General features: G+C 73.1%; 50 protein-coding genes (2 of these 50 cut by a window edge). 27 read left to right on the forward strand and 23 right to left on the reverse strand.

The window, feature by feature from the left end:
• A protein-coding gene (locus tag ABD234_RS17200) for an alpha/beta fold hydrolase (RefSeq protein WP_344358852.1) crosses the window boundary here: on the forward strand, positions 1-646 show its 3' portion. 257 nt of this gene lie to the left of the window's left edge; the window shows 646 of its 903 coding nt (coding positions 258-903); its start codon lies beyond the left edge, outside the window; its stop codon occupies positions 644-646.
• A 22-nt stretch (positions 647-668) separates the two neighbouring features.
• Here ABD234_RS17200 and ABD234_RS17205 read toward each other — a convergent pair whose 3' ends face one another.
• From ABD234_RS17205 to purB, 7 genes are read right to left on the reverse strand one after another with little or no spacing between them, the layout of a single operon-like run.
• Positions 669-2,045: a M20/M25/M40 family metallo-hydrolase gene (locus ABD234_RS17205; RefSeq protein ID WP_344358855.1), complete on the reverse strand. Its 1,377-nt coding sequence runs from the start codon at positions 2,043-2,045 to the stop codon at positions 669-671.
• 31 nt (positions 2,046-2,076) lie between these two features.
• Positions 2,077-3,996 carry an MmgE/PrpD family protein gene (locus ABD234_RS17210; protein WP_344358858.1) on the reverse strand — a complete coding sequence of 640 codons (1,920 nt, stop codon included), beginning with the start codon at positions 3,994-3,996 and terminating at the stop codon, positions 2,077-2,079.
• On the reverse strand, positions 3,996-4,835 hold the full coding sequence (locus tag ABD234_RS17215) for an amino acid ABC transporter ATP-binding protein (RefSeq protein ID WP_344358861.1): 840 nt from the start codon (positions 4,833-4,835) through the stop codon (positions 3,996-3,998). The genes ABD234_RS17210 and ABD234_RS17215 overlap by 1 nt, the downstream gene beginning before the upstream one ends.
• 7 nt (positions 4,836-4,842) lie before the next feature.
• The gene (locus ABD234_RS17220) at positions 4,843-5,514 is read right to left on the reverse strand and encodes an amino acid ABC transporter permease (protein WP_038374661.1); all 672 of its coding nucleotides are present in this window, start codon (positions 5,512-5,514) and stop codon (positions 4,843-4,845) included.
• A 3-nt stretch (positions 5,515-5,517) separates the two neighbouring features.
• On the reverse strand, positions 5,518-6,300 hold the full coding sequence (locus ABD234_RS17225; RefSeq protein WP_038374659.1) for a transporter substrate-binding domain-containing protein: 783 nt from the start codon (positions 6,298-6,300) through the stop codon (positions 5,518-5,520).
• Positions 6,297-6,998: a GNAT family N-acetyltransferase gene (locus tag ABD234_RS17230; RefSeq protein ID WP_344358865.1), complete on the reverse strand. Its 702-nt coding sequence runs from the start codon at positions 6,996-6,998 to the stop codon at positions 6,297-6,299. Before ABD234_RS17230 ends, ABD234_RS17225 begins: the two co-directional genes overlap by 4 nt.
• Positions 6,995-8,386: an adenylosuccinate lyase gene (gene purB / locus ABD234_RS17235; protein WP_344358868.1), complete on the reverse strand. Its 1,392-nt coding sequence runs from the start codon at positions 8,384-8,386 to the stop codon at positions 6,995-6,997. Before purB ends, ABD234_RS17230 begins: the two co-directional genes overlap by 4 nt.
• A gap of 670 nt (positions 8,387-9,056) precedes the next feature.
• On the opposite strand from purB, the gene ABD234_RS17240 reads away from it, so the two are divergent.
• Together ABD234_RS17240 and ABD234_RS17245 are read left to right on the forward strand one after the other, a co-directional pair.
• Positions 9,057-9,500, forward strand: coding sequence for an NUDIX hydrolase (locus ABD234_RS17240; RefSeq protein ID WP_344358871.1), 444 nt, complete (start codon positions 9,057-9,059; stop codon positions 9,498-9,500).
• A gap of 92 nt (positions 9,501-9,592) precedes the next feature.
• Positions 9,593-10,084, forward strand: coding sequence for an OsmC family protein (locus tag ABD234_RS17245; RefSeq protein ID WP_344358873.1), 492 nt, complete (start codon positions 9,593-9,595; stop codon positions 10,082-10,084).
• Positions 10,085-10,209: 125 nt separating this feature from the next.
• Here the strand turns inward: ABD234_RS17245 and ABD234_RS17250 are convergent, their stop codons facing one another.
• Positions 10,210-11,124, reverse strand: a complete 915-nt coding sequence (locus ABD234_RS17250; protein ID WP_344358876.1) for an ArgP/LysG family DNA-binding transcriptional regulator — start codon at positions 11,122-11,124, stop codon at positions 10,210-10,212.
• An 85-nt stretch (positions 11,125-11,209) separates the two neighbouring features.
• Between ABD234_RS17250 and ABD234_RS17255 the strand changes: the two genes are divergently transcribed.
• Positions 11,210-11,812, forward strand: coding sequence for a LysE/ArgO family amino acid transporter (locus ABD234_RS17255; RefSeq protein ID WP_344358878.1), 603 nt, complete (start codon positions 11,210-11,212; stop codon positions 11,810-11,812).
• Here ABD234_RS17255 and ABD234_RS17260 read toward each other — a convergent pair whose 3' ends face one another.
• The 5 genes from ABD234_RS17260 to ABD234_RS17280 form a co-directional block, all read right to left on the reverse strand.
• On the reverse strand, positions 11,813-12,253 hold the full coding sequence (locus tag ABD234_RS17260; protein ID WP_344358880.1) for a GNAT family N-acetyltransferase: 441 nt from the start codon (positions 12,251-12,253) through the stop codon (positions 11,813-11,815). It lies immediately after the preceding gene.
• Between the two features lie 62 nt (positions 12,254-12,315).
• Entirely contained in the window at positions 12,316-12,786 is a 471-nt protein-coding gene (locus ABD234_RS17265; protein ID WP_344358882.1) for a hydrolase, read from the reverse strand.
• Complete coding sequence (locus ABD234_RS17270; protein WP_038370985.1) at positions 12,786-14,291, reverse strand: hypothetical protein; 1,506 nt, start codon at positions 14,289-14,291, stop codon at positions 12,786-12,788. Before ABD234_RS17270 ends, ABD234_RS17265 begins: the two co-directional genes overlap by 1 nt.
• Positions 14,292-14,380: 89 nt before the next feature.
• Positions 14,381-15,301, reverse strand: coding sequence for a sulfite exporter TauE/SafE family protein (locus ABD234_RS17275; protein ID WP_038370983.1), 921 nt, complete (start codon positions 15,299-15,301; stop codon positions 14,381-14,383).
• Between the two features lie 141 nt (positions 15,302-15,442).
• Entirely contained in the window at positions 15,443-15,901 is a 459-nt protein-coding gene (locus ABD234_RS17280) for an RrF2 family transcriptional regulator (protein ID WP_038370982.1), read from the reverse strand.
• Between the two features lie 416 nt (positions 15,902-16,317).
• On the opposite strand from ABD234_RS17280, the gene ABD234_RS17285 reads away from it, so the two are divergent.
• From ABD234_RS17285 to ABD234_RS17315, 7 genes are all read left to right on the forward strand, one after another.
• On the forward strand, positions 16,318-17,412 hold the full coding sequence (locus ABD234_RS17285) for a FecCD family ABC transporter permease (RefSeq protein ID WP_051486540.1): 1,095 nt from the start codon (positions 16,318-16,320) through the stop codon (positions 17,410-17,412).
• On the forward strand, positions 17,409-18,188 hold the full coding sequence (locus ABD234_RS17290) for an ABC transporter ATP-binding protein (RefSeq protein ID WP_038370981.1): 780 nt from the start codon (positions 17,409-17,411) through the stop codon (positions 18,186-18,188). The genes ABD234_RS17285 and ABD234_RS17290 overlap by 4 nt, the downstream gene beginning before the upstream one ends.
• Complete coding sequence (locus ABD234_RS17295) at positions 18,185-19,273, forward strand: ABC transporter substrate-binding protein (RefSeq protein WP_344358890.1); 1,089 nt, start codon at positions 18,185-18,187, stop codon at positions 19,271-19,273. The genes ABD234_RS17290 and ABD234_RS17295 overlap by 4 nt, the downstream gene beginning before the upstream one ends.
• Position 19,274: 1 nt before the next feature.
• A complete protein-coding gene (locus tag ABD234_RS17300) occupies positions 19,275-20,942 on the forward strand; it encodes an ATP-binding cassette domain-containing protein (RefSeq protein ID WP_038370980.1) in 1,668 nt (555 codons plus the stop codon).
• The gene (locus ABD234_RS17305) at positions 20,939-22,597 is read left to right on the forward strand and encodes an ABC transporter ATP-binding protein (protein WP_038370979.1); all 1,659 of its coding nucleotides are present in this window, start codon (positions 20,939-20,941) and stop codon (positions 22,595-22,597) included. Before ABD234_RS17300 ends, ABD234_RS17305 begins: the two co-directional genes overlap by 4 nt.
• Before the next feature lie 66 nt (positions 22,598-22,663).
• The gene (locus ABD234_RS17310) at positions 22,664-23,242 is read left to right on the forward strand and encodes a transglutaminase-like domain-containing protein (protein ID WP_038370978.1); all 579 of its coding nucleotides are present in this window, start codon (positions 22,664-22,666) and stop codon (positions 23,240-23,242) included.
• Positions 23,239-24,186 carry a hypothetical protein gene (locus ABD234_RS17315; RefSeq protein WP_038370977.1) on the forward strand — a complete coding sequence of 316 codons (948 nt, stop codon included), beginning with the start codon at positions 23,239-23,241 and terminating at the stop codon, positions 24,184-24,186. The genes ABD234_RS17310 and ABD234_RS17315 overlap by 4 nt, the downstream gene beginning before the upstream one ends.
• Here ABD234_RS17315 and ABD234_RS17320 read toward each other — a convergent pair.
• The 3 genes from ABD234_RS17320 to ABD234_RS17330 form a co-directional block, all read right to left on the reverse strand.
• The gene (locus tag ABD234_RS17320; protein ID WP_344358897.1) at positions 24,170-24,736 is read right to left on the reverse strand and encodes a P-loop nucleotide/nucleoside kinase family protein; all 567 of its coding nucleotides are present in this window, start codon (positions 24,734-24,736) and stop codon (positions 24,170-24,172) included. The genes ABD234_RS17315 and ABD234_RS17320 overlap by 17 nt on opposite strands.
• 143 nt (positions 24,737-24,879) lie before the next feature.
• Positions 24,880-25,362 (reverse strand): hypothetical protein, encoded by a 483-nt coding sequence (locus tag ABD234_RS17325; RefSeq protein ID WP_344358899.1) that lies wholly within the window; start codon positions 25,360-25,362, stop codon positions 24,880-24,882.
• Between the two features lie 67 nt (positions 25,363-25,429).
• Positions 25,430-26,272, reverse strand: a complete 843-nt coding sequence (locus ABD234_RS17330; RefSeq protein ID WP_344358902.1) for an alpha/beta hydrolase — start codon at positions 26,270-26,272, stop codon at positions 25,430-25,432.
• Positions 26,273-26,479: 207 nt separating this feature from the next.
• On the opposite strand from ABD234_RS17330, the gene ABD234_RS17335 reads away from it, so the two are divergent.
• Positions 26,480-28,369, forward strand: coding sequence for a hypothetical protein (locus ABD234_RS17335; protein WP_344358904.1), 1,890 nt, complete (start codon positions 26,480-26,482; stop codon positions 28,367-28,369).
• Between the two features lie 23 nt (positions 28,370-28,392).
• Here ABD234_RS17335 and ABD234_RS17340 read toward each other — a convergent pair whose 3' ends face one another.
• Complete coding sequence (locus ABD234_RS17340) at positions 28,393-29,433, reverse strand: hypothetical protein (protein ID WP_344358906.1); 1,041 nt, start codon at positions 29,431-29,433, stop codon at positions 28,393-28,395.
• 691 nt (positions 29,434-30,124) lie between these two features.
• Between ABD234_RS17340 and ABD234_RS17345 the strand changes: the two genes are divergently transcribed.
• Both ABD234_RS17345 and ABD234_RS17350 read left to right on the forward strand, forming a co-directional pair.
• Positions 30,125-31,357: an RtcB family protein gene (locus ABD234_RS17345; RefSeq protein ID WP_425546806.1), complete on the forward strand. Its 1,233-nt coding sequence runs from the start codon at positions 30,125-30,127 to the stop codon at positions 31,355-31,357.
• Between the two features lie 80 nt (positions 31,358-31,437).
• Positions 31,438-31,962 (forward strand): HNH endonuclease, encoded by a 525-nt coding sequence (locus tag ABD234_RS17350; protein ID WP_038370970.1) that lies wholly within the window; start codon positions 31,438-31,440, stop codon positions 31,960-31,962.
• Positions 31,963-31,971: 9 nt separating this feature from the next.
• On the opposite strand, the gene ABD234_RS17355 is transcribed toward ABD234_RS17350, so the two are convergent.
• Positions 31,972-32,727, reverse strand: a complete 756-nt coding sequence (locus ABD234_RS17355) for an IclR family transcriptional regulator (protein ID WP_344358910.1) — start codon at positions 32,725-32,727, stop codon at positions 31,972-31,974.
• A 140-nt stretch (positions 32,728-32,867) separates the two neighbouring features.
• On the opposite strand from ABD234_RS17355, the gene ABD234_RS17360 reads away from it, so the two are divergent.
• Genes ABD234_RS17360 through dhaL (ABD234_RS17370) form a run of 3 tightly spaced genes read left to right on the forward strand, consistent with a single transcriptional unit; the run spans position 32,868 to position 36,069 of the window.
• Entirely contained in the window at positions 32,868-33,620 is a 753-nt protein-coding gene (locus ABD234_RS17360; protein WP_344358913.1) for an MIP/aquaporin family protein, read from the forward strand.
• Positions 33,617-35,326, forward strand: coding sequence for a dihydroxyacetone kinase subunit DhaL (dhaL, locus tag ABD234_RS17365; protein WP_344358916.1), 1,710 nt, complete (start codon positions 33,617-33,619; stop codon positions 35,324-35,326). The genes ABD234_RS17360 and dhaL (ABD234_RS17365) overlap by 4 nt, the downstream gene beginning before the upstream one ends.
• Before the next feature lie 11 nt (positions 35,327-35,337).
• Positions 35,338-36,069: a dihydroxyacetone kinase subunit DhaL gene (gene dhaL, locus ABD234_RS17370; protein WP_344358918.1), complete on the forward strand. Its 732-nt coding sequence runs from the start codon at positions 35,338-35,340 to the stop codon at positions 36,067-36,069.
• Between the two features lie 150 nt (positions 36,070-36,219).
• Here the strand turns inward: dhaL (ABD234_RS17370) and ABD234_RS17375 are convergent, their stop codons facing one another.
• From ABD234_RS17375 to ABD234_RS17390, 4 genes are all read right to left on the reverse strand, one after another.
• Positions 36,220-37,782: a DUF4832 domain-containing protein gene (locus tag ABD234_RS17375; RefSeq protein ID WP_344358921.1), complete on the reverse strand. Its 1,563-nt coding sequence runs from the start codon at positions 37,780-37,782 to the stop codon at positions 36,220-36,222.
• 76 nt (positions 37,783-37,858) lie between these two features.
• A complete protein-coding gene (locus ABD234_RS17380) occupies positions 37,859-39,505 on the reverse strand; it encodes an extracellular solute-binding protein (RefSeq protein WP_344358923.1) in 1,647 nt (548 codons plus the stop codon).
• Between the two features lie 125 nt (positions 39,506-39,630).
• Entirely contained in the window at positions 39,631-40,515 is an 885-nt protein-coding gene (locus ABD234_RS17385; protein ID WP_344358925.1) for a carbohydrate ABC transporter permease, read from the reverse strand.
• Complete coding sequence (locus tag ABD234_RS17390; protein ID WP_344358928.1) at positions 40,512-41,507, reverse strand: ABC transporter permease; 996 nt, start codon at positions 41,505-41,507, stop codon at positions 40,512-40,514. Before ABD234_RS17390 ends, ABD234_RS17385 begins: the two co-directional genes overlap by 4 nt.
• A 148-nt stretch (positions 41,508-41,655) precedes the next feature.
• Between ABD234_RS17390 and ABD234_RS17395 the strand changes: the two genes are divergently transcribed.
• From ABD234_RS17395 to ABD234_RS17410, 4 genes are all read left to right on the forward strand, one after another.
• Positions 41,656-42,744, forward strand: coding sequence for a LacI family DNA-binding transcriptional regulator (locus ABD234_RS17395; protein ID WP_344358931.1), 1,089 nt, complete (start codon positions 41,656-41,658; stop codon positions 42,742-42,744).
• Positions 42,745-42,871: 127 nt separating this feature from the next.
• Positions 42,872-43,888 carry a hydroxyacid dehydrogenase gene (locus ABD234_RS17400; RefSeq protein WP_344358933.1) on the forward strand — a complete coding sequence of 339 codons (1,017 nt, stop codon included), beginning with the start codon at positions 42,872-42,874 and terminating at the stop codon, positions 43,886-43,888.
• A gap of 16 nt (positions 43,889-43,904) precedes the next feature.
• Positions 43,905-45,878, forward strand: a complete 1,974-nt coding sequence (locus ABD234_RS17405; RefSeq protein WP_344358936.1) for a hypothetical protein — start codon at positions 43,905-43,907, stop codon at positions 45,876-45,878.
• Positions 45,875-48,103 (forward strand): FAD-dependent oxidoreductase, encoded by a 2,229-nt coding sequence (locus ABD234_RS17410; RefSeq protein WP_344358939.1) that lies wholly within the window; start codon positions 45,875-45,877, stop codon positions 48,101-48,103. Before ABD234_RS17405 ends, ABD234_RS17410 begins: the two co-directional genes overlap by 4 nt.
• 17 nt (positions 48,104-48,120) lie before the next feature.
• Here ABD234_RS17410 and ABD234_RS17415 read toward each other — a convergent pair whose 3' ends face one another.
• Positions 48,121-49,329: an ROK family transcriptional regulator gene (locus tag ABD234_RS17415; RefSeq protein WP_344358943.1), complete on the reverse strand. Its 1,209-nt coding sequence runs from the start codon at positions 49,327-49,329 to the stop codon at positions 48,121-48,123.
• A gap of 324 nt (positions 49,330-49,653) precedes the next feature.
• Here ABD234_RS17415 and ABD234_RS17420 point away from each other — a divergent pair, with 324 nt between their 5' ends.
• The 6 genes from ABD234_RS17420 to ABD234_RS17445 form a co-directional block, all read left to right on the forward strand.
• Complete coding sequence (locus ABD234_RS17420; protein ID WP_038370960.1) at positions 49,654-50,922, forward strand: ABC transporter substrate-binding protein; 1,269 nt, start codon at positions 49,654-49,656, stop codon at positions 50,920-50,922.
• 32 nt (positions 50,923-50,954) lie between these two features.
• Positions 50,955-51,899, forward strand: a complete 945-nt coding sequence (locus ABD234_RS17425) for a carbohydrate ABC transporter permease (protein ID WP_344358947.1) — start codon at positions 50,955-50,957, stop codon at positions 51,897-51,899.
• Positions 51,896-52,759, forward strand: a complete 864-nt coding sequence (locus tag ABD234_RS17430) for a carbohydrate ABC transporter permease (RefSeq protein ID WP_344358950.1) — start codon at positions 51,896-51,898, stop codon at positions 52,757-52,759. The genes ABD234_RS17425 and ABD234_RS17430 overlap by 4 nt, the downstream gene beginning before the upstream one ends.
• Positions 52,760-52,883: 124 nt before the next feature.
• Complete coding sequence (locus ABD234_RS17435) at positions 52,884-54,659, forward strand: glycoside hydrolase family 13 protein (protein WP_344358952.1); 1,776 nt, start codon at positions 52,884-52,886, stop codon at positions 54,657-54,659.
• Between the two features lie 148 nt (positions 54,660-54,807).
• Positions 54,808-55,941, forward strand: a complete 1,134-nt coding sequence (locus ABD234_RS17440; protein WP_051486537.1) for a Gfo/Idh/MocA family protein — start codon at positions 54,808-54,810, stop codon at positions 55,939-55,941.
• A protein-coding gene (locus ABD234_RS17445; protein WP_038370956.1) for a ThuA domain-containing protein crosses the window boundary here: on the forward strand, positions 55,938-56,477 show its 5' portion. The gene runs 207 nt beyond the window's last position; the window shows 540 of its 747 coding nt (coding positions 1-540); the start codon lies at positions 55,938-55,940; its stop codon lies beyond the right edge, outside the window. Before ABD234_RS17440 ends, ABD234_RS17445 begins: the two co-directional genes overlap by 4 nt.

Genomic DNA, 56,477 nt, shown 5'->3' on the forward strand with positions numbered 1-56,477 from the left:
GATGGCCCGGGACGTCATCCGGGTCGCGGAGGCGCTCGGCGCGCCGCGCTTCGGGCTCATCGGCCACGACCGCGGCGCCCTCGTCGCCGTGCGGGCGGGCGTGGACCACCCGGAGGCGGTCGACTACCTCGGGATCCTCGACGTGCTGCCCACCCTGGACACCTGGGAGGTGCTGCACGGGGTGGACGCGAAGGTCGCCTGGCACCTGTATCTCATGGCGCAGCCGAAGGGCCTGCCGGAGAAGATGATCGCCGCGGTCGCCCCGGAGTTCTTCGCCTCCTTCCTGGACGCCTGGGACCCGCGCGGCACGACCTTCTCCCCGCAGCTGCGGGAGCACTACATCGCCGCGTCCGTCGCCTCGGTCGAGGCGATCGTCGCCGACTACCGGGCGACCGCCTCGATCGACCTCGAGATGGACCGGGCCGACCGGGCGGCGGGGGCGAGCCTCGCCATGCCCGTCGGCGTGATCTCGCAGGACTGGGGCGCCCAGCTCGGCTTCGACGCCGCCGCGCTGTGGCGGGCCTGGGCATCGGACGTGACCTACCGGCCCACGACCGCCGGGCACTTCATGGCCGAAGAGCGCCCCGAGGAGGTCGTCGCGCTGATCCGCGAGCTGTCCGCGAGGAGGCTCGCCTCCGCCCGGTGAGCGGCGCGGGGCCGGCGGCGCCTCAGCAGTCCTGCACGAGCCGCAGCAGCACGCGCGCGCCGAAGCGGATCGCATCCACCGGCACCCGCTCGTCGATGCCGTGAAACAGCGGGGCGAAGTCGAGATCGGCGGGCAGCTGCAGGGGCGCGAAGCCGTAGCCGTCGATGCCGATCTGCGCGAGCTGCTTGTTGTCGGTGCCGGCGCTGAGGCAGTAGGGCACCAGCTCGGCGCCCGGGTCCTCGGCGAGGATCGAACGGTGCATGGCCTCGACGAACGGGGTGTCGTGCGGGGCGTCCAGCGAGATGCCGATCTTGTCGATGATCACCTCGACGTGCTCGCCGCTCAGCTCGTCGATGAGGGCCAGCAGGTCCTCCTGGTGGCCGGGCAGGAAGCGGCAGTCCAGCTCCGCCTCCGCCGTCTGCGGGATGACGTTGCCCTTGTAGCCGGCGTGGAAGGTGGTGACGTTGGCGCTGTCGGCGAGGGTGCCGGAGACGAACTGGCGCGCCCCGCCCAGCAGCGGCAGGAAGGACTCCGCATCGGCCTCGTCCCAGTCCTGGCCGGTGATCTCGGAGACCCGGTCGAACAGGGTGCGGACGCTGGCGGCGTACTCGCGCGGGAAGACGTGGTCGTCGATCGCGGCGACGGCGCGGGACAGGCGCACGATGGCGTTCTCGTCGTTTGGCACGGAGCCGTGCCCGGCGCGGCCGGTGGCGCGCAGGCGCAGCCAGGCGTAGCCCTTCTCGGCCGTCTGCAGCAGGTAGGCACGGATGCTGCTCCCACCCGCCGCCCCAGCTTCGCCGGTGTCCTTCCGCGGCAGCGTGATCGAGTAGCCGCCGACCTCGCTGATCGCCTCGGTGCAGCCGGCGAACACGTCGGGCCGATGCTCGATCATCCAGCGGGAGCCGTAGGTCCCGCCCGCCTCCTCATCGGCGAACATGACGATGACCAGGTCGCGCGGCGGCACCTGGCCGGTGCGGGCGATGTGCCGCACGACGGCGAGGATCATGCCGTCCATGTCCTTCATGTCCACGGCGCCGCGGCCGTAGAGCACGCCGTCGATGACCTCCGCCCCGAAGGGGTCCACGGTCCAGTCCTCCGCGGCGGCGGGGACGACGTCGAGGTGGCCGTGGATGACCAGGCCGCGCTCGCGGTCCTCCCCCGGGATGCGCACCACGACGTTCGCACGCCCGGGCGCGGACTCGATGATCTCCGGGGCGAGGCCGACCTCCTCGAGCTGGCCGACCACGTACTCGGCGGCCTCCCGCTCCCCCGGCCCCCAGGTCGCCGGGTCGTGGCCGCCGTAGTTGCTGGAGTCGATGCGGATCAGGTCGCGCGTGATGCGCACGGCATCGTCCTGCACCAGGGCGAGCTGCTCATCGGTCGGGGCGGCGATGGTCACCAGGGGGTCCTTCCGTCGGGAGTCGTGCGGGTCATGCGGGATCGTTCGGGTCAGGTGAGTCGTACGGGTCAGGGGAGTCGTACGGGTCAGGGGAGTCGTACAGCAGCCGGGCGAGCTGCCCGATGCTGGGGGCCGATGCGGGGTCACCGGCATCGGCCGATGCAGAGCCCGCAGCTCCGGCAGATGCGGGATCGAGTCCCGTCCCGGACGCCGTCGGGGTCGGTCCGAGCAGGTCCAGGATCTCAGCGGCGCGCCGGGCATCGCCGAGGTTTGCGACCAGCTTGTCACGGACGGCCTCATCCGGCAGAGGTCGATCCGGGGATCCCAGCGGTCGCTGGACCTCAGCCCGCAGCACCTCGCCGGAGCGCAGCCGCACCTCGACCTGCGCCCAGAAGTCCCGTCTCCCGACCGGCGCAGTCCCCCGCCCCGGCGCGGACACGGAATTGTCACTCTGTATGCCATCTGTGGGCTCATTTCGGCATACAGAGTGACAATCCTGCGCGCTTCCGTCGGCATCGGCCGCGACCTCCGGACTCCGGGGGGCGGGCACATGCTCGCGCCGGACGCGGGCGGCGAGGTCCGTGACCACCGGCGGCAGGGGGCGCGGCGCGAGGTGGGTGAGGTCCGGCGCGAGGCCCAGCAGGATCAGCGCGAGGATCGCCTCGACGCTGAAGCGGGCCTCCTCCCCCGTGCGCGGGGCGGTGTGGATCAGGGCGGCATCGGCGCCGGGTCGCATGCGCACCACGACCTCGGCGATCGCGGCGGCCCGGGAGGCGCCGAAGCCCTCGGGGTCGACGGGGCGGGAGGCGGCGGAGCCCTCGGGATCGACGGGGCGGGAGCCTGCGAGGTCGGCGGCACCGGCGGGCTCGGCGGCCGTGGCACCAGCGGGCTCGGCGGCACCGGCGGCGGCACCGGCGGGACCGGCGGCACCGGCGGGACCGGCGAAGTGGTCCGGCAGGCGGGCGGCGATCTCGGCGGCGGCATCGGCCGCGGACATGGCGGCGGAGCAGAAGGGGTAGCGCTTGAACCAGACGCCGGGGTCCAGCAGCGCCCAGCGCGCGCCCGGGGCCCCGAAACCGTCCAGCACGGCGCGGCGGTCGGCCTCGGGGACGCCATGGGCGGCGAGCAGGCCCGCCGGGCCGAGGACGGCGTCCTCGGCGGTGCGCAGGCCGGCGGCCGCCCAGGCCACCGACTCCACGCCGGTCTGCGCGGCGAGGCCCGCGTGCAGCGGCTTGCCGGGAGTGCCGAACTGGGCGCGCACCCCGCCGGACCGGGAGGCGGCCACGGACAGCGCGGTCGAGGCCGCCTGCTCGTCGAGCCCCCGCAGGTGGGCTCCGGCGGCCGCCGCCGCGACGGCGCCCGCGGTGCCGGTGGGGTGCCATCCGGCCTGGTAGTGGGCCGGTCCCAGGGCGCGTCCCAGGCGGGCCATCACCTCGAGGCCGACGATGTATGCGGCGAGCATCGCCTCGATCCCGTCCTCGGGGCGGGCCAGGGCCAGCAGCGCGGGCACGAGCACCGCGGAGGGGTGGCCGCGGACCAGCTCGTGGGTGTCGTCGAGGTCCAGCAGGTGCGCCTGGAAGCCGCCGACGAGGGCGGCACGGGCCGGGGCGAGGCCGGTCCCGGCGCCGATGACCACGCGGGGATCGGCCGCGGCGCCCTCGGCGAGGGCCCAGGCGACCAGGCGATCGCGGTCGGCGCGGGCAGAGCGGTCGGCGGCGACGGCGAAGGACGCGGCGATGACGTCGGCGATCGCCCGGGCGGCGGCCGTGCGCAGGGCGGGCGCCTGCGACGACGCCGCCGGCGAGCGCAGGGCGGGCGCCTGCGGCGGGGCCGCCGGGGAGCGCACGTCGGATTCCCGCGGTCCCGCTCCCGCGGCCCGGCCCGCCGTCGTCGCGGCGCGGTCCCCGAGGGGATCGGCCGCGACGACGGCGCGCGCGAGGGCGTCGGGCATCAGCCGGGCAGCCCGTCCGGGCGCAGCGGGTCGTGGCCGAGCTGCTCGGAGGGAGCATCGGCCGCAGGATCGGCGGCGGACCGCTGGGCGGGCTCGCTGACGGCCTCGCGCAGGAAGCGGCGGGTGCGCTCCTCACGGGGGCTGCGGATGACCTCGCGGGCGGGGCCCTGCTCCACGATGCGGCCGCCGTCGATGAAGACGACCCGGTCGGCGACATCGGCCGCGAAGGCCATCTCGTGGGTGACGATGACCAGGGTCATGTCCTGCTGGGCGAGGTCGCGGATGACGGCGAGGACCTCGCCGACGAGCTCGGGGTCCAGCGCGCTGGTGGGCTCGTCCAGGAGGATCGCGTGCGGCGTCACGGCGAGCGCCCGGGCGATGGAGACGCGCTGCTGCTGCCCGCCGGAGAGCGTGACCGGGTACTGCTGCATGGTGGTCTCGGCGATGCCCACGCGGGTGAGGAGGTCGCGCGCGGTCTGCTCGGCCTGCGCCTTCGGCGTGCCCTGCGCGGTCATGGGGTCCATGACGTTGGCCAGGGCGGTGCGGTTGCGGAACAGGTTGTAGCCCTGGAAGACCATGGCGGTCTTCTTGCGCAGCGCCCGCACCTGCGCCCCGGGGATGCCGGGGGCGCGCACGGTGACGTCGTCGATGCTGATGGACCCGGCATCGGGCGTCTCCAGCAGGTTCAGGCAGCGCAGCAGGGTCGACTTGCCGGAGCCGGAGGGGCCGATGATCGCGACCACCTCCCCCGTGCCGACCTGCAGGGACACGCCGTCCAGGACGACGTTCTCCCCGCTCTTGCCGAAGAAGGACTTGCGAAGGTCGCTCACGTCGATCATGCGCCGATCACCTCACGTATGCGCGGCTGAGCCGCGTCTCGAGCCGGCCCTGGAACCAGGAGTAGACGATCACCAGCAGCCAGTACACCAGGCCCACCACGAGGAACGTCTCGAAGAAGCGGAACGAGGCGGAGGCGAGGATCTTCGCCTCGGCGAACAGCTCCGTCAGCCCCAGGGTGAAGGCGACGGACGTCTCCTTGAGCAGGGAGATGAAGATGTTGCCGGTGGCGGGCAGGGCGTTGTAGGCGGCCTGCGGGATGATGTAGCGCCGGTAGACCTGCGGCGCCGTCATGCCGGTGGCCAGTCCCGCCTCGAGCTGCCCGCCGTCCACGCTGGTCAGCGCGGCGCGGAAGATCTCGGCGAGGTAGGAGGACTCCTTGAGGGAGAACCCGACGATCGCCGCGGTCAGCGCGTCCATGGTGGTCATGAACGGGAACAGCTGCGGCAGCCCGTAGTAGATGAGGAACAGCTGCACCAGGGTGGGGATGCCGCGGAACAGCGACACGTACAGCTGGGCGAGCTGGTCCAGCACGGGGATCCGCAGGAAGCGGATCAGCGCCACGAACAGGCCGATGAGGATCGCGAAGAACATCGACGCGACCGCGATCAGCAGCGTGACCGGCAGGAACTTCAGCAGCTGGGGCAGGACCTCCAGCATGTAGAGCGGGTCGAGGTCCATGCATCAGCTCCCGGTGTAGCCCTCGGGCTCGGTGGTCACGTCGTCGCCGTAGTAGGTGGTCGACAGCTCGGTGAGGGTGCCGTCGGCGTGCAGCGCCTCGATCTGCTCGTTGACCTGGGCGACGAGCTCGGAGCCCTTCTCGAAGGGGAAGGCGACGGACTCCCAGGCGATGGGCTCGCCGACGAACTTCAGATCCGCCCCGGACTTCTGGATCTCCGCGAGGAAGATGCCGGTGGAGTTGATGTACCCGTCCACGCGGCCGGCGAGGAGGTCCTGCATTGCGCCGTCGCGGGTCTCGTAGGTGCGGATCTCGAACTCGACGCCGTTCTCGGCCTTCCAGGTCTCCAGGTGGGTGGTGTTGTTGGATCCCAGCACACCGGCGATGGTGGTGCCGGCGAGGTCGTCGAGGGTGTTCAGCGCGGCGTTGCTGCCCAGCGTCACGATCGTCGCGCCCATGTAGGCGTAGGGGACGGTGAAGTCGTACTGCGCCGAGCGCTCCTCGGTGACGGCCACGTTGTTGGCGACGGTGTCGAGCTTACGCGCCTCCAGCTGGCCCATCAGGCCCGAGAAGTCGGCGTTGGTCCAGGTCACCGTCTTGCCGAGCTTCTCGGCGATGGTCTCGATGACCTCGACGTCGAAGCCGATGAGCTTGCCGTCCTCCTGGTAGCTGTTGGGGAAGGACTGCCCGGTCGAGCCGGCGCGGATCGCGTCGGAGCCGCCGCCGGCGCCGCAGGCCGCCAGCAGCGGGAGGGACAGGGCGGACAGGGCGAAGGTGCGACGCTTCATGAGGTGAGTCCTTTCAGGAGGTCGGCGTGGCGCGCGCGCCAGCCGGCGTAGGAGGCGGGGTCGATGGGCCGGATGTAGAAGTCGGTGATGTGCCCGAGGCCCAGGTCGGCGCTGCCGACGGGCTCGAAGCCGAGCCGCTGGTAGTACGCGCCGAGCCACGGATGGTCCTGCGCGGTCCCGAGCGAGACGGCGGGGGCGTGCAGCAGCCCGGCGAGCACCTGCTCGACGAGGGCGTCCAGCAGCTCGCGGCCCAGCCCCTGCCCGGAGTGCGCGGGATCGGTCGCGAGCCAGCCGATGTGCGGCAGGCCCAGGTGGCCGGGGTTGGGACCCCAGGGCATGCGCAGCGACACCGTGGAGATCAGCGCCCCGTCCGGCCCGGTGATCCCGTAGGCGATGTTCTCGCGCAGATGGGCGAGGACGTCCTCGCGCGAGGCGTCCGAGGCCTTGAAGTGCACTCCCAGCTCGACGTTCTTCGCGTAGGCCGCCTGCAGCAGGTCGCGGTACTCGTCGACGCGGTCCGGGCCGATCAGGGCCAGGCGGCCGATGGCCGCGGCGGCGCGGCGCCCGGTGGGAGCGGCCGTTGCGGGGACTGGGTTCTCGCCCGATGCGGGCGCGGGATTCTCGCCCGATGCGGGCGCGGGGTTCTCGCCCGATGCGGGGACGGCGCCCGGGGCGGCCGATGCGGTCTGCTCGCTCATGCGGCTCCTCCCGTCGGTGCGGAGGCATCGGCCGCGGGGATCCCGGCCTCGTCGGCGGCGGCGAGGACGGCGTCGATGGCGGCGCCGGTCTCCCCCAGGTAGGCCGAGGCGTCCAGCCAGGAGCGGATCGTCCCGGCGTCGAACCGCGAGGCCACGCGCTCGTCCTCGAGGAGGACGTCGGCCAGGTGACGGCCGGTCTCGACGGCGGCCATGGAGGCGTCGTAGACGATGTGGTGCGCGGTCTGCTTGCCCAGCTCCTTGCCGATCTCGAACATGGCCTTCTCGGAGAGGATCAGCCCGCCCTGCAGCTCGAGGTTGCGAGCCATGGCGTCCTCGTGGACGACCAGGCCGGCGAGGATCCGGCCCAGGGTCGCCAGCTGCGCGGAGAGGTACAGGTGGATCTCCGGCAGGGCGATCCACTCGGCGCGCCAGCTGATCGCGTCGCGCTCGTGGACGGTCGCGGCGCCGTCCAGGACCAGCGCCGCGGCGTGCTTGATCGGGGCGGTCAGCGCGGCGGCGCCCTCGAGGAGGGCGGGGTTGCGCTTGTGGGGCATCGTGGTCGAGCCGATCTTGCCGGCGGTGAAGGGCTCCTCCACCTCGCCGATCTCGCTGTGCATGAGGGCCGACAGCTCGGTGGCGATCTTGCCGGCGGTGGTGGAGATCAGCGCGAGGGTGCTCGCGTATTCGCCGATGCGGTCGCGGGCGGCCTGCCAGCCGATGCGCGGGCTCGCCAGCTCCAGGCGGTCCAGCGTCTCCTTCTCGATCTCGCGGCCGCGGCCCTGGAAGGAGGCGTAGGTGCCGATGGCGCCGTTGATGTTGCCGGTGAGCACGCGCGGGGCGACGGCGTCCAGGCGCTCCAGGTGGCGCAGCGCCTCGTCCAGCCAGATCGCCGTCTTGAAGCCGAACGTGGTCGGCAGCGCCTGCACGTAGTGGGTGCGGCCGGCCATGGGCGTGTCGCGGTGGCGCTCGGTGAGGGCGCGCAGGGCGGCGGCGAGGGCCAGCAGGTCCCGGCGCAGCGGGACCAGGGCGTCCTTGATCTGCAGGACGGTTCCGGTGTCGACGATGTCCTGGGTGGTCACGCCGTAGTGGACCCATTCGCCGTGCTCGCCGGCGGCGGCCTGCAGCGCGCCGACGGTGGCGTTCAGGGAGTGCATGGCCTTGGCGCCCTCGGCGGCGATGGCCGCGAGGTCGAAGTCCCCGGCGGCGGCGCGGGAGATGGCATCGGCCGCCTCCTGCGGGATGACGCCGAGCGCGCCCTCGGCCTCGGCGAGGGCGGCCTCGACGTCCAGCTGGCGGCGCAGACGGGCCTCCTCGCTCCAGATCGCCCGCATCTCGGGGGTGCTGAAGCTGTTGCCGATGGTCAGCATGTCCACGACGTGGGAAGACATGGGTTCCTTCCGGGGCGGGTCGGAGCGCGGGCCGGGGTCCGCCGGGCCGATGCCGGTCCGGTCCGGGCAGCTGCCGCGCCGCGCTCGGTGCGGGAGCGCGGACAGGACATGCGTCCGGGCGCCGAGCGGGCAGCTCGCGCCCGGGATCCGGGGCCGGGGCATCGTGCCGTTCTGGTCCGTGGCACGTGCAGGGGGTCCGATAACGCTAGGTGATGGAGGTCCTTATGCGGCAGTGCGCGTCGAAGTGTGAACAGCCCCTCAGGTTTCCCGCAGGTCAGGACATGACGGAGGCGCCAGGCCCTGTGACCGGCGTCGCGCGCCGCCCCGCGAGGCCCGTCCGCGCGGTGCCGGAGGGGCCCGCCCGCGCGATCGCCGCGGGTCCGCGCGCTACCGTCGGGGGCCCTCGCGTGATCTCCGGAGGCGTCCGCACGCTCGATCGCCGGATGACGAGCCAATTCGGGCCTGTTTTGGCTCGCCATCCGGCGTTCGTCGGCCGCGGCCCGCCCGGCGGGCCGCCCCGCGCGATCGGGGTCTACGCGCGATCGCCGGATGACGAGCCAATACGGGCCTCTTCTGGCTCGCCATCCGGCGATCGTCATCTGGCTCGTCATTCGGCGATCGCGCGCCGTGGCCTGTCCGGCGGGGCCGCGCCCCCGTAGGCTCCGATGCCATGCATTTCACGGAGTACGACACGCGACTGGGCGCCTACGCCCTCATCGTCGACGAGCAGCGGCGGATCCTGCTGTCCTGGTACAACGGCCCCACCCCGTGCTGGACCCTGCCCGGCGGCGGCGTCGACTTCGGCGAGAGCTGCGAGGACGCCGTGGTCCGGGAGGTCCATGAGGAGACCGGCTACCGCGTCGAGGTGGGCCGGGTGCTGACCGTCTCCACCCGCACCGCCGAGCGCTCCTTCCAGCGGGACCTTCCCTTCCAGGCCGTCCGCGTGGTCTACGAGGCGCAGGTCGTCGGCGGGACGCTCGGCACCCTCGAGGTGGACGGGACGACGGACCGCGCCGAGTGGATCCCGATCGACGCCCTCGACGCGGCCGGTCCGCGCGCGGACCTGGTCTCCGACCTCGTCGCGACGTGGCGCGCCGCGGCCCAGCCGTCCTGACCGCAGATGCATACTCGCGCTGGGGTCGTAGCGCACATCGGGCGAACCGAGCTGACCGCCCACGGCAGACCAGAGCAGAGCGAGGAGCAGGTATGAGGGGCAGGACCCACGAGTACGACGTCGAGGTCGTGTGGACCGGCAACCGCGGCGTCGGCACGTCCGGGTACACGACCTACGGGCGCGAGCACGACCTGAGCACCGCCTCGGCGCCGACGATCCCGGGCAGCGCGGATCCCGCCTTCCGCGGCGACCCGGCTCGATGGAACCCCGAGCAGCTGCAGGTCGCCGCGCTGTCGCAATGCCACATGCTCTGGTACCTCCATCTCGCTGCGGCTGCCGGCGTCGTCGTCACCGCCTACGAGGACAGCGCCCACGGCGTCATGGTGCAGGACGCCGGCGGCGGAGGGCAGTTCGCGTCGGTCACGCTGCGACCCCGCGTCACGATCACCGCTGACAGCGACCCCGATGTCGCGCATCGCGTCCATGCCCAGGTCCCCGAGGTGTGCTTCATCGCCCGCTCCGTCAGCTTCCCCGTCCACCACGAGCCCGTCATCACCGTGGAGGAGAGTGCCCCTCGCGCCTGATCCACGCACGCAGATCGAGCTGTGGGGCCGACCCCCGCACGCATCGACGTCCGGCCCGAGGCAGCGGCTCCCGTCAGGCCGAGACCGGCACTGCCTGCGGTGCCGACCCCAGGTCCTCCTGGACGCTAGGACGGGCGACGCAGGGACCGCTCCGCCGCCTCGGCCACGGAGCGGCTGAGATACTCGAGCAGCGTCGAGGGGGTGCGGGTGACCTGCCAGTACAGCGGGGTGGTCACCGGCTGCCCGCCGAGCGGCAGGACGGCGCCGCTCTCGAGCATCGGCTCGGCCTGGTGCACCAGCAGCATCGCCCAGCCGATGCCCTGCTCCACCGCGACGGCGAGGTCGTGCGTGGAGGGCACGAAGTGGCGCGGGGTGAGCGCCGGGTCCACGCCGCGCTCGCGCAGCCAGGTGGCCTGGAGCTCGTCGCTGCGGTCGAAGTCGACGCGCGGCGCCCGGGCGAGCACATCGGCCCCGACCTGCTCAGGCCGCGCCGTGGCCGGGTCGCCGATCCAGCGTCCCCACCAGTCCGGCGAGGCGGCGGCGACGTAGACGAGGCTTCCCAGCGGCGCGACGGCGCAGCCGGGCGAGGCGAGGGGCGAGGAGGTCACGGCGGCCGTCGCGGCGCCGGAGGTCAGCAGGCGCTCGGTCTCGTCCTGGTCCTCGCGCAGCAGCTCGACCTGCACGTCCCGGGTGCGGGTGAACTCGGCGAGGGCGCCGAGGAACCATGTGGCCATGGAGTCCGCGTTCACGGCGACGGTGATGCGCGGCCGGGCCCCCTGCGCCTCCAGGCCGAGCGCCGCCTGCGTCTCGTGCTCGAGCAGGGCGTAGCGGCGGGCGAAGCGCACCACCGCCTGCCCGGCCTCGGTGGGTCGTACGGGCTTGACGCGGACCAGCAGACGCTGCCCCACCTGCTGCTCGAGCTGCTTGAGGCGCTGGCTGACGGCGGAGGGGGTCACGTGCATCCGCCGGGCGGCGGCCTCGAGGGTCCCTTCGTCCACGACGGTCGCGAGGGTCTCGGCCAGGTGCGGATCGATCGGCATGCCCCGATCGTAGATGAAGCACTGCTAATGCGCCGTTACGAATCTTCGCTGGCGCTTCATCGTGCGGGCACCTAGCGTCGAGGACGTGACTGCAGCTCTCCATGGCCTCCTGACCGGCCTGACCCTGATCATCGCCATCGGCTCCCAGAACGTGTTCGTGCTGCGCCAGGGGCTGCGCCGCGAGCACGTGGCCGCCGTGGTGGCGGTGTGCCTGGGCTCGGATGTGGTGCTGATCAGCGCGGGGGCCGGCGGCTTGGGCGCCCTGGTGCGGGCGGTGCCGCAGGTGGTGGACCTGGCCCGATGGGCCGGAGCGGCGTTCCTGCTGGGCTATGCGGTGCTCGCGGCCCGCCGGGCCCTGCGCGGGACGGGCCAGGCGCTGGATCCGGCGGAGGCCGGCGCCCGCACCGGGCTGTGGCCCGTCGTGCTCACGGCGCTCGCGCTGACCTGGCTGAACCCGCACGTCTACCTCGACACGGTGCTGCTGCTCGGCTCGGTCGCCGCGACCCACGGCGCGCAGTCCTGGCTGTTCGCCGCCGGGGCGATCGGCGGCAGCGCGATCTGGTTCGTGGCGCTCGGCCTCGGCGCCCGCCGCCTGAGCGGCCTCCTGCGCAGCCCGCGGTCCTGGCGCGTCCTGGACGGCCTCGTCGCAGCGACGATGGTGCTGGTCGCGGCGATGCTGCTGGCCTGATCAGCCCTGGCGCCGCTCCATCCACAGCTCGGGGTCCTGCGGGCCGGTCCATCCCGCGCGCTCGTACATCGGCCTGGCCTCCTCCGAGGCCTTCAGCACGATGCGCCGCAGGTTCAGCGGGGCGAGGTCCTCCAGCACGGCGTCGATCAGAGACCGGCCGATCCCGCGACCGCGATGCGCGGGGTCGACGATGACATCGGCCAGCCACGCGAAGGTCACCTGGTCGGTGACGACGCGGCCGTAGGCGACCTGGAGGCCGGTGGACCGCTCGTACGCCCCGTAGTTCCGGGAGTTCCGCAGGATCGCGTCCTGCGTCGCGCGCTCCCGGCCTGCGCCCCAGGCGGTGTGCTCGGAGACGAGCAGGTGGATGCGCTCCGCATCGAGCCGGTCCGGATCGGCGGAGATCTCGTAGTCGGCCAGGCGCGAGAAGGCGGAGTCCATGACCGCATTGTGCCGGGTGCGGCGGAGGAGTCGAGAACCCGGGCCCGCAGGGGCCCGGCCCCTCATCCCCGGATCGACGGGTCCGCCGGCACCCGGACGCGTCCGACGACGACGGAGTACCGCTCGCGCGCCGCGAACTCCTCCCATCCCCACAGCGCCGGCACGCCGATCTCCCGGCACAGGTGCAGCACCCCGCCGCCGAGCACGATGCCGACGTGCGCACCGAACGCCCTGTCCTCCGAGGCGAACAGCACGAGGTCGAGGTCGGCCACGTCAGCGGGCGGTGGATGGCCGAGGGCGGGGTCCTCCCACAGCTCGCTCGAGCGGTGCGGGGGGACGGTGCGCCCCAGCAGCCCGAGGACGCCGTAGGCGTACAGCTGGCAGTTCGCCCCGCTCTCGGGGCTGAGCGCCCCGCCGCCCGGCGCCGCCCCGGGGTGGCGCGCCGCATCGTACGGCGCCTCGAACACCCAGCGGGGCCAGCCGGTCGCGGGCTCGGGCAGCGCGCCGAGGTCGGCGGCGGTGACGGCCGGCATCAGCTCTGCCCGCGCAGATCCATGACGTGCTCCAGCGCCGCATACACGGCCAGGCGGACGGCCGCATCGGCGTGGAAGGTCTCCTCGTCCCGCTCGAGGACGCCGAGCTGGGCCAGGGTCTCGAACTCCAGGCGGACCATCACGAGCTGCACGAAGAGATCGTAGGGGTCCCGCTCGATGCGCGCGGCCATGGCCCGCAGGAGCGGCGTGATCTCGTGGGGGACGGGGACGTCCAGCCCCTCGGGCTGCGCCGCGAACAGGACGGCCCCGGCGACATCGTGGGCGTCGAGGAGCTCGGGCCGCGACCGCTCCCGGACGAGGGACTCGATCAGGCGGACCACCAGCAGCTTCACGGAGAACTCGTCGCGCAGCTCCGCCTCCGCGGGCGCGGCGAGGATCTCCTGCATCGCCTCCGTGGGGACGATGCGGCGGCCCTGCATCTCGACCGCCCCGAGCATGATGAGGGACTGGTAGGGGTCGGCGATCTCGGGGACGTCCCACATCGAGCGCTGGCTCTGCGCGAGGCCGAACCGGGCCAGCAGCTCCTGGGTGTCCGGCCGGCCCAGCGCATCGGTCGCGGTGACCCGGCTGCCCGGGCCGATCACGTCGAGCACGGCGAAGGCCCGCTGCACGTAGGTGTTCTCCCGTGCCGCGGCGGCGACCTGCCGCCGGAACTCCTCGTCGGAGGGCACCTCGTCCAGCTGCCGCTCCATGCCGTCCTCGAGGTACCAGGGCCAGAACGGCAGGTGCTCGCTCGAGCCCTGGGCCGCGGCGTCCTCGGCGTCGCACAGCCGGTCCAGCGCGTCGAGGTCGTCGACGTCGATCCCGGAGCCCGAGCGCTCGCCGGCCGAGCCCGGGGGCCGCAGCGATGCCGCCGTCCCGCGCCCCGCCCCCGGCCGGTACGCGTAGGACTCGTCCTGCAGCCGCCCGGTGTCGCTGACCGATACCCGCTCGGCGTGCGGCAGACGGTTGTACCAGGCCATGAAGTCCTCGAGGGCCTCCCGGTCCTCCAGCGGCACGCCGTGCTCGACGGCGAGGTGCAGGATGTTCCCGGACACGCTGCGACGGCTGGGGTCATCGGCCGCCTCGAGCACCGTGAACTCGATGTCGCGCAGGTGCTCCTGCACGGAGAAGACGGAGGGGGAGGCGAGGTCCCAGCGGCCGGTCCGCTCGAGGAAGCCGAAGAACTCCGCGAGATCCCCGGCCATGGCCATGGAGTCCTCGCGGCGCTGGGCGACGCGGCGCGGCACGACCACGGTGAGCAGCTCGTCGATCAGCGGGACGCTCCACCGGCCGATCTCGGGGCTGTCGAGGTGCTCGGCCTTCAGCTCCACGAGCGTGCGCACGCTCGAGGCGGCCCGCTCCGCCTCCAGCCCCGGGTCCATGCTCGAGCGCCAGCCGGCGAACTCCCGCAGGGCCTGGTCGCGCTCGCGCGCCAAGCGGTTCAGCGCCCCGGCGGTGCGGCCGGGCTGCTTCGCGGTCGGGCGGCGCTTCTTCTTGGGCATGGGGCCAGCGTGACGGAGCATCGGCCCGATCACAACCGGACGTGCCGGGATCGGGCCGATGCTCCCTCCGCCGGGCGGTGCAGGAGCCGTCAGCCGGCGAGCGCCGGGGCCTCCTCCGGCTCGGGCGCCTCGTCCCGCGCTTCGGCGACGGCGCGGCGGTGCTCGCGCAGGGAGTGGACGACCGCGGCGATCCAGCCGAGCACGAGCAGGGCCAGGACCGTGGTGATGACGCCGCCGCCCAGCCCCAGGGAGTCGAGGCTCAGCAGGGTGCGGGCGTTGGTGACCACGATGACGCCGCCGACGGCCGAGCCCAGCACCCGCGGCGGCACCAGGCGGACCAGCCAGGCCGCGATGGGCGCGGCGATGAGGCCGCCGATGAGCAGGGCGAGCGCCCAGGCCGGGTCGATGCCGGCGGTGCCCAGGCCCAGCAGGAAGCCGGCGCTCGCGGCGATCGCCACGAAGAACTCGCTGGTGTCGATGGAGCCGACGACCTTGCGCGGCTCGAGGCGGCCGCTGGCGAGGATGGCGGGGGTGCCGACGGGGCCCCAGCCCCCGCCGCCGGTGGCGTCCATGAAGCCGGCGACCAGGCCCAGCGGCGTCAGGAACCGCTTGCGCAGCGGCTGGCCGAGGCGGTCGGTGCGCAGGCCGCGCACGGTGAAGCGGATCAGCACGTACACGCCGAGGCCCAGCAGGAGCACGGACATGAGCGGCTTGGCGATCTCGGTGGAGAGCCAGGACAGGAAGGTCGCGCCGGCGAAGGCGCCGATCGCCCCGGGGATGCCGATGCGGGCGACGACCTTCCAGTCCACGTTCTTGAAGCGCCAGTGGGAGGCGCCGGAGGCCAGGGTGGTGCCGATCTCCGCCAGGTGCACGGTGGCCGAGGCCGCGGCGGGGTTCGCGCCGATCGCCAGCAGAAGCGTCGTCGAGGTCACGCCGTAGGCCATCCCCAGGCTGCCGTCCACGAGCTGTGCGGCCAGCCCGACCAGGGCGAGCAGGATGAGTGATCGCATGAGCGCTCCGTCCGTCGTGCGGCGGTGGCTCCGCCGAGTGGCTCGAAAGTACCCGACCATCTCTATCGGATTCAACGGTTCAGGGCAAAGTCGTGCCAGGGGTTCTCATAAGTTCACACGATGAGCTGGCGCAGGAGCGGGTCAGGGGTTCTGCCAGGCGGCGTCGTCCCCGGTCAGCGCGAGCACGCTCGCAGGAAGGGTGCCTGCGGCGAGGTCCGCGAGGGTGACCTGCTCGAGGACGGCGCGCACGTTCACCCGCAGCGCCACCCACACGTGCTGGAGCGAGGCCGCCGCGCCGGTGTACTCCAGGTCCGAGGGGCGCGCATCGCGCACGAAGACGAGGGGGCCCTCGACCGCGCGCACCACATCGGCGACGGTGATCCGATCGGCCGGGCGCGCCAGGACGTAGCCGCCCCCGGCGCCGCGCCGGCTCACCACGATCCCCTCGCGCCGCAGGTCGGAGAGGATCGCCTCGAGGAAGCGGTGCGGGACCTGCTGCTGGCGGGCGAGGGTCTCGGCGCGCACGGGCCGCCCGTCCTGCGAGGCGGCGAGCTCCGCGGCGGCGCGCACAGCGTAGTCGCCCTTGGCCGAGATCCTCATGGCGCACCTTCCGTCGGGCCGGCGGGCCTCGCCCGCGGTCACCCCGGATCCTATCGACGCGGCGGGCCCCGCCCGCGGCCGGGGTGGACACGACCGGCCGCCTCAAGACCGGCCGTGGCGGACACGACCGACTGCCCCGGGGTCGGTCAGGGCGGACGCGACCGGCCGCCTCAGGACCGGCCGGGGCGGACATGAACGGCCGCCTCAGGGCCGCGAGCCAGTCAATCGCCTGGCTCGCGGCCCTGAGACAGCCGTCCGTGCACACCCGGTCCGGCACACAGCCTCACCGGCGCCCGATCCGGCACACAGCCGCACCGGCGCCCGATCCGGCACACAGCCGCACCGGCGCCCGCTTGCGCGGGCCGCGACCCATCGACTAGTTTCGAGAACGATTATCACTAGCGAATGTGGGTCCGATGACAGCTCCGCCCCTTCCCGCCGTCGTCACGGCGGGACGCGACCGCGCGCGCCGGCGCGCCCGGCGGCTGACGCTCGCCCTGGCCCTCGCGCTGGTCGCGACGGTTCCGCTGTCCGCGGCGATCGGCACGGTGGAGGTCTCGCCCCTGCAGTCCGTGCAGATCACGCTGGGCCACCTGCTGCCGGGCATGCCGTGGATGAGCGACGGGAGCCTCACCCCGCTGCAGGACCAGGCCGTATGGCAGTTCCGCCTCCCGCGCACCCTGCTGGCCGTGCTGGCCGGGGCGGGCCTCGCGCTCGCCGGCGCACTCATGCAGGTCACCGTCCGCAACCCGCTGGCCGAGCCGTACATCCTCGGGGTCTCCTCCGGTGCGAGCGTCGGCGCGGTGCTCGTGATCGTGCTCGGATCCGGGGCGGTGCTGGGCCTGGGCCTGCACGCCGCCGCCTTCCTCGGAGCCGTCGCCGCGAGCCTCGCCGTGGTCGCCCTGTCCCGGCACCGCGGCGCCCTGTCCCCCACGCGGATGATCCTCACCGGCGTCGCGCTCGGGACCCTGTTCAGCGCCATCACCAGCTACATCACCGTCTCCACGAGCGCGCAGAACGTGGTGGGGGTGCTGTTCTTCCTGCTGGGCAGCGTCTCCGCGGCGAGCATGGGATCGCTCATCGGCCCCGCCGCCGCGCTCGGGGTCGCCTGCCTGGTGGCCGCGGCGCTGACCCGTCATCTGAACGCCCTCATGACCGGGGACGAGCAGGCCCTCGCCCTCGGGATCGACGTCGCCCGGCTGCGCGGCCTGCTGCTGCTGGTGACCTCGCTGCTGACCGGCACCATCGTCGCCGTCGCCGGCGGCATCGGCTTCGTGGGCCTGGTCGTCCCCCACGTCGCCCGCATCCTGGTCGGCGCCGACCATCGGCGGATGCTGCCGGTGACCGTCCTCGGCGGCGGGCTGTTCCTGGCCCTCGCGGACCTGCTGGCGCGCACCCTCGCCGAGCCGACCGAGATCCCGCTGGGGATCCTCACCGCGTTCGTCGGCGCGCCCTTCTTCCTGTGGCTGATGCGCCGCTCCGGCGCCGAGCGCGCGGGGATGGGCCGATGAGGGTGCGGGCACGCGGCATCGGCGTGCGCCTGGGCGGGGCCGATGTGCTCTGCGATGTGGACATCGACGCCCCCGCGGGGCAGGTCACCGGGCTGCTGGGCCCCAACGGCAGCGGGAAGTCGACGCTGCTGCGCTCGCTGTACCGGGCCGTGCCGACCCATCGCGGCAGCGTCCGCATCGGCGACCGGGACGTGTCCGCCATGCCGGCCCGGGAGCGGGCGCGCGCGATCGCCGTCATGCTCCAGGACGCGCCGACGGACGTGGACCTCACCGTCCTCGAGGTGGTCCTGCTGGGGCGGATCCCGCACCGCAGCGCCTTCGGCGACGACACCCGCGAGGACCTGCGGATCGCCGCCGACGCGCTGCGCCGCACCGGGGTCCAGGATCTCGCCGGCCGCCTGATGGCCACCCTCTCCGGCGGTCAGCGCCAGCGGGTCATGCTCGCCCGCGCCCTGGCCCAGCAGTCCCCCGTGCTCCTGCTGGACGAGCCCAGCAACCACCTCGACATCCGCCACCAGCTGGAGCTGATGCAGCTGGTGCGGGAGCAGCGGTCGACCGTGGTCGCCGCCCTCCACGACCTGAACCTCGCCCTGACCTCGTGCGATCACGTGGTCGTGCTCGAGCGCGGCCGCGTCGCCGGGCAGGGGCCCGCGCGCGAGGTCCTCACCCCCGAGCTCATCGGCCGCGTCTTCGAGGTCGACGCGCGCCTGCTGGGCGAGCAGGACCCGACCTTCGCCTTCCGTCCCCTGTCCCCGCTGAGGAGCGCCCTGCCATGACCACCCGACGCCCGTCCCGCCCCACGCCCCGCCGATCCGCGGCTCCCGCGCCCGATCCTGCCCCCGACGCCGCCCCGGCCCTCGCCCCGGGGCGCCGCCTGCTGCTGGGCGCCGGCGCCCTCCTGCCCCTCGGCGCCGTCCTGGCCGCCTGCGGCTCCTCCGTGACGGGCCCGGCCGCGAGCCCTGCCGCAGGCGGTGCGGTGTCGATCTCCAACTGCGGATCGCAGGTCGAGCTGGCGGGCCCGCCCCGGGCCGCCATCGGGCTGCACCCCTCCCAGACCGAGCTGCTGCTGCGGCTGGGGCTGCGCGAGAGCATCGTCGGCCAGGCGCAGGCCGAGGCGCAGCCCCTGCCCGAGGACGTCGCCGATCTCGCCGCGGACATCCCCGTGATCGGTGGGCAGACCCCGCCGGCCCGCGAGGAGCTGCTGGCCGCGGAGCCCGATTTCGTGTACGCCCCCACCACCTACGAGTTCTCCGGCGAGCAGGGCTTCGCGACGGTCGAGCAGCTCGCGCAGGCCGGCGCCGCCGTGTACGTCGCCACCGGCGGCTGCGCGGACCGCCGCATGACCGGCACCGTCGAGGACCTGTTCACCGATCTGGACAACCTCGGCGAGATCTTCGGCATCGCCGAGCGCGCCGGCGAGCTCTCCGCGCAGCAGCGCGGAACGCTCGAGGAGGTCAGCGCCGCCGTCTCCGGCCGCGAGCCGGTCCGCACCGCGCAGGTGTACGTCGAAGGCACCACCCTGTCCGTGATCGGCGCGGGGGTCGAGCACGACATCCTGCTGCGCGCCGGGGCGGACCCGGTCCACGGACCCGACCAGGATCTGTTCGCCGATTTCTTCGCCGCCCAGATCAGCCCGGAGGCCCTCGCCGCCGAGGAGCCCGCCGCCCTCGTGTTCGGGGTCCACGACGCCGCGCACGAGCAGGCCACCCGCGACTACCTGACCTCGACGTTCCCGCAGATGCCCGCGGTCGCGGAGAGCCGGCTGATCGCCGTGCCCTCGACGTCGCTCTTCCCCGGGACGCTCGGGAACGTCTCCGCCGTGCGCACCATCGCCGAGGCCCTGCACCCGGGCGCGCTCTGAGATGATCCACCGCCGACTGCTGAGGCTCGCCGGGACGGTCCCCGGCCCCATCCTGCTGGTGGCGGCGCTCGGCTGTGTCATCAGCGCTCTGCACGTCGCCTTCGCCCTGACCGCCGCGGGCCTGCTCGCCTCCCTCGCCTCCGGCGGCGGCGCATCGGCCGCGGCGCTGATCGCGCTCGCGCTCATCGCGCTGGCGCGCGCCGCGGTCGTGTGGCTGCGCGAGCCGGTCGCCGCGCACCTGGGCGCCGCCGTGCGGATCCGGCTGCGGCATCGGCTGCTGGCCCGGCTGGTCGATGCGCCCGGCGGGCGCGACGAGGGGCACGGCGAGCAGGCCGCGACGCTCCTGGACGGCGTCGACGGCCTGGACGCGTACTACACCCGGTACCTCCCGCAGCTGCTGGTGGTCCTGGTGGTGCCGGCGGCGATCGTCGTGCTCGTCGCGCGGGAGTCGCCGAGCGCGGGCGCCGTCCTCGGCGCGGCCATGGCCGTCGCCGTGCTGGGGCCGCGGCTGTGGGACGCCCAGCTGATGCGCGGCGGCCGGGAGCGCTGGGACCGCTTCGCCGATCTCACCGACCGCTACGCCGAGGCGCTGCGCGCGATGCCGCTGCTGCGCAGCCTCGGCGCGGAGGCGCGGATCGGCCGGGAGCTGTCCGATCGGGCGGGCTCCCTGGCCCGTTCGACGATGGCGCAGATGCGGTTCTCCCTGGTCGAGAGCGCGATCAGCGGCCTGGCCATCCATCTGGGGACCGTCCTCGCGGTGATCGCCGCCGTCACGGCGGTGGCGGGAGGCTCCGCCGAGGCCGCGGCCGTGGTCCCCGTCCTCCTCCTGACCCGGGAGGCGTTCCGTCCGCTCGCCGACCTCTCCGGGGCGTGGCACGCCGGATACGTGGGGCTGCTCGCCGTCGACGGGCTCGCCCGGATCGACGACCTCCCCTCCCGGGCGGCCGATGCCGGGAGGATCCCCCGGCCGCCCGCGCCCGGCCCGGAGATCCGGCTCGAGGGCGTCACCTTCCGCTACCCCGGCACCGACCAGGGCGTCGAGGACCTCGACCTCACCATCGGCGCCGGGGAGCATCTCGCCATCGCCGGCCCCTCCGGCTCCGGGAAGTCGACCATCGCCCGGCTGCTCGAGCGGGACGTCGACCCCGATCGCGGGCGGATCCTCGCCGACGGGACGGACCTGCGCGATCTCGCCCTCGATGCGCTGCGCCGCGGCATCGTCGTGGTGCCGCAGGACCCGGTGCTGTTCTCCTGGACCCTCGCGGAGAACCTCCGCCTCTACCGCCCCGGCGCGACGGACGCGGAGCTGGGCCGGGCGGTGCGCGCCGCCGGGCTCGAGGATGTGGTCGCCGCCCTGCCCGAGGGCTGGGACACGCCGATGGGCGAGGACGCCGCGCGGCTGTCCGGAGGGCAGCGCCAGCGCCTCGCGCTCGCCCGCGCCCTCCTGGCCCGCCCCGCCGTGCTGGTCCTGGACGAGGCGACCTCCGCCCTCGACGCCGCGACGGAGCAGCAGGTCATGCAGGGCGTGGTCCGGGAGGCCGCCGGGGCGACCCTGGTCGTGATCGCCCACCGCCGCAGCGCCGCCCCCTCGGCGGACCGTTGGGTCACGATGCGCGAGGGCCGCCTGGAGAGCACGCCCGCGGCCGCGGCCGGGACGGAGCAGCGATGAGGAGCGCCCTCGCCGACATCCGCGCCCTGCTGCCGATCATCGCCGAGCGCCGCCGCCTGTTCGCCGAGACGGTGCTGTGGAACCTCGTCGCCCAGCTCGGGATCCTCGGCATCGCGCTGGGCCTCGCGCTGGTCGTCGGCCGCACCGTCGCGCACGGGGACGGGATCGGCGCGGGCGGCGCCGCCGCCCTCGCCGCCCTCGCCGTGGTCGTCGCCCTGGCCGCCTGGCGCGAGTCCTGGGTCTCCCACGCCCTCGCCTACACGCTCATCGGCCTGCTGCGCACCCGCGTGTTCGCGGTGCTGCGCCGCGGCCTGCCCGAGCGGCGCACCGGGCGACGCACCGGAACCCTGGTCACCACCGTGATCGGAGACATCGAGACCCTCGAATGGCTGTACGCGCACACCGTCGCCCAGATGCTCACCGCCGCCGCCGTGCTCCTGATCAGCGGGATCGTCTCCGTCTCGATCACGCCGGCGCTGCTGCTGGTGTGGATCCCGCTGCTCGCGGCCGGCATCGCCGTGCCCTGGCTGACCTCCCGCGCCGCCGCCCGCCGCGCGGCCTCGCTGTCCCGGCAGGGCGCCGTGCTGCGCTCGGACCTGCTGGATATGCTGCGCGGCCTGCGCGAGCTGCGCGGCGCCCGCGCCCTGCCCGCCCAGCTCGCCCGGATCGACGCCGCCACCCGGACGATGGCCCGCACGCAGGTGCGCGAGGCCTCCCGGGTGGGCATGGAGCGCGGGATCGGCGATGCGCTGTTCGCCCTCGCCGCGATCGGCGCGATCGGCATCGTCGTCCTCACCTCCGCACAGCTGGATCCCGCGCTCGCGCCGCTCGCGGTCGTGGTGTCCGTGGCCGGGCTCGGCCCCGCCGCGCAGATCGCCGACCTTCTGCGCGGCGCCGCCACCCTGCGCACCGCCGCCGGGCGGATCCGCGAGACCCTCGCCCTGCCGCCGGCCCTCGACGATCCCCCGCCGGAGGCGCGGGAGGCGCAGCGGCCCCGGGCGGTGCGCCCCGACGAGGAGGGCCTCGTCATCGACGCGGTCGGCTTCGCCTACGAGCCGGGCCGCGCCGTCCTCGAGGACGTCAGCCTGCGGGTGCGCCCCGGCGAGCGCGTCGCGCTGATCGGCCCCTCCGGCGCCGGGAAGTCCACCCTCGCCCGGCTGGTCGCACGGCTGTGGGACCCCGATGCCGGGTCGATCCGGGTCGACGGCCGCGACCTGCGCGACCTCGACACCGCCCACCGCACCGCGGCCATCGGGATCGTCCCGCAGTCCTCCCCGCTGCTGCGCGGCACCATCCGCGAGAACATCCTCGTGGCCTGCCCCGATGCCTCCGAGGCGCAGGTCCTCGCCGTCGCGGAGCAGACCGGGATCACCGCACCCGGAACGGGCCTGCCGCGGGGACTGGACACCCCGGTGCGGGAGAACGGAGAAGGGCTCTCCGGAGGGCAGCGCGCCCGCGTCGCCATCGCCCGCGCCCTGATCCGCGGCCCGCGCGTGCTCGTCCTCGACGAGGCCACCGCCGCCCTGGACGAGAGCGCCGACGCCGCGATCCTCGAGGTCCTCGACCGGCTCGAGGGCTGCGCCGTGCTGATGATCGCGCACCGCGCCTCGACCATCGCCGCAGCGCACCGGACCGTGGCCCTCGCGCCGCGCTGACGGCCCGTGCGGCCCGGATCCGCGGCAGTCCGCACCAGCGGCACGCCCGGATGACAGAGTGTCGCCATGGGCATCGACGAGGTCCGGGACGCTGCGGCAGCCGCCTACGTGCGGGTGCAGGCGATGCCCTACGCGACCGATGCGGCGCACGATGCGACGGGTCTGCGGGAGCAGGGCCGCGGGAACTGCGTCGCGAAGACCGAGCTGCTCCGGGAGGAGCTCGCCGTCCTCGGCGTCGCGACGCGACGCGTCTGCTGGGAGTACGAGCTTCCGCGCCTGCTCGATGTCCAGGAACAGCTCGCGTTCCGCACCGACGTCCACTCCGCCGTCGAGGTCCGCACCGAGGACGGCTGGATCCTCGTCGACCCGACCCACGATCCTCCGCTGGGGCAGCTCGGTCTCGCTGTCGGCACCTGGAACGGTTCGTCGCCGACCGCCCCCGCTTTCGCGCCGCTCGGGCCGATCCTGGATCCGGAGGACCCCGCGGACCGTGCCGTGCTCGACACGGCCTCGGCACGGATCGCCCGGGAGGTCGAACGGACGCCGCCCGAGGTCACGTCGCAGTACCGGGAGGGCCTGAACCGTCTCTTCGACGCCGTGCGCGGAGCACGGCCCGCAGCGCAGCGCGGGAGCGATGCCCGGTGAACGACCGATCTCCGCAGAACCCGACGGACGTGCTGATCCTCGGAGTGCGGCACCTGGAGAGGTCGATCCCCGACGCCGCGCTCGCCCGCGGGCTCGCGCATCTGCGCCGATGGCGCCCGGACGTCATCGCGATCGAGAGCCTTCCGGGGCATCTGGTCGTCGAGTACGCCTCCCGCGGCGGGCCGTTCCACGACTTTCCCGTGGGCGGCGCGCCGACCGCTCGGGAGCTGGCGGAGTCCGCGGCGCATCTGCAGGACTGGGACGTCTGGACCGCTCGATCTGTTGCTCGGGACGAGAGCGCAGACCTCACCGATCGCGTGATCGGCTGGCTCCTCGCTCGCGAGCCGCTCAATGCCCTGCTTCTCCCCTGGCAGACCGCCGACGTGCCCGCGGCGCTCCTCGACGAGCTCTCCGCGGTGTGCGAGCTGCCGACCGAACGGGTGCGGATCGGCGTGCGGCTCGCCCTCGACCTCGGCCATCGCGAACTCGCGCACATCGATGATCACGCCGGTCTTGCGATCACCGAGCGCCTGACGTCGTCATGGATGGACATCCTCGAGCAGTCGGATGCCTCGGGGGAGCTGCGAGACTCCGGTCCGCCGCCGGTCCCGGAGCCTGCGGACGAATGGGACGAGTGGATGCGCATGGCCGGACCGAGCTTCCTCTCCTGGATCGAGGACCTGGAGAGCGGCTCCCTGGCCCGCAGCCACGTCAAGACCTTCATCCATCGGGCACGGCTCGCGCAGTGGCGGGCGCGCAACCTCGCGATGGCGGCTCGCCTGCGAGAGGCCACCGGCCGCTGCCCGGGAGGGCGTGTGCTGGTGATCGTCGGATCCGCCCACGTGCCTCCCCTGAGGGCGGCGCTCACGACCGACCAGCACGATCTGAGGATCGTGGACCTCCGGGAGCTGGACGGCGAGAGCGGGCTCACTGCTCCTCGGTGACGCCGAGCCCCGCCAGGAACTCGTCGACCGCTCGAACGGCGACCTCCGGGGGCTGCTGGGCATCCACCCGCAGGTGTCCCGTCTCCGGCACCAGCGAACCGGTCATCCACCCTTCGAACGTCGCGCGGGGATCCGGCCCCTCGGGCATGTCGACCGGCCCGTCGGCCACGGACCGGCGCTGGCTGCGCAGGGCGCGGCGCGTGCGGATCCGTCGGTCGAGGAGCCCGAGATCATCGCTCCAGCATTCGATGACGACGAAGGGGGCGCCGACGGCCTCACCGAGGCGCTGCCCGGCCTGCAGCACCTCGGGATGGTGACAGGGGCTGTCCAGGATCACGGACCCGGACTGCTCGGCCATCGTCCGGGCGAGATCGCGGAGCACCCGGTAGGCCACGGGACCGACGTCCGCGATCGCGGTTCCGGCCTCCAGCAGGGAGGACGTGATGACGTCGACGTCCAGCACCGGGATCCGATATCGAGCCCCCAGCGCGGCGGCGATCGTGGACTTCCCCGATCCCGGCGGGCCCGCCATCTGGATCACCCAGCCCATCTCCTGCCTCCTCTCTGAGCGGGTGCCGTCATCTCACGGGCCGCCCGGGGGACGCCTCTTGCCTGACGGCCGTGCGCCCTTCCTCCGGGGAGCACGGGCGCTCGGGCCGCACCCCGAGGACGATCCCTCCGCGGCCCGCGACCTCATCCGGCGGAGGGGAGGTCGCCCGCATCCGGCACCGGGACAGCTCCCTGGTCGGGGTTCACCAGGCCCCGCACTCCGAGCGCGCTGGGCGTGGTCAGGTACAGCAGCAGCTCCGTCTCCTCGCCGAGCGGGTCGCCGTCGGGATAGGGCTCCCCGTCCCCGCAGGACGCCGGCGTCGAGGCGACCTCGATGGTGGAGTCCGGGGCCACGTCGCCCTTGAGCACGTCGCGGACGGAGACCTCGTGCACGGCGGCGTCCACACCGAGCATCGGGACGGTGGCATGGGATGCGGCCGGGGTCCCGATGACCACGGCATCGGCCGTGTCGAAGGCGAGCTGCGGGTCGGAGAGGTCCGCCCAGTCCGCGCACTGGTACGTCGAGGTCAGGCCGCCGGGGGCGAGGGTGCAGGCGGCCAGGAGCGGCCCGATCACGGCGATCAGGAGGAGCGACCCCGCCCGGCGTCCCCACATGCGTCCCTGCATCACCGCAGTATGCCCCGCCGGCGGCAGCGGCGGAAGGCTCGGCCCGCTCGTCGCCTGCGCGGGCGGCTCAGGTCCCGCGCCGCCCGCCGGTCTCCACCGGGAGATACCGCGCGAGGAAGGCCAGGACATCGGCCATGACCTCGCCGCGGTTGATCTCGTTCAGGATCTCGTGGCGCGCACCCGGATAGGTGCGGGACTCCGTGGCGGTGCCCGCGATCTTCGCCAGGCCCGCGGCGGAGGTCTCCAGCGGCACCAGGCGATCGTCCTCGCCGTGCAGGTGCAGCAGGGGGCTGCGCCCCACGTGGCCGACGATGGTGATGCGCTGCATCTCGTCGTGGAAGGCCTGCAGGGTGGGGCGCTTGAAGTCGCCGTGCCAGACGAGGGGATCGGCCGCGTACGCCGCCCCGACCTCGGGGTCGCGCGAGAGGGTGTCGGGGTCGATCGGGGTGTGCGGGATGCTCGGCAGGGCCAGCAGCTCCTCGATCGTCTCCCATCGGCCGAGGACGGGGCCGGTGAGCACGGTCGCGGCGAGCCGGGCGCCGAACCGCTGGGTGTAGCGGGCGGCGATCATCCCGCCCATGGAATGGCCGATGAGCGCCACCGGCAGCCCCGGGTCCTGCTCGAGGGCGTGGTCGAGCACCCGGTCCACGTCCTCGACCACGGGTTCGAAGTCGCGGATCAGCACGCGCTCGCCGTCGCTGCGGCCGTGACCGACGTGGTCAGCCGCGTAGACGGAGGCGCCCGCCTCGTTCAGCCGCGCCGCGACCCAGCCGTACCGCCCCACGTGCTCGCCGTACCCGTGCACGAGCACCGCGATCCAGCGCGGCCGCTCGAGACGCCAGGACGTGCCGACGAGCGTTCCCGCATGACCGGCCAGGGTGAAGTCCGAGCTGATGACGCCGTTGCTCATGCGCCCATCATGCCGCGCACCGGGCTCCGCCGGGAGCTGCGGCCGGCACCGCGCCCCGGCACGTCGCCTCGTCCCCGTCCCGGGGCCGGGTCTCGCGGGGAGCTCGCGGATCGCGGGAGCGCCCCGCGGGTCCGGCCGAGGGCATTCCCTCCGCCACGTCTCCATGAAATGATCGGATGAATCCGCCCATCGCTTCGAGGATGATCGATGACGACTCCCCCGGCCACCTTCCGCTCCCTCCTGACCGCCCCGGCCCGCGACGCGCTGCGCCCCCGGACCTGGCGGGCCGCCCCTCCCGTCGAGGACCGCGAGGCCTGGGCGCACCTCGCCCCGGAGGACTCGGCGCACGTGCTCGAGGCCGCCGGGGAGCTGCGCGATCGCGCCGCGGCGAATCCGCCGACGCTCTCGCTGTGGCACCGCTACGCCGCCGCCGGCGAGCGCCTTCCCTACGAGCAGGCCCAGCAGGCCCTGCTGGGCGAGGTCGGCTCCGCGGCCCTGGCCCTCGCCGTGACCGGCGACGATGCCCGGGCCGAGGCGCTGGCCGATGCGATGTGGCGGCTGTGCGAGCTGAGCGCCTGGTGCCTCCCGGCCCACTACGCCCTGCCCGAGAGCGGCGAGAGGCCCGAGGTGCCGCTGGGCGACCGCGACATCCTGGACCTGTCGTGCGGCTACATCGGCGGGATGCTCGCAGCGATCGACAGCTTCGCCGGGGACCGGCTCGAGCGCAGCTTCCCCGGCCTGCGGGCACGGGTCCACGCCGAGATCCGCCGCCGGGTGCTCGAGCCGTGGCGCTCGGAGGTCTACTTCTGGCACGGCCGGGACAAGCCGCCGAACAACTGGGCGCCGTGGATCGTCTCGAACGTGCTGGTCTGCGCGGCCGTGGTCGAGGAGTCCGCCGACGTCCTCGCCGACGACGTCGCGGGGGCGCTGGAGATCCTGGACCGCTTCCGCGACGGGTATGCCCCGGACGGCTCCTGCGACGAGGGCGCGACCTACTGGTGGTGGGCGGGGGCGACGCTCTTCGAGGCGCTCGACGTGCTGCACCGCATCAGCGACGGGGCGCTGGACGGCTTCGGCATCGAGCCCGTCCCGGCCATGGCCCGCTTCCCGATGCGCATGCAGATCGGGACGGACACGCAGGTCAACTACTCCGACGGGCAGGCGACCGTGCCCTCGAACGTCTCCTGGCACCTGCTGACCCGCTTCGGGGCGGCGACCGGCGATGAGGCGGTCCAGGAGCACGGCCGATGGATGGGTCGCAGGCATCCGTTCCGCGTCGAAGGCCAGATCGCCCCGCAATTCCTGCGCACCCTGCACGAGCTGCGCGATCCGGGATGGTCGCAGGGGCCGGCCGCGCCCGGCATGCCCGCCTCCTGGTACGCGCCGGGGACGGAGACGGCGGTGGCGCGGGAGGAGGCCGGCTCCCCGCAGGGCTGGTTCCTCGCCGCCAAGGGCGGGCACAACGACGTCTCCCACAACCACAACGATGTGGGCGGGGTGATCGTCTCCCTGGACGGCGCCCCCGTCCTCATCGACGTGGGCGTGGGCGTGTACCGCCGCGAGACCTTCGATCCGACGACCCGCTACGGCATCTGGACGATGCGCAGCTCCTACCACTGCGTCCCGCTGCCCGGCGGGGTCGAGCAGCGCCCCGGGCGGGACTTCGCGGCCCGCGGCACCGAGTTCGCCGACGACGGGGCGGCGGCGACGCTGCGCATGGACCTGGCCCCCGCCTACCCGCCCGAGGCGGCGCTGGAGAGCTGCGAGCGCACCGCCCGCCTCGAGCGGGCACGCCCGGACACCGGCGCGGACGCGGGCGTGCTGCTGCGCGATGCCTGGCGCTTCACGCAGCCGCGGCAGATGTCCCTCGTGCTCATGACGGCGCTCGCCCCCTCTCTCGAGACGGACGGGTCCATCGGCATCGGGCCCGCCCTGCTCACCTGCGAGGGCGTCGGAGTCGAGGCGCAGGTGGAGCGCATCGACGTCGAGGACGAGAAGCTCGCGCCGGTGTGGGGCGCTGCCGTGCACCGCCTGGTGCTCACCCAGCGCGATCCCGCGGAGTCCGGGGAGCTGAGCGTGCGCCTCACCGGCCGCTGAGCTCCCCGGCGCCGCGCCGCAGCTCACCGGAGGGTCTCCGGGGCCTGCGACGGGCCCGCGTGGTCGTCGCCGACCGCCGCGAGCGCCGTGTAGAGGGCGATGCCCCCGGTGTAGTGCGCCCCGCTCCCGCCGAGCATCCCCAGGTCGCGGGCCATCTCGAGGTCGTCGATGATGCCCTCGAGTCCCTCGACGACCTCCGGGTCCAGATGCGGCGGCACCAGATCGACCAGCGCGTCGCGGCACTCCGGGCCCCACGGGTCCGGGACGGTGAGGCCCTGCGGGCGGCAGGCCGCCAGCAGCGCCCGGAAGGTGAGCGCGGAGGAGCTGTGGGGCACGCGCCCGATGCGGCCGGCGAAGCGGTGGGCGAGCGCGGCGACGACCACCGCGTGGGCGAAGTAGGCGAAGGACTCCGCGTCCATCGACTCCTCGACATAGGCGACGGGGTGGTCCCCCGGCGTGACGCGGCCGCCGATCCTCTCCAGCCATCCCTCGGCGCAGAGGACCTCGAACACCACGTCCAGCCGGGGGATCCGCAGGAACGTGGGGCTCAGCTGCTCGAGCTCGAAGGCAGGGCGCAGCGCCTCCACATCGGACCTGGTCAGGCGGCGGTCCGGGCCGAGCTCCCGGCCGTTGCCGATGTGCTCGATCAGCGCCGCCGCCCGGCGCGCGAACGGGACCCGTGCGGCCGCGTCCAGGAGCCGGCCGGGGTCGCAGGCGGCCTGGTGGAGGTCCTCGCAGATCACGATCAGCTCGTCCTCGCGGGGCAGCAGCAGCGCCTCCATCGCGTCCAGGCACAGGCACGGCTCGCAGGTCTCCTGCCGCATCCCGCCGCGACGGGCGTCCCATCGGCCGCGGGCGTCCGCCGGGAACCGGCCGGGCCGGCCGGAGGGCGACGGGGCGGCGGAGGGCGAGGGCGGGGCGGCGGCGGACCGCGGGGAGGCCGGCGGGGCGACCGCGCCCGGCCGGGAAGCGGCCCGGGGAGACGGCGCGGGCTCCGGGGCGCGCCCCGGGGCAGGACGGGGCACGGGACGGGAACGGGAACGGCGGCGGTTCTTCTTCGACATGCCCTCAGCGTCGGCGCCCGGGACGGACCGGGCGAGGGGCCCGGCCGCGAATGTGGACGGGACGGGCCTGGGGAGGAGAGGCCGAACACTGCGGGAACGTCGGATTAATTCGGTTGATCCGATCTGCGCGGCGGGGACATACTGCTTACGCACCGTCATGAGCCCTGGCCCGGACAGATCGTCCGGCGCCGCCGCCCGGGAAGGAGGAGCCATGCCGACGTATCCGCAGCGCGAGAATCCCGCCGCCCCGCAATGGCGACTCCGGGAGCTCCCCGCGGCCTGATCGCAACCGCATAGCGACCGCACGCTCCGCCGCGACCGGCACAGGCCGGATCGCCCGGGTCCCGCCCTCGGCCGCAGCGCCCCGCGCCCCCGACGCGCACCACGCAACACCACCTCACCACGCTTCCGAGCCTGCATCGGACCCGCGCCCCGGCGCCGGACCCGCCGCACGCCCGGAGGGAGGCCGGCGGGTTCGACTCCCCCGCCTCCCACGGGTCCCCTGGCACCGGGACATCCAGAGTCGCGGCCGTGTCCCCACGGCGCAGCGGAGAGTGCCCGACAGACGGGTCGCCCGCCCCGGCATCGGCCGGGGCGGCGGCTCGCACCCGCACGACGGGGAGATCCTCCGCCGCGCGTGAGGCGACCACGGCCCCTCCCGGGGCCCGACCGCCCGGAAGGAGGAGAACCGATGACGACCCTGGCCGGAGCAGCGCTCCCGACCCTCCCGTCGACCCTGCCCGGAACCGCGGCGCCCGTGAGGATGTGGCTGCCCGAGCAGGAGACCGAGCCCGCCGCCCTGGACCAGCTGCGCAACATCGCCTCCCTCCCCTGGGTGCACGGGGTGCGCGTCATGCCCGACTGCCACCTCGGCAAGGGTGCGACGGTCGGCTCCGTCATCGCCATGCGCGGCGCGGTCTCCCCCGCCGCCGTCGGCGTGGACATCGGCTGCGGGGTCGCGGCCGTGCGCACCGACCTCGTCGAGGAGAACCTCGAGGACCTGGGCGCCCTGCGCTCGGCGATCGAGCAGGCCATCCCCGTCGGCTTCCACGAGCACTCCGCCCCGGTCCCCGCCGGGACGCTCACGCGGATCGGCGCCCGCGCCGGCCTCGACCGGTTCTGGGAGGGCTTCGCGGCCCTGCCCGAGAAGGTCCAGGACCGCGAGGGCAAGGCCCGCCGCCAGCTCGGCACCATGGGCGGCGGCAACCACTTCGCGGAGCTGTGCGTGGACTCCCGCGACCGCCGCGTGTGGATCACCCTGCACTCCGGCTCGCGCAACATCGGCAAGGAGGTCGCGGAGGTCCACATCGCCGCGGCCCGAGGCCTCGAGCACAACCAGGCCCTGCCCGACCGTGACCTGGCCGTCTTCCTCGCGGACACCCCGGGGATGGACGCGTACGTGCGCGACGTGCACTGGACGCAGGAGTACGCCTCCCGCTCCCGCGCGATCATGATCGGCCTGCTGCGCGAGGCCGTGGCCGCGCACTGGTCCGCCCGCGGCCGCGAGGTCGGCTTCGACATGCCGGTCAACTGCCACCACAACTACGTCTCGATCGAGGAGATCGACGGCGAGGACATGGTCGTCACCCGCAAGGGTGCGATCTCCACCCGGGAGGGCGGGCTCGCCCTGATCCCCGGGTCGATGGGCGTGGGCTCGTACATCGTGCGCGGCCTCGCGAACCCCGAGTCCTTCTGCTCGGCCTCGCACGGGGCCGGGCGCCGGATGAGCCGCACCGCGGCGAAGAAGGCGTACACCCGGGCGGACCTCGTCGCCCAGACGGAGGGGATCGAGTGCCGCAAGGACCGCGGGGTGATCGACGAGATCCCTGCGGCGTACAAGGACCTGCACGCGGTCCTGCGCTACCAGTCCGACCTGGTCGAGCCGGTGGCGCACCTGCGGACGGTGCTGTGCGTGAAGGGATGAGCGGCCGATGAGCAGGCCGGCGCACCCGGCGAGGATCCCGGGCCCGCCGGCCCGGAGCTGACGGAGAGGAGGCGGTGGGCATGGGCATCGTGAAGGTCTACAACAAGGGCTACGACCCCGGCACGGGGATCGGCGAGCTGCTGCACACCACCTCCGTCCGCCACGCCTTCGGCATGATCCGCCGCGGCGTGGCGGACCCCGTCGAGCTCATGCTCGCCCCCGACGACCGGATCGTGCCCACCGCCCTCGAGCTGACCCGCGAGCTGAGCGGTGCGTGGGTCGAGGGCGGCGGGCAGCGCTCGGTCGGCTTCTCCTTCCGGGCCGTCCACGAGCGGGACCACTGGACCTGCGCCTACTGCGGCCGCAGCGTCTCCAAGAGCCCGGCGATCGAGGCGCTGCTGGCGACGGTCGACCACATCATGCCCGTCTCCCGCGGCGGCGAGTCCTCGTGGCTGAACCTCGTCAGCGCCTGCAAGGAGTGCAACAACCGCAAGGCCGACCGCACCCCCGAGGAGGCCGGCATGGCCCTGCGCTTCGAGCCCTACGACCCGGCGGTCGCGTACCGGGTGGGCGGCCACGTGGAGCTGATCCCGGTCGCGGGGTGAGCGCCGCCTTCAGCGACCGCGCGGCGGCCAGGACAGGGCGCCGAGCTCGCGAGAGATCATGCGGGCCGCGTCGCGCAGGCTCGCCGCGGCGCTCGGAGGCAGCGGCCATTCCTCGGAGGGCGCGACCAGCGCGATCGCCGCGACGACGTCGCCGTTCGCGGCGAGCACCGGCGCGGCGAGCGCGCACTCCCCGATGACCGCCTCCTCGACCTCCTCGGCGCAGGCGGAGCGCCGGACCTCCTCGAACTGGCGGCGCAGCGCGGTCGGGTCGGTGACCGTGTCCGCGGTGAGCGCCGTCAGAGGCGAGGCGAGCACCTCGTCGGCGTGCGCGTCGTCGTAGGCGAGCAGGATCTTGCCGAGCGCCGAGGCATGGCTGGGGATGGTGATCCCCGTTTCGGGCATCTGCTCGGACCCGTCGGGGCGCCGGTCGTGGTGGATGACGATGACGTCCCCGAACAGCTCCACACCCAGCCGCGTCGCCAGGCCCGTGGCGCGTGCCAGGTCGTGCATCCTCCGGATCGCCCGGGAGCGGACCTCGACGGTGTCGAGGTAGACGCTGGAGAGCCGCAGCAGCGCCGGCCCCAGCACGTAGCGGCTGCCGCCGGGCTCCTGCGCGACGAAACGGTGCTCCTGCAACGACTTGACGATGCCGTGGACGGTGGACGGCGGCAGCTCGAGCGCTGCGGCGAGCTCGCTGATCCCCATGCGGCGCGAGGCGCGCAGGAGGTTCAGGATCCTCGCGGCTCGGTCGATGGACTGGATCACGGTGCTTCCTTCCGGCTGCGGAACGGCGTCGGGTCCATCTTGCCGCCTCCGAAGGCTTGACACATCCCGAGCCACCCTGCAGGATTCGACACTACCGAAGTTCGTTCGACAATGTCGAATACTGTTCAAGGGAGAACACTATGGACGAGCACTCGCTCGGGCAGCGCCTGGCAGCCGAAGGCCTCGGCACGGCGTTCCTGGTCTTCGTCGGGGTCGGTTCGGTCCCGGCTCTGAGCATGGCCGGGGGCGGCGCCGCCTTCACCGGCGCCGACCTCGGATTCATCTCGCTGGCGTTCGCGGCGATCGTCGTCGCGACGGTGCACGCGTTCGGGTACATCTCCGGCTGCCACATCAACCCCGCCGTGACGATCGCCCTGGCCGCGACCGGGAAGTTCGCCCGGAGGGACGTCCCCGGATACCTCGCCGCGCAGCTCCTCGGAGCGGTCCTCGGGGCCGCCGCGATCGTGGGAGCTCTCGGGCGTGAGGCCTCCGAGCTCGGCCTCGGTGTCGCCGCCTACCGGGACATCCCCTGGTGGCAGGCGGCGACCGCCGAGTTCCTCGGCACCTTCCTCCTCGTGATCACCGTCTTCGGCGTCTTCCACCGCAAGGCCGCGCCCGGCTTCGCCGGCATCGCCATCGGCCTCGTCGTCTTCGCAGCGATCATCCCGGTCGCGCCCGCCACGGGCGCCTCGATCAACCCGGCGCGCACGACAGGACCGATGCTCGTCCAGCAGCTCCTGGGCGGCGAGGTCCACTGGGAGCAGTGGCCGGTGTACGTTCTCGCGGAGCTCCTGGCCGGAGTCGCTGCAGGGTGGACCTTCGCCCTGCTGTCCCGCACTCCCGGCGATCGCGCCCCGGTCACGCCGACCGCCGAGGAGCTCGAGCACGCATGAACGGCCTGCAGCAGGACCTCGACCAGCACCTCACCGGACCGCTCTCCACCGCGTGGATGGCAGAGGTCGACCGCCGCATCGGCGCACAGGCCGCCCGCCTCTGCGACCTGGACGCCGCCATCGGCGACGGCGACCACGGCACGATCATGGCCGCCGGAGCCTCCGCCGCCGCACAGGGCGCCCGATCCGCAGCAGCTCCGGGCGCCGGATCGGTCCTGACCGCCGCCGCGGCCGCCTTCGGCTCCGCCGCGGGAGGAGCCGGCGGGATCCTCTTCTCCACGTTCCTGCGAGGGATGGCCGAGGAGATCGGGGACCGGGAGACCGTCCCCCTGCGCGATCTCGCCGCAGCGATCGCCGCCGGGGTCGCCGCGGTCCGATCCCGCGGCCGCGCAGACCCCGGCGACAAGACCATGGTCGACGCCCTCCTCCCCGCCGCCCAGACGCTGCAGCTCGCCGCGGCCCAGCACCGCCCCACCGGAGAGGCCCTCCGGCTCGCGGCCGCGGCCGCCGCCAGCGGCCGCGACGCGACCATCGGCCTCGTCGCCCGTCGCGGCCGCGCCAGCTACCTCGGCGAGCGCAGCGCACACCACCTCGACCCCGGCGCCGCCTCCGCGACGATCCTCCTGCAGGCCCTCGCCGACACCGCCCAGCCCGCACCGCAGGCGCACTCAGCCCTCACCGCCCCACCCGAGAGAAGGAAGACCATGCCCACCCCCCGACAGCTCATCAACCGCCCCGACGACGTCATCTCCGAGGCCCTCGAGGGCCTCGCCGCCACCTACCCGGGACTCCTCTCCCTGGATGCCGGGTCCTCCCTGATCAGCCGCCGCGCTCCCGCGAAGGACAAGGTCGGCCTGGTCTCGGGCGGCGGCTCCGGCCATGAGCCCCTCCATGCCGGCTTCGTCGGGACGGGCATGCTGGACGTCGCCGTCGCGGGCGCCGTGTTCGCCAGCCCCACCGCGCAGCAGGTCCAGGCCGGGACCGCGCTCGCGGACTCCGGCCGGGGCGTGCTGCAGATCGTGAAGAACTACACCGGCGACGTGCTGAACTTCCAGATCGCCGCCGAGCTCGCCGAGGACGAGGGGATCCAGGTCGACAGCGTCCTCGTGGACGATGACCTCGCCTCCGACAAGCAGGGGGTGGGCCCCGGCCGCCGCGGCACCGCGGCTGTGGTGACCGTGGAGAAGATCTGCGGCGCCCTCGCCGAGCAGGGCGCCGATCTCGCGGCGGTCGCCGCAGCCGGGCGCGAGGTGGTCACCCGCTCGCGCAGCCTCGCGCTCGCCCTCGACGGCTGTACCCATCCGGGCAGCTCGACGCCGGCTTTCACGCTGGGTCCGCAGGAGGTCGAGTTCGGAGTCGGCATCCACGGCGAACGGGGGACGGGCCGCATCCCCTTCGCCCCGGCAGATGAGCTGGCGGACCAGCTCATCGCACCTCTCGTCCAGGACCTCTCCCTGCGGCGCGGCCAGTGCGTCATCGCCATCGTCAACGGGCTCGGCGGTGCCTACCCGCTGGAGCTGTCGATCCTCGCCCGGCGGGTCCACCACCATCTCGACACCCTCGGCGTCACCGTCGCCCGTTCCCTCGTGGGCTCATACGTGACGAGCCTCGACATGCACGGCGCTTCCCTCACCCTCACCGTCGCCGACGACGACCTCGTCGCCGCCTGGGACGCCCCCGTCCGTACCCCCCACCTCACCTGGTGAAAGGACCCATCATGACCACCTCCCTCGACGGCATCGCCGCCCACGCCTGGATCACCGAGTTCCAGGAGGCATTCGACAGGTCCCAGCAACGGCTCGGCGACCTGGACCGCCTCGCCGGAGACGGCGACTTCGGCACCAACATCGCCTCCGCGCTCCGTCGCGTCTCCGAAGCCCTCCCGACAGCCGAGGGCGCGACCTTCCGCAGCGTCTTCACCGCAGTCTCCCGCGGCTTCCTCGCCACCGGTGGGACCAGCGGCCCCCTGTTCGGCATGTGGTTCCGCAGCATCGGTCGAGCCGCCGATGCGGAAGCCACGACCCTGGATCTCGCCGACGGCGTGCACGACGGTCTCGAGCGGATCACCGCGCTCGGTGGCGCGAAGGTCGGCGACAGCACGATGGTCGATGCCCTCGATCCCGCCGCCGCGGCTCTGCACGATGCTGCCTGTTCCGGGCTGTCCGCGGCCGATGCCCTCGCCGCCGCCGCCCGGGCGGCGCGGGAGGGGGCCCGGTCCACGGGCGAGCTCATCGCCCAACGGGGTCGCGCGAGCTACGTGGGCGAGCTGGCTCGCGGCGTCCTCGACCCCGGTGCCGTCACCATCGCCCTGTTCTTCGAGGCGGGAGCACGTTCTGCGGGCAGCACCGAGCCGTGGGGCGACCTCCTCGGGGACGGCGCGCTCCCCGATGCGCCGCGCACCGCAGACGAGGAGGCGGTCGGGATCGGATCAGGCACTCCGGAGCGCTGACCGGGCCGGCCACGGGGCGTCCGTCCCCTGGCCGGGCCCGACCGAGCCGGCGACGGTGGAACGGTCCACCGCCGCCGGCGCCGGGGGCCTCGCCGTCTGCGGGACGCCGCCCCGGAGAGCGTCACCTGCGGGGCAGGACCGGCCCGGGGCTCAGCCCGCCGCGACCGCCCCGAGGATCAGCCAGCCGTCCTCGGTGGTCTCGCCCTGGGCGGCGAGCTCGATCCCGGGCGCGCCGCCGGCGGCGGTGTCGATGATCGCCAGGCCCCAGACCAGGTTCCCGCGGCTGGGCCCGCTCACCTGCACCTCGAGGGAGTGCTCATGGGACTCGCCCTGCAGCCAGGTGGACGGGTCCGCGGACTCGTCCACGAAGGTCTGCACGACGCGATGATCGGCATCGGCGTCCAGCAGGGCGAAGGCCACCTTGTACCGCCCCTCCCACTGCGGGAGGTGGCCGGGGAACATGCCCCAGCCCAGGTTCGCCCAGCGGTGGGTGAGCGTCGCCGTCCGCGACCGGCCGACGGCCCGCGGCACCGTGACCTCCTCGGGGTGGAGGCGGTAGCCGCCGCGGGCGATGAAGTCCTCGACCAGCTCCGGGACGTCGGCGAACCACGACTCCGTCTCGCCGATGCGGAAGTCCATCGTGTTCACGCGGGCCTCGATCGCGTCGTCGTACTCGCCGCGCCGCACGTCCTCGACGGTCTCGTATCCGCGCGGGTCCACGCTGTAGTCGTGGGACTTCGTCACCCATCCGCCCTCGAACATGATCGGCAGCGTCGTGCTCCAGCGCGAGGCGAAGTCCCGTTCCCACTGCCCGTAGTACGTGGTCATGCCGAAGGCATCATGACGCAGCATGTACCCCTGATCGATCGCGTGCTCGAGCAGGCCGGCGCTCTCCGGATCGGGATCGCCCCAGTCCTTCGGGCCGCCGATCATGCGGTGGTAGTTGATCGCCAGCGGCACCTTCGTGAAGGCCTGCGAGTACAGCTCGACGCTCCAGCGGAACACGCTCTCGCGATGGGCAGGATCGAGGTACCGCATCGAATGCCCCTCACCCCACTTTCCCAGACCGTACCCGTCGACGAAGTCGACCTCGGACGGGTCGTCGAAGCGTTCGCCGAGCGCACGGACGAAGGCCGCGTACTTCTCCTGGAAGATCGGATCGTCGGGGTACGGGGACCAGACGGTGCGCGAGCCAGTCTGCGTCTCGTACCCCTGGGCGCCGGCCTCCCGGACGTAGGCCGGGGTGAAGTCGCTCGCCTTGTCGCGGCTGTCCACGACGACCCGGAAGGCCAGGCGCATGTTCCGATCGCGCGCGCCCTCGATCATGGTGCGCAGCCCGTCGTGGACGTCCCAGCCGTAGACGCCCTCCTCGGGGTTCAGCACCGTCCAGGACAGGCGGAAGTAGAGCGTGTGCGCATAGTCGGCCACGCGCACGGTCTCGTCGCGGCCGGCCACGACGAGGTGGTCGTAGTTGTCCCAGTAGTCCGCCGCCGGGCTGCCGGTGCCGTAGAGGACCCAGCCGGTGAGCGGATTGCGGAGGACGGTGGTGGTATCGGCGGCGGGACGGATGCACCGGAAGGGGCCGGGGGCGGGCTTCGCCCTCACGGCATCGGCCGATGCGGGCGCGGCGGCCGCCACGGTGCTCAGGCCGGCTGTCGCGGCGGCGGCGGCGCTCAGCACGGTGCGCCGGCCGATGGATCGGGGGTTCGTCATGGTCGTCTCCTCGTCGAGAGCGGTGGTGCGGTACGGGATCAGGGGTGGGCAGGGGGCTGGCCGTACGGCCGGGCCGTCAGTCCAGCTGTGCGGTGTACTCCTCTCGGATCGCATCGCCGACGGCGGAGCGCCAGGAGTCGATCGCGGCGGTGACTGCGTCCAGCGAGTCGCGGCCGAGGATGTACTCGTCCATCGCCACCAGCACCGCGCCGCTGGCAGAGCTCGACTTCGACTCCGTCGGGGAATCCAGCCCGGCCACCGGGCTCTTGAGGAGCATCGGCTCGGCGGCGGTCTGGAAGGCGTGGTCCCTGGTGAGGCGGTCCTCCATCGGGACTGCGGTGGAGAGGACCTGAGGACCGGCGGCGAGGTAGTTCAGGGCGCTCGGCCCGATCTGGGCCTCTCCGGCGTCGGTCCGCGTCAGGGTTCCGTCCGCGGCACGGGTGTGGTGCTCGCCCTCGATGCCGTACTGCAGGAAGTAGGCCTCTTCGCTGCCGAAGGGCGCCGCGAGGTAGTTCAGGATCTTGAGCTGCCCGACGAGGCGGGCCTCGTCGGCCTTCTTCATCGCTGTGAAGCCGAAGGTCGAGCTCCCCTGGTAGAGGATCCCGGGCCCTCCGTCCGCGGCGAACGGCACGATCGCGCCGTAGGTGGTCTCCGGGGAGGTGGTGTCCAGCAGCGCGGAGATCCCGTCCTGGTGCAGCAGGGAGGTGCCCGAGGCGAGATCCGCCTTGGCCTGGGAGTTGGTGATGCTCGGGGTGTCGGGGTGGTAGACGCCCGCGTCCCAGAGGGACTTCACGTAGTCGAGCATCGGCAGCCAGCCCTCGGACTCGAACCTGTGGACCAGCTTGCCGTCCACCAGACCCCATCCGTTGGGCACCCCGTGCATCGCGCCCATGAAGTCGTACCCCCACGAGATGCTGTCGCCGCCGCTCTGGCCGGTGATCGCGTAACGGCCGGCCTTGGGATCGGTCACGGCCTTCAGCATCTCGGTGAACTCGTCCCGCGAGGTGGGCGCCGGCTCCTCGCCGGTGATCTCGGCGAAGAGGTCCGGGCGCGCGATGAGAGGGGAGCCGAACGGCGGCCGATGGATCGGCACTCCGTAGATGCGCCCGTTGAACCGGCAGCTCTCCCACGAGGCCGCGGGGATGTTGGCGAGGTTGGGGTAGTCGGCGATGGCGTCGCCGCTGACGAGATCCGAGAGATCGGCGAACTGCGCCTCGAGCAGCTGGGTGTTGTTCGGCGGCAGGCCGAAGGAGAGGAACTCCACCAGGTCGGGGATGTCGCCCCCGGCGACCATCGTCGCGAACTTCTGGCTGAACGAGTCCGCGGGGGTGATCTGGACCTTCAGGTCCGTGCCGAGCCGCGTCCTCGCCTCCTCGAGGAAGGAGTTGTCCTCCGGTGCCGGCGGCGCATAGGAGAGGACGAAGGCGGAGACCGGATCGCTCATCGACGGCGCCTGAGCATCCTTGACGGAGCGGAACAGATCATCCGGCTGCGGCGCGGTGAAGAATGCCGGCTGCACGGAGCCGTTGCCGGGGAGGTCCGGCTCGGGTCCTTCGGTGATCGGGGCGTAGGTCGGGAGGTCGGCGACCTCGGTCGAGATCTCGGCGGACGGACCGGAGCCGCCGCAGCCGGACAGGGCGGTCAGTCCGCCGATCCCGGCGAGGCCGAGCCCGGCGCCGGCGAGGAGCCGGCGACGGCCGAAGGACGGGGTGCTGCGAGACATGGGGACTCCTCAGGGTGATGGGTGGGATCGGGCGCGCTGGAGCACGCCCGGGAGCGGACGCTCGGGACGGAGAGGGAACGGGTCGGGCAGCGGTCGCGGTCCGCGCGGACGACGGCGTGCTGCGCTCAGCCCTTCACGGCGCCGGTCAGGACGCCCTTGGTGAGGTGCCGCTGGACGAGGGGGTACGCCAGCAGGATCGGGATGATCGCGATCATGACGACGGCCATCTGCAGGGACTGGGGCGGTGCGGCGACGGCGTCCGTGCTGGCTCCTGCGAGCGGGGATCCCTGCAGGACGTAGGTCCTCAGCACGAGCTGGAGCGTCCACTTGGACGTGTCGTCGAGGTACAGCAGCGCGTTGAAGAAGGAGTTCCAGTAGCCGACCGCATAGAACAGGGCGACGACCGCGATCACGGCTCGGGACAGCGGCAGGATGATCTGCCGCAGGATCCGCAGCTCGCCCGCGCCGTCGATCTTGGCGGAGTCGACGAGCTCCTGCGGGATGCCCATCATGAACCCCCGCACCACGACCATGTTGAAGACGCTGAACGCACCGGGGAGGATCAGCGCCCACAGGCTGTCGAGCAGCCCCAGCTGCTTGACCATGAGGTACAGCGGGATCATGCCCGGAGAGAACAGGAACGTCAGCAGCACGAACATGAGGACGGGCCGCTGGAAGAAGGTGCGGCGGCTGAGAGCCCACGCCGCCAGCACCGTGCAGATCACGCTGAGGGCGGTGCCGACGACGGTGACCAGGGTCGTGATGACGATCGACCGCGTGACGATGCCTCCGGCGAGGATCTGCCGGTAGGCGTCCAGGCTCACCGATCGCGGCCACACGACGTAGCCGCCTGCGGCGGTGATGTCCTCGGTGCTGGAGAGGCTCGTCGAGACGACCACCAGGAACGGGAAGAGGATCACGATCATGATCAGGACGATGGTGAAGGCCTTGAGGGCCAGGACCACGGGCTGGGGCTTTCCTGCCCAGACGGGGCGCGAGATGGTGCTCATGCTTTCGAATACACTCCCTGCTCGCCGAGCATATGGGCGACCTTGTTGGCCGCGAGGATGAGGATCAGGCCCACCACGCCCTTGATCAGGCCGGCGGCGATGCCGATCGACCAGTTGCCGTCGACCACTCCGTGGTAGTAGACGAACGTGTCCAGCACTTCCGCAGCACCGGGGCCCACGGCGTTGCGCTGCAGGATGATCTGCTCGAAGCCGACGCTCAGGGCGTCGCCCAGCCGGAGGATCAGCAGCAGCACGATGATCGGTCGGATCCCCGGCAGCGTGACGTGCCAGAACCTCCCCCAGGCACCGGCTCCGTCGATCGCGGCGGCCTCGTAGAGCGAGTCGTCGATCGCGGCGAGCGCGGCGAGGAAGATGATCGTCGCCCACCCCGCGTCCTTCCAGACGGTCTGGCCGACCAGCAGGAGCTTGAAGGTCCCGGGGTCGGACATCACGTGGATCGTCGCCAGGTCGAGCTCGCGCAGGGTCCGGTTGAGCACTCCCCCGGCGCCCAGGGTCTGCTGGAAGAAGCCGACCACGATCACCCAGGACAGGAAGTGGGGCATGTAGAGGACCGACTGGACGATGGACCGCAGCCAGGGCCAGGCCAACGAGTGGATCAGAAGGGCCAGCGCGATCGGCACCGGGAAGAAGAGGAGCAGCTGGATCGCCGTGATCTGCAGGGTGTTGGAGACCGCGGTCCAGAACGCCGGATCGGCGAACAGGAGGGTGAAGTTCTCCAGACCGACCCACGGGCTCTGCAGGATCGGGACGAACGGCAGGTAGTCCATGAAGGCGATGACGTTCCCCAGCAGCGGGACGTAGACGAACAGCAGCAGGAGCACCACCGCGGGGGCGACCATGATCGCCAGCGGGTAGTCGCGGCGCAGCTTCGCGCCGAAGCGCACGCGGCGGCGCGGGGCGTCCGGCGCGACGGGCGAGCGCAGGGACGTCGCCGCAGGCTGTCGCGGCTTCACGGGTGTCGAGACGTTCACGGCGGCTCCCTTGCTCACAGGTGGACGGGGCGGGGTCGCCGGGACGCTTCGTCGCGCCGACCCCATGGCTGTGAAGTCTCGACAGCGGCGCCGATCACCGTCAAGGTACGATGATCACTCGAACATAAATCGATCATCAGGAGCGGGCATGGATCTCCACGACCGGCAGCAGCGGATCCTTGCCGAGCTGCGCATGCACGGCACCGTCTCGGTCGCCGACTTCGCCCAGCGCATCGGCGTCTCGCCGATGACCGTGCGACGGGACCTCCGCGAGCTCGCCGACGCCGGGCGGGTACGGCGCATCCACGGCGGGGCCGAGGCGGTGGAGGCCGAGGCCTTCGGCGGAGTGCGCCACCGCCCGGCGCCTCGCGCGGGAGGGGACGCCTCCGGAGCGGACGCGCCGCTGTTCACCCTCGGCCTCATCACGCCCGATCCGAGCTACTACTTCCCGCAGATCGTCGACGGGGCCGTGGAGCGCACCCGCGCGCTCGGCGGACGCGTGGTCCTGGGCGTCAGCCTCTACGAGGCCGAGCGGGAGCGCGCCCAGATCGCCCGGATGCTCTCGGGCGGGGTGGACGCCCTGCTGGTGACCACCACCGTGGCCGACTCCTTCGACAGGTTCGCCCAGCTCAGCGAGGCCCCGGTGCCCGTCGTGATGGTCGAGAGGTCGGTCGAGCACGCCCCGGTGGGAGACGAGCTGGAGTCGGTGCGGACCGACCACAGCGCGGGCGCCGTGATCGGGATCCGCCACCTCGCGGAGCTGGGCCACGAGCGGATCGGCATGTACTTCGTCGAGACCCCCTCGGCGCCATTCCTGCGGGCCGGCGTCCGCAGAGCGCTGGAACGCCTCGACCTCCCGCCCGTCTCGCCGGTCGCGGAGGTCCCCGAGGGCGACAGCGGCGATCTCGCCCGCAGCTTCCTGCGCAGCGCCCTGGACGCCGGGGTGACGGCCGTGCTCGCCCACTCCGACCACTACGCCGTCGAGCTGACGGGGATCGCCCTGGAGATGGGGCTCGACGTTCCCGGTGACCTGTCGATCCTCACCTTCGACGACTCCTTCGCGGCACTCGCCGCGGTGCCGCTGACGGCCGTGACCCCGCCGGGGCGGGACATCGGCCGCCTCGCGGCGGCGATGGCCTTCGAGCGCCTGGCGAGCACGGACACGGTCAGCGCAGCGCGGCACGTCACCCTGCGCCCCTGCCTCACCGTCCGCGAGTCCACGGGGCCCCGGCGCTGAATCTCCAGGCCATGGAGCGGGCGAAGGGCCGATGTTCTCTTTCTGTTCGATCGAACGGATTGCGTTGACATCACTCCTGGGGCCGGGCTGGGATGGCACAGCCGATCCCACCCACCAGGAGGCCCCCGTGACCCGTGCCCGGACCCGCATCGGATTCCTGATGCCCGACGCGACCTTCCGCCGAGTCTTCGGGCAGTGGGACCTGCGCCGCCTGGAGACCCATCCGGATCTCGAGCTCCTCGCCGATCGACCGCTGGACCTCGGGCAGCCCGAGGACCGCAGCGTGCTGGCCCGGGCGGAGCTCCTGATCACCGGGTGGGGCACGCAGCGGATCGCGACCGAGACCCTCGGGAAGCTCCCCGAGCTGCGCGCGATCGCGCATTCCGCCGGCACGCTGCGCCCGATCGTGGATCCCGCGGTGTACGCACGGGGAATCGTCGTGAGCTCGGCGGCCGGCGCCAACGCGATCCCGGTCGCGGAGTTCACCATGGCCCTGATCGTGCTCGGGGCCAAGCACGCCTTCTGGGCCGCGGATCGGATCCGCTCCGGCGCGGACGACGCGGACGTCGAGGCCGCCTGGCCCTCGGTGGGAGCCCGTGCCCGGACCGTCGGCGTCATCGGAGCCTCGACCATCGGGCGCCTGGTCCTCGCGCGGCTGCGGGACATGGACCTCGAGGTGCTCCTGGCCGACCCCACGCTCGATCCGAGCCGGGCCGCGGAGCTCGGCGCGCGGCTGGTCCCCCTGGAGGAGCTCGCCGGGATCAGCGACATCATCACCGTGCACGCCCCATCGCTGCCCTCGACCCGCGGCATGATCGACCGCCGCCTCATCGCACGGATGCGGCCGGGGACCGTGCTCATCAACACCGCGCGCGGCGACCTGGTCGATCAGGAGGCCCTCGCCGACCGGCTCGAGCAGGGAGACCTCGTGGCCCTGCTCGATGTCGCCGATGAGGAGCCGCTCCCCCGGGGCGCCCGGCTGCGGCGCTGCCCCAACACCTTCCTCACCCCGCACATCGCCGGTTCCCTCGGCACCGAGGTGGGCCGGCTGTCCGCGCATGCCGTGGACGAGGCGATCGCCTTCGCGACCACCGGAGCCTTCCACGATTCCATCAGCGCCCGCGCCTTCGCGCTGCGCGCCTGACCCGATCGGAGCAGAGATGTCGAACTCCCCGACGTCCTTCCGCGCGCTGCTGACGCCCCGCGCACGCACCGCGCTGCGACCGCGCGCCTGGCAGGCCGCCCCGCCCGTCGAGGACCGCGGCGCCTGGAGCGGCCTGGACCGCGCCGACACCGCCGAGGTGCTGCGCGCCGCCCGCTCCTGGGCGGAGCGTGCCGCCGAGACCCCACCCCGGCTGACCCTGTGGCACCACTACGCCGCCACCGGCGAGCGACAGCCCTACGAGCATGCCCAGCGCGGACTGCTCGGCGCCGCCGGCGCCGCCGCCCTGGCCCTCATGGTCACGGACGACGAGGACGCGCTGGACGATCTGGCCGATGCGATCTGGCGCCTGTGCGAGCTGACCGCCTGGTGCCTCCCCTCGCACTACGCCCTGCCCGAGACCGGGGAGCGCCCGCCCCTGCCGATCCCCGGCCGCGACATCCTGGACCTCTCGGACGGCTACGTCGGCGGGATGCTCGCGGCGATCGACAGCATCGCCGGCACCCGGCTCGAGACGCGCTTCCCCGGGCTGAGAGCGCGCGTCCACGACGAGATCCGTCGGCGGGTCCTGGATCCGTGGCGGCGGGAGACGTACTTCTGGCACGGCCGCGAGGAGACGCCGAACAACTGGGCGCCGTGGATCGTCTCGAACGTCCTGGTGTGCGCGGCGGTCGTGGAGACGGATGCCGCCGTGCTCGCCGCCGATGTCGAGCAGGCCCTGCACATCCTGGACCGCTTCCGCGCCGGCTACGCGCCGGACGGCTCCTGCGACGAGGGGGCCACGTACTGGTGGTGGGCGGGGGCCACCCTGTTCGAGGCGCTCGAGGTGCTGCACGAGATCAGCGGCGGGGAGCTGGACGGGTTCGCGGTCGCGCCGGTCCCCGCGATGGCGCGCTTCCCCCTGGCGATGCAGATCGACGCCCGGACGCAGGTGAACTTCTCCGACGGCGCCGCCTCGCTGCCGCCGAACGCCTCCTGGCACCTGCTGGGACGGTTCGGGGTGACCATCGGCGACGAGACCGTCGTGCGCCATGCCCGATGGATGGGACGGCAGCACCCGTTCCATGTGCCCGAGCAGCTGGCTCCGCAGTTCCTCCGCACACTCCGCGAGCTGCGCGACCCGCACTGGGCGGAACAGGGACCCGCGGAGCCGGGCATGCCCGCGTCCTGGTACGCCCCGGGGACCGAGCTCGCCGCGTCCCGGGAGCGCGCCGGCGCCGTCTCCGGCTGGTTCGTGGCGGCGAAGGGCGGGCACAACGACGTCTCCCACAACCACAACGACGTGGGCGGCGTGATCGCCTCCCTCGACGGCGATCCCGTGCTCATCGACGTGGGGGTCGGCGTCTACCGGCGCGAGACCTTCGAACCCGCCACCCGATACGGCATCTGGACGATGCGCAGCGCCTTCCACAGCGTCCCGCTGCCGGCGGGCCCGGGATCCCCGTCCCCGGCCACGGCCGGAGGGGCCGGGAGCCCGGGCGTGGAGCAGGCGCCGGGAGAGGAGTTCGCCGCCCGCGGCACCGCCTTCGTCGACGAGGGCACCACGTCGTCCCTGCGCATGGATCTGGCGCCCGCCTACCCGCCGCAGGCCGGGCTCGCGTCCTGCTGGCGCGAGGTCGCCCTGCTACGTCCCCGATCCGGCGACCCCGACGAGGACCCGGACGGCTCCGGGGTCACGATCCGGGACAGCTGGTGCTTCGCGGAGCCGCGACGCATGACGCTGGTCCTCATGACGCGGGACGCTCCGACGCTCCCCGCCGCGGGCCGGATCCGGATCGGCGCCGCGCTGGCGACCTTCGACCCCGCCCGGTTCGAGGCCCGCATCGAGAGGATCCCGACCGGGGACGAGAAGCTCGAGGACACCTGGGGCCCTCGCGTGCATCGGATCCTGCTGGCCCAGCGCAGCGCCGCAGCGGAGGGCACCTGCGCCATCCGGCTCGCACGTGCTCCCCAGGACGGAGCGCGGTCATGATGCGCACGACGCTCCGCACGGACGTCGCCGTCATCGGCGGCGGGCTGGCAGGGATCTGCGCGGCCGTCGCCGCGGCGCGTCGCGGCAGACAGGTGGTGCTGGTGCAGAACCGGCCGGTCCTGGGCGGGAACTCCTCCAGCGAGGTGCGCGTCTGGGTGTGCGGTGCGACCGCGCACGGCACCCATCTGAACGCGCGGGAGACGGGCATCATGGGCGAGCTGTTCGTGGAGAACCAGTACCGCAACCCCGACGGCAACCCGTACTACTGGGACCTCCTCCTCCTGGAGACCGTGCGCGCCGAGGACGGCATCACCCTGCTCCTGAACACCGACGTCACCGAGGTCGACGCGGACGGGCCCGAGCATCGGCGCACGATCCGCGCGGTCACCGGCTGGACGAGCGGGTCCGAGCGGCGCACCACGATCCACGCCGGGACGTTCATCGACTGCACCGGCGACGGGCTGGTCGGCCACCTCGCGGGGGCGCGCTCCATGTCGGGACGCGAGCCCCGCTCCGCGTTCGACGAGTCGTGGGCCCCGGAGGTGCCCGACGACAACATGCTGGGCAGCACGATCCTCTTCGCCTCCCACGACACGGGCCGGCCGCAGAAGTTCGTCCCGCCCTCGTTCGCCGTGGACATCGGCGCCACCTCGATCCCGGAGCACCGCGTGATCCGCCAGGACATGAGCGGCTGTGCGTTCTGGTGGATCGAATGGGGCGGGGAGCTCGACATCGTCCACGACAACGAGAGGATCCGGGACGAGCTGCAGGCGGTCTGCTACGGCCTGTGGGACCACATCAAGAACTCCGGACGCTACGACGCCGAGACCCTCACCCTCGAGTGGGTGGGCTCCGTGCCCGGGAAGCGGGAGTACCGGCGCTTCGTCGGCGACCATGTCCTCACCCAGCAGGACGTGCTGGGGCAGCGGGACTTCGCGGACCGGGTCGCCTTCGGCGGGTGGTCGATCGACCTGCACCCGGCCGGCGGCGTCTACGCCGCCGAGAGCGGATCGCGGCACTGGCACCCCGAGGGCAGCTACCACATCCCTCTGCGCTGCCTGTACTCCGCGAACGTGGCCAACCTGTGGATGGCCGGGAGGAACATCAGCGCCAGCCATGTCGCCTTCGGCTCGACCCGCGTGATGGCGACGTGCGCCGTCCTGGGCGAGGCGGCCGGGATCGCGGCGGCGCTCGCGCAGGAGCTCGACGCCCCGCCGACGGCGCTGGCGCAGGAGCATCTGCCCGAGCTCCGACGAGCTCTGGTGCGGGCGGATGCCTCGGTCCTGGGCCTCGAGAACGACGACCCGGCCGACCTCGCCCGGTGCGCCGAGGTCCGCGCGTCCTCGACGACCACCCGGCTCGCCTCCTCGCGCAGCACGGGGCGCCGCGAACTGGTCGACGACATCGCCCTGGTCCTCCCCGTGCGGCCTCGCCTGGACGGTCTGGAGATCCTGCTGGACGCGGCCGAGGCCACGCAGCTCCACGTCGCGCTGCACCGCACCCGCCTGCCGCAGAACTACCTTCCCCACGAGGAGATCGAGCGAGCCGTCGTCCCCGTCGCGGAAGGGCGCTCCTGGGTCCGACTGCCCCTCCGGTGGGAGCCCGCCGAGGCCCGGAACGCCGTCGTCGTCCTCCGGGCGAACCCGCTCCTCGGCGTGCACATCGGCGCCGAGGCGGTGCCGGGGGTGCTGGTCCTGGGCCACCGCGACCTGCCGCCCGCGGAGAGGTTCACCGAGCAGTGGCGCGCGTGGAAGCAGACCCTCCACCGTCGCGGGATCTGCTTCCGTCTCGCGGAGCCGACGGCCGCCCTGGCGCCGTCGCAGGCCGTGGGCGGCTTCTCCCGCCCCTACGGCGGGCCTCACCTGTGGGTATCGGCCCCGATGGATGAGGACCCCCGCCCGTGGCTCGAGCTGGGCTGGGCATCGCCGCGGGAGGTCCGCACCGTCGACGTGCTGTTCGACGACGACGTCGACGAGGATCTCATCAACCTCCACCACCACCGCACGGAGGCGGAGATCCCTCCCTCGCTCGTCCGCGACGCCCGGGTCGAGGCCAGGGTCGCGGGAGACTGGGTGGTCCTGGGGCGGGTCCGGGACAACCGCCGTCGACGGTGCTCCATCCGTCTCGGGGCGGCGACGCCGATGGACAGGCTGCGCCTCATCGTCGAGGACACGCACGGCTGCCGCGAGGCACGCGTCGTCGCGCTGCGCGCCTACGAGGATTGAGGTCCGCTCCCTCGGGCTCAGGCCTCCGCCCTGGCGGGCAGGAAGTCCAGCGGCGCCTCGCGGATCCGGCTGAGGGCGAGCTCCACCGCGCCGCGCACGATCACGTCGCGGCCCAGCCCGCTGGCGACGAGCTCGGGGAACGGCGGCTGGAACTGGGCCTCGAGGATGCTGCGGGCGTGGCCGAGCACGGGGCCGATGGCCGCGGCGATGCCCCCGGCGACCACGACCTTCTCCACGTCGAGGATGCTCTCGAGCACCATGGCGATCTGGGCGATGCGCCCGCCGAGCCGCCGCAGGATGTCCTCGGCGAGGGCGTCCCCGTCCCGGGCCGCGGCGAACACGGCCTCGGCGTCGACCTGGTCCAGCGGCAGCCGCCGCAGGGCGGAGGGGGCGTCGCTGCGGCTCAGCTCCGTCTGCGCCCAGCGCCGCGCGAGGGCGCCGACGCCGTCCGCGGAGCCGAGGTCGAGGTCGTCCTCGCGCACGAGGAGGTCGAGGAAGCGCATCTCGCCCGCGCCCCCGCGGCCGCCGCGCAGCAGGCGCCCGTCCACGACGAGGCCGGCGCCGAACCGCTCGCCCGACAGCAGCGTCGCCACGTTCCGGCCGGGGTTCGCCGCCTGCTCGGCGAGCGCGGCGAGGTTGGCGTCGTTCTCGAGGACGACGAAGCCCTCGAGGTGGTCCTGGAAGCCGGAGTTCATCATCGTCCAGAAGATGTTCTGGTCCTCCGGGGAGCGGCCCTCGGCATCGACCGGGGCCGGGATGCCGACCACGGTGATCAGCAGGGAGCTCGCGGCGACGCCGGCGTCGGCGAGGACGCCCCGGATCAGGTCGCGCACGATCACGACGCGCTCGTCGCGGTCCACCTCGGAGGGGTCGACCCGGCGGTGCTGGAAGGCGAGGACCTCCCCGTGGAGGTTCGCGACGGCCGCGGCGAAGCGGTTCTCCCCGGCGTCCACGCCGACCACGGCGCCGACCCCCTCGCGCAGCCGGTAGCGCCGCGCCGGGCGGCCCCGCTGGGAGAGCCCCGCGACGCGGCTGTCCTCGATCTCCTCGAGCCAGCCGGCCGCGACCAGATCGGCGCACACGCCGAGCACCGTGGCCCGCGTCAGACCGCTCGCGGCCATCGCCTCAGCCGCCGTGAAATCGGTGCTGGCCAGCGCGAACCGCAGCAGCAGGCCGGTGTTGATCCGGCGCAGCAGCCGGGGCGACCGCGCCGTGCTCTGAGTCATCCCTTGACGGTACCCGAGACAGCCGCCATACTTCCTGCAGAACTTAAATCTAAGGTCTATATCTTCTCCGTCTGGCACCTCGCGCGCCCCTCGGAGGAGGAGACCGGAACCGCCGGGCGGAGGTTTCCGCTCCGGTGACCAGGACCGCCGCCTTCGGCCTAGGCTGGCGCTCCCGGTCGGCGCTGATCGGCAGCCCGCCCTCGACCGGGGCGGCCGCCCCGGCTCCGGCCACGACCGACCCGCCGGGCACCGCCCGGCCCGACCGATTCGGCCGCACGGCCGGTCCATCCAGGCTCCCGAGCCCACCACCCGAAGGAGACGACGGTGTCACCCTCTCCCCTCTCCCGACTGCAGACGAGCCGGCGCGGCCTGCTCGCCGCAGGCGGGGCACTCGCTGCGACCGGGCTCGCCGGCTGCGGCGCCTCCGGTCGCAAGGACGTGACGTTCTACCAGTCCAAGCGAGAGATCTTCGACCACATCAAGATGCTGCTGGCGGAGCTCGACGCCGCCCAGCCGCAGTACCGGTACGTCCATGACGTCGCATCCAACCTCTCGGCCGGCTTCGCCCGGCGGAACCCGCCGGACGTCGCCCTGCAGAACTACAACCTCGAGATGTCGCGCTTCCGCGAGCGCGGCGGCCTCTCGGACCTCTCCGACATGGAGGAGGCCTCCCGGATCCGCGACGACATCAAGGACCTCGCGGACTGGTACCCGCCCTACCCCGGCCGCACCAGCGTGCTGCCGTGGTCGGTGGCGGGAGCGGCCGTCATCTACAACCGGGCCATCTTCGATGAGCACGGGCTGAGCGTCCCGACCACGTGGAGCGAGTTCACCGCTCTCTGCACGGAGCTGCAGGACGCCGGCGTCACCCCGATCTACGGCACCTTCGCCGACGCGTGGACGCTGAACCAGGGCATGTTCGACTACACCCTCGGCGGGATGATCGACGTCCGCACCTTCTACGAGCAGGTCACGGAGATCGGCGAGGAGGTGGGCCCGAACGCGGAGCACTCGTTCTCGAAGGACTGGCAGGAGCCCATCGCCCGCATGCTCGAGCTGCTCCCCTTCCACCAGGACGACGCCCCGGCCCGCACCTACAACGAGGGCAACACCGCGATGGCCAACGGCGAGGCGGCCATGCTGCTGCAGGGCCCCTGGGCGCTGCCGGAGATCGCCAAGGCGGAGACCGGCGCCGAGATGGGGATGTTCCCGCTCCCGGTCACCGAGGATCCCGCGGATCTCAAGATCCGCGTGAACATCGACCTCGCCCTGTGGATCCCCGAGGCCGCCGACCAGCCCGAGGGCGCCCGTGAGCTGGTGAAGTTCTTCATGCAGCCGGAGGTCCAGGACACCTACAACGTGGACTTCCTGTACCTGGGCACCACCAAGGACGCCCCGCCGGCCACCGATCCGCGGATCGTGGAGATGCAGTCCTACTACGACGAGGCCCGCTACTACATGGGCGCCTCCCAGTTCATCCCCAACACGATCCCGTGGGCGAACTACCTCCAGGCGATCGTCTTCGGAGAGAAGCCCGAGACCATGCTGGCCCGCCTCGACAGCGACTGGGCCAGCCTCGCCTACCGCGCCTGAGCGCCCCACCCCGCACCGGACAAGGAACACCCATGTCAGAGACGACATCGACGCCTCCGCGCGCGAGCACGCCTCGGCGCAGCTCCGCGCCTCCGCCCAAGGAGTCCCCCAACTCCCCCAAGATCGACCCGATCTACTACTTCTTCCTGTTCCCCGCCCTCCTGGCGTTCACCCTCGCGATCACCGTCCCGGCCATCGTGGGCTTCGGGTACTCGTTCACGAACTCGATCGGCTTCGGGGACTGGGAGTTCACCGGGATCCGCAACTACATCGCCGTCTTCCGCGACGAGGGCATCGTCGGGGCCTACCTGTTCACCCTCGGCTTCGCCCTGGTGACGGTGATCATCACCAACGCCATCGCGTTCTTCCTGGCCCTCGGGCTCACGGCGCGGATCCGCTTCCAGCGCACGCTGCGCACCGTGTTCGTCCTGCCGATGGTGATCTCCGGCATCATCATCGCCTACGTGTTCAAGTTCCTGTTCTCGAACACCGTGCCGGCGATCGCCCAGACCCTCGGCATCGATGCGCTGTCGCAGTCGATCCTCGCCAACGAGAACCTGGCCTGGATCGCCCTGGTGATCGTCCACGCCTGGTCGACCATCCCGCCCGCGCTGCTCATCTACATCGCAGGCCTCGTCACCGTCCCCGAGGAGGTCTACGAGGCCGCCTCGATCGACGGCGCCTCCCCGGCGAGCAAGCTCTGGCACATCACCCTGCCCCTGGTCTCCGGGTACGTCGTCATCAACACGATCCTCGGCTTCAAGGGCTACCTCAACGCCTACGACATCGTCGTCGGCCTGACCGACGGCGGCCCCGGCGTCGCCACCCGCACGGTCGCCATGTCGATCATCCGCGGGTTCGAGGGCGGCGACTTCGGATACCAGATGGCCAACGCCGCCGTCTTCTTCGTCATCAGCATCATCATCGCGATCTTCCAACTGCGCCTCACCCGCGGGAAAGCGAGCTTCGGATCATGAGCACCGCCTCCACCTCCACGGCGCCGCGCCGGATGCGGGCCAAGGTCCGCTACAACGTCCCGGCCACGATCATCCTCCTGGTCTGCGCCATCACCATCGCGATCCCGCTGTTCGTCACGATCAACATGTCGCTCAAGACGACGGCCCAGGCCGTCGACGGCCGGGCGTTCACCCTGCCGGCGCCGCTCTCCGGGGACGCCTTCGCCGAGGCCTGGAGCCTCACCGACCTCCCGCGCGCCCTCTCGGTCAGCATCTTCATCACCGCCATCGCGGTGGTCGGCGAGATCGTCATCTCCTCGCTCGCGGCCTATGCGATCGTCCGCAACTGGCACCGACGCCTGTTCCGCTGGTCCTTCTTCTACCTGCTCGCCGCGATGTTCATCCCGTTCCCCGTGGTGGCGCTGCCGCAGGTGCAGATGACCGGCATGCTGGGGCTCGACAATCCCGTCGGGGTCGCCGCCCTTCACATCGTGTTCGCCCTCGCGTTCAACACGATGCTCTTCACCGCGTTCCTCCGGTCCATCCCGATCTCGCTGGAGGAGTCCATGCGCATCGACGGCGCATCGACCTGGCAGGTGTTCTGGCGGCTGATCTTCCCGCTGCTCGGGCCGATGTCCGCGACCGTCGGCATCTTCGCCTTCCTGCAGTCGTGGAACGACTTCATGATGCCCAGCCTGATCATCTCCGATCCCCGCCTGCAGACGGTCCCGGTGCTCCAGTCGATGTTCCAGGACCAGTTCAGCAACAACTACAACGTGTCCTTCGCCAGCTACCTGATGGCGATGGCGCCGGCCATCGTGGCCTACCTCCTGGCCCAGAAGTGGGTCATCTCCGGCCTCACCCAGGGCGCTGTGAAGTGACCCTCCGGCAGGGCCGGGCCCGCATCGGCCCGGCCCTGCCGTCCCCGGTCCCGGCCGCCCCGCCCCGGCGCGGCGCCCTCCCCCGAAGCCCCGAACCGCCCGCCCCGTATCGAGGAGTCCTCGCTTGAGCACGCCCACGCCGTCGTCGCCCGCCCCCGCCGAGACCACCGCCGTCACCGCGCCCGGCAGCACCGCCGCCACCGGCCCGGCCGCCGCGGGCTCGGATGCCGTCGAGCTCACCGCCGATCCCACCTGGTGGCGCCAGGCCGTGGTCTACCAGATCTACCCGCGATCCTTCGCCGACGGCAGCGGCGACGGGATCGGCGACCTGCGCGGGATCATCTCCCGCATCCCCTACCTGCGCCGGCTCGGCGTGGACGCCGTGTGGCTGAGCCCCTTCTACCCCTCGGCCCTGGCCGACGGCGGGTACGACGTGGACGACTACCGCGACGTGGACCCGCGCATCGGCACGCTCGAGGAGTTCGACGAGATGTCCCGGGCGCTGCACGAGGCCGGGATCCGCCTGATCGTGGACATCGTGCCCAACCATTCCTCGAACCGGCACGCCTGGTTCCGCGAGGCCCTGGCCGCCGGTCCCGGCTCCCCCGAGCGGGAGCGCTACATCTTCCGCGACGGGCTCGGCGAGCACGGCGAGCTGCCCCCGGCGGACTGGACCAGCGCCTTCGGCGGCCCCGCCTGGACGCAGGTCGAGGACGGCCAGTGGTACCTGCACACCTTCGCCCGCGAGCAGCCCGACTTCAACTGGGACCACCCCGAGGTGCGCGAGGACTTCCTGACCACGCTGCGCTTCTGGTCCGACCGCGGGGTCGACGGCTTCCGCGTCGACGTCGCCCAGTGCCTGGCCAAGCACCTGGCCGAGGATCTGCCCAGCTCCGCGGAGCTCGCCGAGATGCCCCAGGACGGCACCCACCCGCTGGTGGACCGCGACGAGGTCCACGAGATCTACGCCGAGTGGCGCCGGGTCTTCGAGGAGTACACGCCGCCGCGCACCGCCGTGGCCGAGGCCTGGGTCTCCTCCCCCGAGCGGCGCGCGAAGTACGCCAGCCCCCGCGGGCTGGGCCAGGCGTTCAACTTCGACCTGCTCACCGCGGACTTCGAGGCCGATGCCTTCCGCCGCATCGTCACCGACAACCTGCGCCAGTCCGCCACGACCGGCTCCTCCAGCACCTGGGTGCTCTCCAACCACGACGTGGTCCGCCACGCCACCCGCTACGGCCTGCCCCCGCTGCAGGGGCGCGAGGTCAAGCAGGGGGCGGAATGGATCATCGCCGGCGGCCCCGAGGAGGGCATCGACCGCGAGCTGGGGCTGCGCCGCGCCCGCGCCGCCACCCTGTTCGAGCTGGCGCTTCCCGGCAGCGCCTACCTCTACCAGGGCGAGGAGCTGGGCCTGCACGAGGTCGCCGAGATCCCCGACGAGCAGCGTCAGGACCCCGCGTTCTGGCGCACCACCGCCGAGGACCGCTCCTTCGACGGCCTGGGCCGCGACGGCACCCGGGTGCCGCTGCCGTGGACCCGCGAGGGCTCCTCCTTCGGCTTCGGGACCGACGGCGCGCACCTGCCGCAGCCGGCCTGGTTCGCGGACGTCTCCGTCGAGGCCGAGGACGGCGACCCCGCCTCCACCCTGACGCTGTACCGCGAGGCGCTGCGCCTGCGGCGCACGCTGCAGGGCGCCGAGGAGCTCACCTGGGACGAGGAGCACAGCACCGGCGACGTCCTGGCCCTGGTCCGCCCCGGCGGCTGGACCAGCATCACCAACTTCGGCGACGCCCCCGTCCCCCTGCCCGCGGGCGAGGTGCTGCTCAGCAGCGCCCCGCTCGAGGAGGGACCGGACGGCGCCCCGCTGCTGCCCGGCGCCACCACCGCCTGGCTGCGCCGCTGAGAGATCCTGGAGCCCTCCGCCCCGCCCCCGCGGGCCGATGAGCCCCGTCGCCGGACCCGGCGACCGCCCCGACCGTCCGACCCTCCGCCCCGACCGTCCGACTCCCGCCCCACCGCTTCGCCCCCACCCTGAGGAGAGATCAGTCCGCATGACCACCGCATCCACCGCCCCCGTCCCCGAGGGCCGTCCCATCCGCGCCGGCGTCGTCGGCATCGGCTGGGCCGGACAGCAGCACATGGCCGCCTACCACGAGGCGCCGGGCGTGGAGCTCGTCGCCATCGCCGGCAAGGAGGAGGACGTCCGCGCCGAGCTCGCCGAGCAGTACGGCATCGCCGACACCTACGCCGACTGGGAGGCGATGATCGCGCGCGGCGACCTCGACGTCGTCAGCGTCGCCGTGCCCACCTTCCTGCACGCGCCGATCGCGATCGGCGCCCTCAAGGCCGGCGCCCACGTGCTCTCGGAGAAGCCCATCGCCCGCACCGGCGCCGAGGGCCAGACCATGGTCGACGCCGCCCGCGAGGCCGGCCGCATCCTCGAGGTCGTCTTCAACCACCGTCGCCGCGGCGACATCGAGGCGATCCGCTCCGCCGTCGAGGACGGCACGATCGGCCGCCCGTACCACGCGCGGGCCATGTGGCTGCGCCGCGCCGGCATCCCCGCGCTGGGCAGCTGGTTCACCAACGCGCAGGCCTCCGGCGGCGGGCCGCTGGTGGACCTCGGCGTGCACGTGCTCGACTGGACGCTGCACATCATGGGCGAGCCGCGCGTCACCGCCGTCTCCGCCGTGACCCACGCGGAGCTGGGCCCGCGGGGCCTGGGCGGCTCCACCGGCACCAAGAGCGGCACCAGCTCCGCCTACGAGGTCGAGGACCTCGCCACCGTGCTGCTGCGCCTGGAGGGCGGCGGCTCGATCGTGCTGGAGACCAGCTGGGCCACCCACCGCTCCACCCCCGACCAGTTCGGCATCACCCTGTACGGCACCGACGGCGGCGCCGACCTGAACGTCGTGGACTACGCCCCCTCCGGCGAGCTGACGCTCTACACCGGCGACGGGGAGACCGCGCAGGACACCGTGATCGAGGCGCCCGCCGGCCGCGGCCACGGGGCCGTCGTCGAGCGGTTCCTCGAGCACGTGCGCGATCCGCAGTCCTGGTCCGAGCACGACGGGACCGTGGGCCTGCGCCGCGCCCGCATCGTCGATGCGGCCTACGCCTCCGCAGCCGCCGGCCGCGAGATCGCGCTCGGCGAGGACCTCGAGATCATCGGGGAGGAGGCATGAGCATCCGAGTCCTCGTCTGGAACGAGAACGTCCACGAGACCACCCAGGAGGAGATCCGCGCGATCTACCCCGACGGGATCCACGGCGCCATCGCCCAGGGCCTCGGCGAGCTGCTGGGCGAGCAGGCGGAGATCTCCACCGCCACCCTCGCCGATCCCGAGCACGGCCTGGACGAGGAGACCCTCGCCGCCACCGACGTGCTGCTGTGGTGGGGCCACATCGCCCACGACCAGGTCGACGACGCCGTCGTCGAGCGGGTCCAGCGCCACGTCCAGGGCGGCATGGGCCTGATCGTGCTGCACTCCGGGCACTTCTCGAAGATCTTCATCCGCCTGATGGGCACGACCTGCTCGCTGTCCTGGCGCAACGACGGCGAGCGCGAGATCGTGTGGACCAGCGCCCCCGGGCACCCCATCGCCCGCGGCGTGGATCAGCCCTTCGTGGTGGAGAAGCAGGAGATGTACGGGGAGCACTTCGACATCCCCAACCCCGACGACCAGGTGTTCATCAGCTCCTTCGAGGGCGGGGAGGTGTTC

Origin of the sequence: Brachybacterium phenoliresistens (genome assembly GCF_039530785.1) — a bacterium.
In the GTDB taxonomy this organism is placed as follows: Bacteria; Actinomycetota; Actinomycetes; order Actinomycetales; family Dermabacteraceae; genus Brachybacterium; species Brachybacterium phenoliresistens.

Bases quoted from the DNA above. Each gene is read 5' to 3' on its own strand.
- ABD234_RS17210 (WP_344358858.1), bottom strand. From the start codon at position 3,996: ATGCCCGACGCCCTCGCGCGCGCCGTCGTCGCGGCCGATCCCCTCGGG.
- ABD234_RS17215 (WP_344358861.1), bottom strand. From the start codon at position 4,835: ATGATCGACGTGAGCGACCTTCGCAAGTCCTTCTTCGGCAAGAGCGGG.
- ABD234_RS17220 (WP_038374661.1), bottom strand. From the start codon at position 5,514: ATGGACCTCGACCCGCTCTACATGCTGGAGGTCCTGCCCCAGCTGCTG.
- ABD234_RS17225 (WP_038374659.1), bottom strand. From the start codon at position 6,300: ATGAAGCGTCGCACCTTCGCCCTGTCCGCCCTGTCCCTCCCGCTGCTG.
- ABD234_RS17230 (WP_344358865.1), bottom strand. From the start codon at position 6,998: ATGAGCGAGCAGACCGCATCGGCCGCCCCGGGCGCCGTCCCCGCATCG.
- purB (WP_344358868.1), bottom strand. From the start codon at position 8,386: ATGTCTTCCCACGTCGTGGACATGCTGACCATCGGCAACAGCTTCAGC.
- ABD234_RS17240 (WP_344358871.1), top strand. From the start codon at position 9,057: ATGCATTTCACGGAGTACGACACGCGACTGGGCGCCTACGCCCTCATC.
- ABD234_RS17245 (WP_344358873.1), top strand. From the start codon at position 9,593: ATGAGGGGCAGGACCCACGAGTACGACGTCGAGGTCGTGTGGACCGGC.
- ABD234_RS17250 (WP_344358876.1), bottom strand. From the start codon at position 11,124: ATGCCGATCGATCCGCACCTGGCCGAGACCCTCGCGACCGTCGTGGAC.
- ABD234_RS17260 (WP_344358880.1), bottom strand. From the start codon at position 12,253: ATGGACTCCGCCTTCTCGCGCCTGGCCGACTACGAGATCTCCGCCGAT.
- ABD234_RS17265 (WP_344358882.1), bottom strand. From the start codon at position 12,786: ATGCCGGCCGTCACCGCCGCCGACCTCGGCGCGCTGCCCGAGCCCGCG.
- ABD234_RS17270 (WP_038370985.1), bottom strand. From the start codon at position 14,291: ATGCCCAAGAAGAAGCGCCGCCCGACCGCGAAGCAGCCCGGCCGCACC.
- ABD234_RS17275 (WP_038370983.1), bottom strand. From the start codon at position 15,301: ATGCGATCACTCATCCTGCTCGCCCTGGTCGGGCTGGCCGCACAGCTC.
- ABD234_RS17280 (WP_038370982.1), bottom strand. From the start codon at position 15,901: ATGAGGATCTCGGCCAAGGGCGACTACGCTGTGCGCGCCGCCGCGGAG.
- ABD234_RS17285 (WP_051486540.1), top strand. From the start codon at position 16,318: ATGACAGCTCCGCCCCTTCCCGCCGTCGTCACGGCGGGACGCGACCGC.
- ABD234_RS17290 (WP_038370981.1), top strand. From the start codon at position 17,409: ATGAGGGTGCGGGCACGCGGCATCGGCGTGCGCCTGGGCGGGGCCGAT.
- ABD234_RS17295 (WP_344358890.1), top strand. From the start codon at position 18,185: ATGACCACCCGACGCCCGTCCCGCCCCACGCCCCGCCGATCCGCGGCT.
- ABD234_RS17300 (WP_038370980.1), top strand. From the start codon at position 19,275: ATGATCCACCGCCGACTGCTGAGGCTCGCCGGGACGGTCCCCGGCCCC.
- ABD234_RS17305 (WP_038370979.1), top strand. From the start codon at position 20,939: ATGAGGAGCGCCCTCGCCGACATCCGCGCCCTGCTGCCGATCATCGCC.
- ABD234_RS17310 (WP_038370978.1), top strand. From the start codon at position 22,664: ATGGGCATCGACGAGGTCCGGGACGCTGCGGCAGCCGCCTACGTGCGG.
- ABD234_RS17320 (WP_344358897.1), bottom strand. From the start codon at position 24,736: ATGGGCTGGGTGATCCAGATGGCGGGCCCGCCGGGATCGGGGAAGTCC.
- ABD234_RS17325 (WP_344358899.1), bottom strand. From the start codon at position 25,362: ATGCAGGGACGCATGTGGGGACGCCGGGCGGGGTCGCTCCTCCTGATC.
- ABD234_RS17330 (WP_344358902.1), bottom strand. From the start codon at position 26,272: ATGAGCAACGGCGTCATCAGCTCGGACTTCACCCTGGCCGGTCATGCG.
- ABD234_RS17335 (WP_344358904.1), top strand. From the start codon at position 26,480: ATGACGACTCCCCCGGCCACCTTCCGCTCCCTCCTGACCGCCCCGGCC.
- ABD234_RS17340 (WP_344358906.1), bottom strand. From the start codon at position 29,433: ATGTCGAAGAAGAACCGCCGCCGTTCCCGTTCCCGTCCCGTGCCCCGT.
- ABD234_RS17345 (WP_425546806.1), top strand. From the start codon at position 30,125: ATGACGACCCTGGCCGGAGCAGCGCTCCCGACCCTCCCGTCGACCCTG.
- ABD234_RS17350 (WP_038370970.1), top strand. From the start codon at position 31,438: ATGGGCATCGTGAAGGTCTACAACAAGGGCTACGACCCCGGCACGGGG.
- ABD234_RS17360 (WP_344358913.1), top strand. From the start codon at position 32,868: ATGGACGAGCACTCGCTCGGGCAGCGCCTGGCAGCCGAAGGCCTCGGC.
- dhaL (WP_344358916.1), top strand. From the start codon at position 33,617: ATGAACGGCCTGCAGCAGGACCTCGACCAGCACCTCACCGGACCGCTC.
- dhaL (WP_344358918.1), top strand. From the start codon at position 35,338: ATGACCACCTCCCTCGACGGCATCGCCGCCCACGCCTGGATCACCGAG.
- ABD234_RS17375 (WP_344358921.1), bottom strand. From the start codon at position 37,782: ATGACGAACCCCCGATCCATCGGCCGGCGCACCGTGCTGAGCGCCGCC.
- ABD234_RS17380 (WP_344358923.1), bottom strand. From the start codon at position 39,505: ATGTCTCGCAGCACCCCGTCCTTCGGCCGTCGCCGGCTCCTCGCCGGC.
- ABD234_RS17385 (WP_344358925.1), bottom strand. From the start codon at position 40,515: ATGAGCACCATCTCGCGCCCCGTCTGGGCAGGAAAGCCCCAGCCCGTG.
- ABD234_RS17395 (WP_344358931.1), top strand. From the start codon at position 41,656: ATGGATCTCCACGACCGGCAGCAGCGGATCCTTGCCGAGCTGCGCATG.
- ABD234_RS17405 (WP_344358936.1), top strand. From the start codon at position 43,905: ATGTCGAACTCCCCGACGTCCTTCCGCGCGCTGCTGACGCCCCGCGCA.
- ABD234_RS17410 (WP_344358939.1), top strand. From the start codon at position 45,875: ATGATGCGCACGACGCTCCGCACGGACGTCGCCGTCATCGGCGGCGGG.
- ABD234_RS17415 (WP_344358943.1), bottom strand. From the start codon at position 49,329: ATGACTCAGAGCACGGCGCGGTCGCCCCGGCTGCTGCGCCGGATCAAC.
- ABD234_RS17425 (WP_344358947.1), top strand. From the start codon at position 50,955: ATGTCAGAGACGACATCGACGCCTCCGCGCGCGAGCACGCCTCGGCGC.
- ABD234_RS17430 (WP_344358950.1), top strand. From the start codon at position 51,896: ATGAGCACCGCCTCCACCTCCACGGCGCCGCGCCGGATGCGGGCCAAG.
- ABD234_RS17440 (WP_051486537.1), top strand. From the start codon at position 54,808: ATGACCACCGCATCCACCGCCCCCGTCCCCGAGGGCCGTCCCATCCGC.